48 protein-coding genes and 1 pseudogene are annotated in these 57,671 nt (G+C 48.9%); 5 read left to right on the forward strand and 44 right to left on the reverse strand.

Going from position 1 to position 57,671, the window contains the following annotated elements; all coding sequences use genetic code 11:
* Nucleotides 1–57 precede the first annotated feature (57 nt).
* The 17 genes and pseudogenes from recO to NST83_RS16255 all read right to left on the reverse strand — a co-directional run bounded on the left by recO (nt 58) and on the right by NST83_RS16255 (nt 15,208).
* Nucleotides 58–810, reverse strand: coding sequence for a DNA repair protein RecO (recO, locus tag NST83_RS16175; RefSeq protein WP_342414914.1), 753 nt, complete (start codon nt 808–810; stop codon nt 58–60).
* A 42-nt stretch (nt 811–852) separates the two neighbouring features.
* Complete coding sequence (locus NST83_RS16180) at nt 853–990, reverse strand: YqzL family protein (protein WP_137063812.1); 138 nt, start codon at nt 988–990, stop codon at nt 853–855.
* 456 nt (nt 991–1,446) lie between these two features.
* Nucleotides 1,447–2,349 (reverse strand): GTPase Era, encoded by a 903-nt coding sequence (gene era, locus NST83_RS16185; RefSeq protein ID WP_137063813.1) that lies wholly within the window; start codon nt 2,347–2,349, stop codon nt 1,447–1,449.
* Between the two features lie 213 nt (nt 2,350–2,562).
* Nucleotides 2,563–2,937 (reverse strand): diacylglycerol kinase family protein, encoded by a 375-nt coding sequence (locus NST83_RS16190; protein ID WP_137063814.1) that lies wholly within the window; start codon nt 2,935–2,937, stop codon nt 2,563–2,565.
* The gene (ybeY, locus tag NST83_RS16195; protein ID WP_137063815.1) at nt 2,937–3,434 is read right to left on the reverse strand and encodes an rRNA maturation RNase YbeY; all 498 of its coding nucleotides are present in this window, start codon (nt 3,432–3,434) and stop codon (nt 2,937–2,939) included. Before ybeY ends, NST83_RS16190 begins: the two co-directional genes overlap by 1 nt.
* A 58-nt stretch (nt 3,435–3,492) precedes the next feature.
* Entirely contained in the window at nt 3,493–5,739 is a 2,247-nt protein-coding gene (locus NST83_RS16200; RefSeq protein ID WP_342414915.1) for an HDIG domain-containing metalloprotein, read from the reverse strand.
* A gap of 114 nt (nt 5,740–5,853) precedes the next feature.
* Nucleotides 5,854–6,825: a PhoH family protein gene (locus NST83_RS16205; RefSeq protein ID WP_014282491.1), complete on the reverse strand. Its 972-nt coding sequence runs from the start codon at nt 6,823–6,825 to the stop codon at nt 5,854–5,856.
* A gap of 6 nt (nt 6,826–6,831) precedes the next feature.
* Nucleotides 6,832–8,025: a sporulation protein YqfD gene (gene yqfD / locus NST83_RS16210; protein ID WP_342414916.1), complete on the reverse strand. Its 1,194-nt coding sequence runs from the start codon at nt 8,023–8,025 to the stop codon at nt 6,832–6,834.
* Nucleotides 8,022–8,315: a sporulation protein YqfC gene (yqfC, locus tag NST83_RS16215; protein ID WP_342414917.1), complete on the reverse strand. Its 294-nt coding sequence runs from the start codon at nt 8,313–8,315 to the stop codon at nt 8,022–8,024. Before yqfC ends, yqfD begins: the two co-directional genes overlap by 4 nt.
* Before the next feature lie 368 nt (nt 8,316–8,683).
* Nucleotides 8,684–9,004, reverse strand: a pseudogene (locus NST83_RS16220) (amino acid permease); the annotation flags it as partial.
* Nucleotides 9,005–9,206: 202 nt separating this feature from the next.
* Nucleotides 9,207–9,797 carry a hypothetical protein gene (locus NST83_RS16225; protein ID WP_137063818.1) on the reverse strand — a complete coding sequence of 197 codons (591 nt, stop codon included), beginning with the start codon at nt 9,795–9,797 and terminating at the stop codon, nt 9,207–9,209.
* A gap of 44 nt (nt 9,798–9,841) precedes the next feature.
* Complete coding sequence (gene floA / locus NST83_RS16230) at nt 9,842–10,843, reverse strand: flotillin-like protein FloA (RefSeq protein ID WP_342414918.1); 1,002 nt, start codon at nt 10,841–10,843, stop codon at nt 9,842–9,844.
* A gap of 45 nt (nt 10,844–10,888) precedes the next feature.
* On the reverse strand, nt 10,889–12,256 hold the full coding sequence (locus tag NST83_RS16235) for a nodulation protein NfeD (RefSeq protein WP_342414919.1): 1,368 nt from the start codon (nt 12,254–12,256) through the stop codon (nt 10,889–10,891).
* A 278-nt stretch (nt 12,257–12,534) separates the two neighbouring features.
* The gene (locus tag NST83_RS16240) at nt 12,535–12,978 is read right to left on the reverse strand and encodes a GatB/YqeY domain-containing protein (protein WP_013311146.1); all 444 of its coding nucleotides are present in this window, start codon (nt 12,976–12,978) and stop codon (nt 12,535–12,537) included.
* Nucleotides 12,979–12,994: 16 nt separating this feature from the next.
* Nucleotides 12,995–13,168, reverse strand: coding sequence for a 30S ribosomal protein S21 (gene rpsU / locus NST83_RS16245; protein ID WP_005547957.1), 174 nt, complete (start codon nt 13,166–13,168; stop codon nt 12,995–12,997).
* Nucleotides 13,169–13,337: 169 nt separating this feature from the next.
* Complete coding sequence (locus NST83_RS16250) at nt 13,338–13,697, reverse strand: histidine triad nucleotide-binding protein (protein ID WP_137063821.1); 360 nt, start codon at nt 13,695–13,697, stop codon at nt 13,338–13,340.
* Between the two features lie 161 nt (nt 13,698–13,858).
* On the reverse strand, nt 13,859–15,208 hold the full coding sequence (locus tag NST83_RS16255) for a PLP-dependent aminotransferase family protein (protein ID WP_342414920.1): 1,350 nt from the start codon (nt 15,206–15,208) through the stop codon (nt 13,859–13,861).
* 218 nt (nt 15,209–15,426) lie between these two features.
* Here NST83_RS16255 and NST83_RS16260 point away from each other — a divergent pair, with 218 nt between their 5' ends.
* Nucleotides 15,427–16,374 (forward strand): DMT family transporter, encoded by a 948-nt coding sequence (locus NST83_RS16260; RefSeq protein ID WP_342414921.1) that lies wholly within the window; start codon nt 15,427–15,429, stop codon nt 16,372–16,374.
* 152 nt (nt 16,375–16,526) lie between these two features.
* Here NST83_RS16260 and NST83_RS16265 read toward each other — a convergent pair whose 3' ends face one another.
* The 6 genes from NST83_RS16265 to NST83_RS16290 form a co-directional block, all read right to left on the reverse strand.
* Nucleotides 16,527–16,919 (reverse strand): hypothetical protein, encoded by a 393-nt coding sequence (locus NST83_RS16265; RefSeq protein ID WP_342414922.1) that lies wholly within the window; start codon nt 16,917–16,919, stop codon nt 16,527–16,529.
* 264 nt (nt 16,920–17,183) lie between these two features.
* Nucleotides 17,184–20,582, reverse strand: a complete 3,399-nt coding sequence (locus NST83_RS16270) for an SMC family ATPase (protein ID WP_342414923.1) — start codon at nt 20,580–20,582, stop codon at nt 17,184–17,186.
* The gene (locus NST83_RS16275; protein WP_342414924.1) at nt 20,579–21,763 is read right to left on the reverse strand and encodes an exonuclease SbcCD subunit D; all 1,185 of its coding nucleotides are present in this window, start codon (nt 21,761–21,763) and stop codon (nt 20,579–20,581) included. Before NST83_RS16275 ends, NST83_RS16270 begins: the two co-directional genes overlap by 4 nt.
* Nucleotides 21,764–21,801: 38 nt before the next feature.
* On the reverse strand, nt 21,802–25,911 hold the full coding sequence (gene addA / locus NST83_RS16280) for a helicase-exonuclease AddAB subunit AddA (RefSeq protein WP_342414925.1): 4,110 nt from the start codon (nt 25,909–25,911) through the stop codon (nt 21,802–21,804).
* Complete coding sequence (gene addB / locus NST83_RS16285) at nt 25,911–29,474, reverse strand: helicase-exonuclease AddAB subunit AddB (protein WP_342414926.1); 3,564 nt, start codon at nt 29,472–29,474, stop codon at nt 25,911–25,913. The genes addA and addB overlap by 1 nt, the downstream gene beginning before the upstream one ends.
* A 230-nt stretch (nt 29,475–29,704) precedes the next feature.
* On the reverse strand, nt 29,705–31,081 hold the full coding sequence (locus NST83_RS16290) for a class I SAM-dependent rRNA methyltransferase (protein ID WP_342414927.1): 1,377 nt from the start codon (nt 31,079–31,081) through the stop codon (nt 29,705–29,707).
* A gap of 528 nt (nt 31,082–31,609) precedes the next feature.
* On the opposite strand from NST83_RS16290, the gene NST83_RS16295 reads away from it, so the two are divergent.
* Complete coding sequence (locus NST83_RS16295) at nt 31,610–32,632, forward strand: Na/Pi symporter (RefSeq protein ID WP_342417972.1); 1,023 nt, start codon at nt 31,610–31,612, stop codon at nt 32,630–32,632.
* On the opposite strand, the gene NST83_RS16300 is transcribed toward NST83_RS16295, so the two are convergent.
* The 5 genes from NST83_RS16300 to prmA form a co-directional block, all read right to left on the reverse strand.
* A complete protein-coding gene (locus NST83_RS16300; RefSeq protein WP_137063829.1) occupies nt 32,622–33,056 on the reverse strand; it encodes an NUDIX domain-containing protein in 435 nt (144 codons plus the stop codon). The two genes, NST83_RS16295 and NST83_RS16300, sit on opposite strands and share 11 nt — an antisense overlap.
* Nucleotides 33,057–33,159: 103 nt before the next feature.
* Complete coding sequence (gene mtaB / locus NST83_RS16305; protein ID WP_342414928.1) at nt 33,160–34,503, reverse strand: tRNA (N(6)-L-threonylcarbamoyladenosine(37)-C(2))-methylthiotransferase MtaB; 1,344 nt, start codon at nt 34,501–34,503, stop codon at nt 33,160–33,162.
* 1 nt (nt 34,504) lies between these two features.
* Nucleotides 34,505–35,269 (reverse strand): 16S rRNA (uracil(1498)-N(3))-methyltransferase, encoded by a 765-nt coding sequence (locus NST83_RS16310; protein WP_342414929.1) that lies wholly within the window; start codon nt 35,267–35,269, stop codon nt 34,505–34,507.
* 162 nt (nt 35,270–35,431) lie between these two features.
* Entirely contained in the window at nt 35,432–36,124 is a 693-nt protein-coding gene (locus NST83_RS16315) for a site-2 protease family protein (protein WP_044645101.1), read from the reverse strand.
* 2 nt (nt 36,125–36,126) lie between these two features.
* Nucleotides 36,127–37,092, reverse strand: coding sequence for a 50S ribosomal protein L11 methyltransferase (gene prmA, locus NST83_RS16320; protein ID WP_342414930.1), 966 nt, complete (start codon nt 37,090–37,092; stop codon nt 36,127–36,129).
* Nucleotides 37,093–37,287: 195 nt separating this feature from the next.
* On the opposite strand from prmA, the gene NST83_RS16325 reads away from it, so the two are divergent.
* Nucleotides 37,288–37,707: a hypothetical protein gene (locus NST83_RS16325; protein ID WP_342414931.1), complete on the forward strand. Its 420-nt coding sequence runs from the start codon at nt 37,288–37,290 to the stop codon at nt 37,705–37,707.
* An 88-nt stretch (nt 37,708–37,795) separates the two neighbouring features.
* Here NST83_RS16325 and NST83_RS16330 read toward each other — a convergent pair whose 3' ends face one another.
* The 10 genes from NST83_RS16330 to hrcA all read right to left on the reverse strand — a co-directional run bounded on the left by NST83_RS16330 (nt 37,796) and on the right by hrcA (nt 48,946).
* The gene (locus NST83_RS16330; protein ID WP_044645104.1) at nt 37,796–37,981 is read right to left on the reverse strand and encodes a YfhD family protein; all 186 of its coding nucleotides are present in this window, start codon (nt 37,979–37,981) and stop codon (nt 37,796–37,798) included.
* Nucleotides 37,982–38,007: 26 nt separating this feature from the next.
* Nucleotides 38,008–38,382, reverse strand: a complete 375-nt coding sequence (locus NST83_RS16335) for a hypothetical protein (RefSeq protein WP_342414932.1) — start codon at nt 38,380–38,382, stop codon at nt 38,008–38,010.
* A 171-nt stretch (nt 38,383–38,553) separates the two neighbouring features.
* On the reverse strand, nt 38,554–39,759 hold the full coding sequence (locus NST83_RS16340) for a malic enzyme-like NAD(P)-binding protein (protein ID WP_342414933.1): 1,206 nt from the start codon (nt 39,757–39,759) through the stop codon (nt 38,554–38,556).
* Between the two features lie 76 nt (nt 39,760–39,835).
* Entirely contained in the window at nt 39,836–41,182 is a 1,347-nt protein-coding gene (locus tag NST83_RS16345; RefSeq protein ID WP_342414934.1) for a 2-hydroxycarboxylate transporter family protein, read from the reverse strand.
* A gap of 121 nt (nt 41,183–41,303) precedes the next feature.
* Nucleotides 41,304–42,011 (reverse strand): two-component system response regulator DcuR, encoded by a 708-nt coding sequence (dcuR, locus tag NST83_RS16350; protein ID WP_342414935.1) that lies wholly within the window; start codon nt 42,009–42,011, stop codon nt 41,304–41,306.
* Nucleotides 42,004–43,659, reverse strand: a complete 1,656-nt coding sequence (dcuS, locus tag NST83_RS16355) for a DcuS/MalK family sensor histidine kinase (RefSeq protein WP_342414936.1) — start codon at nt 43,657–43,659, stop codon at nt 42,004–42,006. Before dcuS ends, dcuR begins: the two co-directional genes overlap by 8 nt.
* 201 nt (nt 43,660–43,860) lie before the next feature.
* A complete protein-coding gene (dnaJ, locus tag NST83_RS16360; protein WP_137061860.1) occupies nt 43,861–44,991 on the reverse strand; it encodes a molecular chaperone DnaJ in 1,131 nt (376 codons plus the stop codon).
* A gap of 247 nt (nt 44,992–45,238) precedes the next feature.
* Nucleotides 45,239–47,074, reverse strand: a complete 1,836-nt coding sequence (gene dnaK / locus NST83_RS16365) for a molecular chaperone DnaK (RefSeq protein ID WP_137061859.1) — start codon at nt 47,072–47,074, stop codon at nt 45,239–45,241.
* A gap of 85 nt (nt 47,075–47,159) precedes the next feature.
* On the reverse strand, nt 47,160–47,732 hold the full coding sequence (grpE, locus tag NST83_RS16370; protein WP_137061858.1) for a nucleotide exchange factor GrpE: 573 nt from the start codon (nt 47,730–47,732) through the stop codon (nt 47,160–47,162).
* Nucleotides 47,733–47,914: 182 nt separating this feature from the next.
* Entirely contained in the window at nt 47,915–48,946 is a 1,032-nt protein-coding gene (gene hrcA, locus NST83_RS16375; RefSeq protein ID WP_342414937.1) for a heat-inducible transcriptional repressor HrcA, read from the reverse strand.
* Nucleotides 48,947–49,211: 265 nt separating this feature from the next.
* Between hrcA and NST83_RS16380 the strand changes: the two genes are divergently transcribed.
* Nucleotides 49,212–49,772 carry a hypothetical protein gene (locus tag NST83_RS16380; RefSeq protein WP_342414938.1) on the forward strand — a complete coding sequence of 187 codons (561 nt, stop codon included), beginning with the start codon at nt 49,212–49,214 and terminating at the stop codon, nt 49,770–49,772.
* Nucleotides 49,773–49,855: 83 nt separating this feature from the next.
* On the opposite strand, the gene NST83_RS16385 is transcribed toward NST83_RS16380, so the two are convergent.
* The 6 genes from NST83_RS16385 to gpr form a co-directional block, all read right to left on the reverse strand.
* On the reverse strand, nt 49,856–50,332 hold the full coding sequence (locus NST83_RS16385) for an N-acetyltransferase (protein WP_014282525.1): 477 nt from the start codon (nt 50,330–50,332) through the stop codon (nt 49,856–49,858).
* Nucleotides 50,333–50,491: 159 nt separating this feature from the next.
* Nucleotides 50,492–51,679: a radical SAM family heme chaperone HemW gene (hemW, locus tag NST83_RS16390; protein WP_342414939.1), complete on the reverse strand. Its 1,188-nt coding sequence runs from the start codon at nt 51,677–51,679 to the stop codon at nt 50,492–50,494.
* Nucleotides 51,680–52,163: 484 nt separating this feature from the next.
* A complete protein-coding gene (gene lepA, locus NST83_RS16395; protein WP_137061854.1) occupies nt 52,164–53,978 on the reverse strand; it encodes a translation elongation factor 4 in 1,815 nt (604 codons plus the stop codon).
* A 71-nt stretch (nt 53,979–54,049) separates the two neighbouring features.
* Nucleotides 54,050–54,559 carry a hypothetical protein gene (locus NST83_RS16400; protein ID WP_342414940.1) on the reverse strand — a complete coding sequence of 170 codons (510 nt, stop codon included), beginning with the start codon at nt 54,557–54,559 and terminating at the stop codon, nt 54,050–54,052.
* A gap of 27 nt (nt 54,560–54,586) precedes the next feature.
* Nucleotides 54,587–55,858: a stage II sporulation protein P gene (locus NST83_RS16405; protein ID WP_342414941.1), complete on the reverse strand. Its 1,272-nt coding sequence runs from the start codon at nt 55,856–55,858 to the stop codon at nt 54,587–54,589.
* Between the two features lie 225 nt (nt 55,859–56,083).
* Complete coding sequence (gene gpr, locus NST83_RS16410; protein WP_342417973.1) at nt 56,084–57,085, reverse strand: GPR endopeptidase; 1,002 nt, start codon at nt 57,083–57,085, stop codon at nt 56,084–56,086.
* A gap of 198 nt (nt 57,086–57,283) precedes the next feature.
* On the opposite strand from gpr, the gene rpsT reads away from it, so the two are divergent.
* Nucleotides 57,284–57,556, forward strand: coding sequence for a 30S ribosomal protein S20 (gene rpsT / locus NST83_RS16415; protein ID WP_137061850.1), 273 nt, complete (start codon nt 57,284–57,286; stop codon nt 57,554–57,556).
* Nucleotides 57,557–57,671: the final 115 nt, after the last annotated feature.

The following is a 57,671-nucleotide window of genomic DNA, read 5'->3' on the forward strand; positions in this document are numbered from 1 at the left end:
AGATATATAGTAGGATATTACACGTTTTTAGCAGCACAGTCAAGGGAGCAAGAGGTTTCACATATCATACTTGTCGAGCTGGTCCAGAAAATGACGGGATTTCATCTTGACCTCCAGTTGCATATCCATGAACTGTCGCATGACATGTTTGATTTCCAGCTTGGTCGAGTCCTTCACATCAATGTTGCCGAGCCGGTTTAAATCCATTCTAGCAAACAAACGTAACAGCTTCAACGTACGCGGTGTGACACTCAATGCAGCCGGATCAAAGTGCTTATAGCCTCGACACAAAACTCCGCCCAGCCTTGGACTGATAAACATATCCTCATCAGCACACTGTTGTCCGCTGGAAATACACGCATCAAGCTGGGGAGCATATCCGGCCGCCTGCAATATTTTAAATTCATAAATGCTCATGACGATCAGCGGATCTTTGCCGCTCTCCAACGCTTCCAGACATGCTTTAAGCTGCTTAAACCAGAAGGTGCCCGTTTCTTCATCATGTAGTACCCGGTCGAGCAATTCACAGGCATATGAGGCGTAAGCGGCCTTGGTAATATCCTCGCGCAGTATATGATGAGATTGAATAATTTCACCGGCATTTAACGTGCCTAAGCCGGTATTTCGAAAAAACACAAATTCACCATACGTAAACGGCTGCGTCAATGCAGCATGACGGCTTTTGGGCTTCTTGGCTCCTCTGACCAGCACGCCTGTCTTACCGCCGCTTTCGGTGCAAAGCGTAATAATTTTGTTCCCCTCACCGTAATCCATGCTGCGGATGACGATTCCTTCCACCCTGTAAAGCATGCCTCTTCCCCCAAACATTCACGAAGAAGCCAGTGACTCGCGCTATTCACTTGCTTCTTCATGCTCGTCCGACTCTCCTTCATCCGTGTCTTGCTCCCTTGTCACGGCGCTCTCCCTGTATAACAGATACGCACCGACATCCCCAGTCATCGCAAAATACTTCCACGAAAAATCTCGCAATCGTATTCATCCTTTCTTCGGAAATGACGTTTGCATCTCAAAATTAGAATGATGCGAAGAAAGGTGAAGTATGCGATGAAATAAATGGATTGAGTTAAAAAAGAGTGCTGTATACGAGGCTGAGACGCTCCGCGAAGGATTTGATCTTTCGAACGATGGCGCTCTTCAGATTCAAATCCTTGCTCCGCTAAAGCTTGCATACAGTTACACGGCTTTTTTTAAAAGCATTCCTTTTTTCAGTGCAGGAAATGAGGGTATGGGAAGTGCAAGAGTTAAGCGCCGCAAAGGCGCGGCGCTTAAATTACCAAAGACACTTTACTTATGCCTGTGTTAGTGAATGGGTAGTCGGACGGCTTTTTTTATGGTGCCTAAAAGACTTAACATCTTTGGTTCAACTAATTTAAAACTCAATTTTAAGATCCCTTAGGGAACTAAAGTGTGAATATAACATGTTTTTTAAGCGTCGCGATGGAATCCGAGGTCACGCAGGACACGATCCTGGTTACGCCAGTCTTTTTTGACCTTTACCCACAGTTCCAGGAAAATTTTGGAGCCCAACAGGTTTTGGATATCTATGCGTGCCTGTTTGCCCACTTCCTTGAGCATAGCTCCCTGCTTACCGATAATAATTCCCTTCTGGGAATCCCGCTCTACAAAAATGACTGCCATAATATGCACTACGCCGTTGTCCTGTACCTTCATGTCTTCAATCATGACTGCAATCGAATGCGGTACTTCCTCACGAGTCATATGCAAAATCTTTTCCCGTACCAGTTCGGCGATGACGAACTGCTCTGGATGGTCGGTAATTTGGTCATCCGGGTAATATTGTGGACCTTCAGGCAAATATTTCTGTACCTGCTCCAGCAGACGGTTCACATTGTTGCCCATTTTAGCCGAGATCGGCACAATTTCCGCAAAGTCGTACAGCTTGCGGTATTGCTCAATCAGGGGTAGTAGCGCTTCGGGCTCAATACGGTCAATTTTATTCAAAACCAGAATGACTGGCGTTTTTACCTTTTTTAGCTGTTCGGCAATAAAACGGTCGCCTCCGCCTAATCCTTCAGAGGCATCAATAAGAAAAAGTACAGCCTCAACTTCGCCCAACGTATTAAAGGCCGTTTGATTCATGTAGTCGCCCAGTTTAGACTGGCGCTTATGAATGCCCGGTGTGTCCAAAAATACAATTTGCGTGTCCTCTGTAGTGAATACCCCATGTATTTTGTTACGTGTGGTTTGGGGCTTGTCCGACATGATAGCGATTTTCTGGCCGATGACATGGTTCATCAGAGTTGATTTCCCTACATTGGGTCTGCCAACAATCGCAACAAAGCCTGATTTAAAGTGTTTCTTAGCCATTTCGTTTCCTCCAGCACTATTAAGCGCCTATTTTTTTGGTTTTTGGGTTAGGTCTTTTCTACAGTATATAATTCAGGATTTTGCAAAATTCGATTCCGTCGCTCCACAGTGCAATATATAGACGAACTAGATCATTTCGATATATATATTGTTCATTAGAAGTCACTTATTGGATTTTTACAAACTCCTCGATTACAAAAATGTGTTTTTCCATTAAAAAAGCTGACTAATCAAGGTCAACAACGGCCTGTAAAACACAAATATACCAATAATTACAGCAAAAACCGCTGCCAGGAGCACAGCTCCGGCGGCGGTGTCTTTAGCCGCTTTGGCCAGCGGATGGATATCAGGCGAGATTAAATCTATCGCCGCTTCAACAGCGGTATTGATCAGTTCGGCTACGATTACCATGGCAATCGCCATAGAGACGAATAACCAGTCGAGCCGGGAGATGCGCAGGCTTAAGCCTGCTGCGATGACGAGAAACGCCATGACCACATGTATCCGCATATTTATTTGTGTGCGCAGAGCATACATCACACCTTCTGCAGCATAACGAAAAGTCATTCTCCAAGGCTGACGTCTCATTACCGTGTCAACCCCACTTGAGCCAGTACTGCTTCTTGCTTGCCCATCATTTCAGCTTCACTGGCCTCATCCTGATGATCATAGCCCAATAAATGCAAGAAGCCATGAACAAACAAAAAGCCGATTTCACGCTCAATGGAATGACCGTACTCCTCACTTTGGGCCTGAGCTGTCTGCACGGAAATAATAATATCACCCAGCACATCCGGCACATCATCCAGCGGTCCTCCGTCATCCGGCTCATAGATGATTTCAAGCTCTTCATCCAATGTTTCCTTCATGGCAAATGACAGCACATCGGTTGGGCGGTCAATCCCACGATACTCCCTGTTTAATTCATGAATTTGCTCATCATTAACGAAGGTGAGGGCCACCTCACCTTCCGTCACTCCTTCCACCTTGCCCGCTTCCTCCAATAGAGTGTTCAGCAAACCAATCAAGGATTCATGGATTACCATATCGTTTTGTTCATTATTCCAAGCTAATTGAAGGCTCATGCCAACCGCTCCTTTTAATTCTAATGCTCCGCCACATTTCATGCACAAGCCTATTATATTATGCTTTCCCGCTCTCAGGCTTTGGTCTTTCTTCGGGATACTCAATACGGGAGTGGAAAGTTCCCATCACGGTTTCTTTAAGAGTTTGAGCCACAATATCAAGCTCCCGCATCGTTAGCTCGCAATCGTTAAACTGGTGATCATCAAGACGACTTTTAATAATCTTTTCAATCATCGACTCCACCTGATCCACTGTTGGTTTCCGCAGGGAACGGACGGCTGCTTCCACGCTATCAGCAATCCCGACTACAGCAGCCTCCTTGGACTGGGCTTTTGGCCCAGGATAGCGAAAATCATCCTCAGTAAAGTCCGGCTCTACGCCCCGTTCTTCCGCCTCACGCAACGCCTTATGATAAAAGTAGTGCAGAAACGTGGTTCCATGATGCTGCTCGGCAATATCGCGAATCGGCTTGGGCAGCTTGTAATCCAATTGCATTTCCACACCATCACGGGCATGGGCAATAATGATGGACTTACTCAGCTTCGGCTCTATCGTATCATGAGGATTATCCATACCATTCTGATTTTCAATGAAGTACGAAGGCCGTTTTGTTTTACCGATGTCATGATAATACGAACCGACACGGCACAACAAGCCGTTAGCACCTATAGCCTCCGCTGCTGCCTCTGACAGATTACCTACCATTACGCTGTGGTGATACGTACCCGGTGTCTCTGTAAGCAGCTTACGCAGAAGCGGATGATTCGGGTTAGACAGCTCAACCAGCTTCAGCGCTGACAAAATGCCAAAGGTAGACTCAAAAAATGGCATTAGCCCAATAACAAGTACGGCTGTAATCAAACCGCCCGCAAAAGCAAAAGCTACCGCATAGAGCGTCGTCGTTTGAGTCCAGTTGCTTTGGTCGATCAGCGCCAGAGTGAAGACCGACACGGCACCGAACAAGCATACCATAATGGCCCCCTTGAACAGCGTTGAACGCTGACTGGCTCGATGCGTCGAGAAAATCGAAGCAAGACAAACCACAAGGGCAAAAAATCCGAAGTTAAAATCAAAAATTTGTCCTTGTCTGACATTCAAAATGACACTTGCCAATATACTGAATATAATGGCACAAACGAAGGCCAGCGACATATCGAGTAACAACGTTACAAGCATGGCTCCAAGCGCGATAGGCGCCAGATAGCCGAGATAAGACCGTTCACTGTCCTGCAATATGGCGGTTAACATCATTGCGCCTACCGTGATCACAAAAATCAACACCAGCATGAGCAACTGCGCATTGTTATACTTAAAACGGCGTGTTCGTGATTGGAACTGGCGAATATACATAAACAGGCCCAAGGCCAGCATTGCAGACAACATCAACAGACCAAATTGCGGCCAATAGTTGATCTTGTCCTTTAGCAGTTCGTTTTCATCCAGTAAAGTGTAGATTTCCTGGGTAATAATCTCGCCTTTCTTGACGAGTACTTCACCCTGTTTGATGTAGACTGTCGGTGTATCTTCACGGGCCTGTACCCTAGCGTCCTTCGTAGCTGTATCATCATAAAACTTGTTGGCCGTAATCACAAGCCTTGCAAGCTCCTGAACGACTTCACGAGAGGTACGCTTGGTAAGCGTACTCGTACTGACCCGCTCGGCCACCTTGGCCCGAGCTGTTTGTGCATCTGTAATCTGATCGTTCATCAATCCGGTCACGATTTCACGGGCTACCGGTCGCATCTCGGCAATATCCTCAGAGGTGAGACGCGGAATTTTGATGAAGGTTTCCTCTGGAATCCGATATGTCTGCTCTTTTGTTTTTTGCAGCACTTCGTCCAATAGCTTTTCCGGGTAGGCATCGGCATTACGGCTATTGTTCACAAAATTTTGCACAAATTCCCGCGCACGCTGAGGAATCTCGTCCTTGTAAATGGAAATTTTATCGGATCTGGAAACCTGGTCATCCTGATTAAGCCGTTCAATTCGGTCCAAAATACCAGTAATCAGGTTATCGTTGCGAATCGGTACAATCGTATACATTGGCTGTACCCGTTCGGCAGACTCTTCCTGAGCCTTTAAAGTCGCTTTGCTGTTGGGAAGTTGCATCGGAGCAACAATTTCCTTTTCACTTGGCTGGTTTACCCGAATGTCATAGCGCTCGGGAAGCAGCTTTGAGGCTAAACCGACGTAAAAAAGAACCACTAAAAATAAAAACAGAAGATAGCGTGTTGCCACGCTATACTTCCATCCACTCATTCTATGCTGGAACGTTTTGCCCTTAGACAATTCCTTCGAGGTCATCTGAAACAATCCCTCTCCATCATCTTTTTCAAGACAGCTACGCTGCTTATTTTCATACTTCAGGATTTTGCAAAATCCTCACTTCTTATAGCTTCACATCCGTGATATGAAGGCTTATCCCTGATTTTCGGCAACCTGGTCGTAAGCCACGATGATTTTCTGAACTAGGGAATGACGGACAACATCCTCTTGGGCAAAATGTACAAAGCCTATTTCCTCAATTCCCTGTAAAATCGCATTCGCTTCAATCAGACCGGATTTTTTGCCACGAGGCAAATCAATTTGCGTAACATCACCGGTGATGACCATTTTGGAGCCAAAGCCCAGTCGGGTCAAAAACATTTTCATTTGCTCCGGCGTGGTGTTTTGCGCTTCATCCAAAATAATGAACGAATCATCCAGCGTCCGTCCCCGCATATAGGCCAGCGGCGCGATTTCAATCAGCCCGCGCTCCAGTGCCTTTGCTGTCTGCTCCGGTCCCATAACATCGTACAACGCATCATACAACGGGCGCAGATAAGGATCAACCTTTTCCTGCAAATCCCCTGGCAAAAAGCCCAGATTCTCGCCTGCTTCCACCGCAGGACGGGTTAATACAATACGCTTGACCGAACCTTCCTTCAGGGCAGCTACGGCTAGCACTACTGCTAAATACGTTTTACCCGTACCCGCCGGGCCAATTCCAAATACGATATCGCGTTTTTTTATCGTGGTTACATAGTGCTTTTGTCCAATTGTTTTGACACGGATCGGCTTACCCCGGAAGGTGGTCGTGATTTCTCCCTTGAACAGATCAAGCAATTGATCGGCGCGTAAATCTTTTGCCAACTCAATCGCATAATGGACGTCTCTTTCGGTCAGGATATATCCATTACGAATTAACTGAAGCAGTACATCGAATAATTGTTCGAGCACTTCCACCTCATGTGCGTTGCCAAAAATATTGATTTCCGCCTCACGGGAATCCATTTTTGCGGGAACAGCCGCTTCAATCAATTTTAAAAAGGAATCCTGCGGGCCGAACAGCGCCTGTCCTTCTCCCGCATTGTTCAATGCAATTTGTATGCTGCGTTGTTGTTCTGCCAAATAGCCTCATTCTCCTTGGTTATGAACTAGCGGAAGTTCTTCCGCAATATTCTGTTCCACTTCAAAAAGCACTTTCATATAAACTTTACCATTCTCTCTCTTCTCATGCAAAATTTTTTGGCCCATTATTTTCGTTCCTTTGCCGTATTTAGCTAAAATATTGGCTCGCGCCCCTTCTATTCCCCTATTTTGGGCTTCTGCTTCCGTAAGCTTATCCTCATGTATCTTTGTCTCCCTCACGCTTTCGGTCATCCAACCGACTGGGAGACGGAAGGATCGCCACGTCAGCGGGTCATGCTCAACTGTGGTTTTATGCGTGGAATAAAGGATTTTTCCATATCCCCATACCTGCACCGCGCGGTTGCCCAGCACCAGATACAGGCGTTCGTGATGGTTTCCAGTATATGTGCTGCTGCGTTGCACCGTCGGACTGGTGATTTCGTACTCATGCCACACGAGGCCCTTAATCTCCCCCTTGGCTACAACCTGCTGCTGATTCTCCTCATCCCCGAGCGTTCCCGAGATAAGAATGGCTCCTTTTTTGACACGTGTATTTTTATGCACGACAGGACGACCCTGCTCGGCAAAAATTTCAGTGACTACCGCATCTGCCTTGCTGATGAGATGACGTGGACTATAGAGCGGCTCAGGAGTAGGCTGTGAGGCTTCAACGACCTGAATCGTCACTGAGGTGCCCTGCTTCTCCACACCGATCCAGGACGCCTCAGGGAGCTTCTGCATGAGTGCACGCGAAAGCTTGTCCTGACTGGAAACACGGAAGCTCCATTGAAAAGGATACAAACCCTCCTGACGGGCAGCCTTGAGTACGGATTCCGTTGAGAGCTTGTCATTCCCCTTTACTTCAACGTCCCAGATGAGCGAAGACATCAGGAACAGGCCTACCCAGAATACAGCCAGTCCAACCAGAAAAAATTTGCGTTTAGCCAGCCTCGCAATGGTAAAGGGAATTCCCTGTCGCTTCAAAATATTCATTTTGCAGCCTGTCCTTCTCAGAAGCGGGCGCAGCAGGAAGACGTGCGGCAGCAGAAGGTTCATTTCTGCATGTCTTGTACCCATCGGCCGCACGTTCCAAACAGGTATTTGATGCTCAGTGAGCAGATTAATGAAAGCTTCCACGCTCTCGCCCTTGACGGCAAGGGTAACCGTGCCACGCAACTTTGTTAAAGCGGGATGTTTCATGAGCCTTCCTCCGTTCCTTCCAATTGGATATCCGTAATGTGTCCTTCCACACTTACCTGCTCAGGCATAATAGATGTGATGACAAGCCCATGCCCCGACACCCGCAGCCTGCCCTGCGCAAGCGCAAGTACAAGCTGATCCTGCGTGAAGTCCACGACGCCCCGGTGATTCTCCACATAAAGCTGGCGGCTGCCAATGAGAGTTAACCTCGGCAGGTCAAATAGAATGTCCTGCGGAAGTTCCAGCGTCTCACTGGCCCACTTTCGCAGTTTGCGGCTCATCCGGCTCATACGAGGGAATCTCCTTTCCTGTCATAAAAACAATTGTTATCCAACGGCTAATCATTGCTTTTATGGCAGCTACGCTGCTAATTTTCATTTTCTGTTATGTTCATCCAGTAGATCATAATTGTTTTCATGGCAGCTACGCTGCTTTTTATAAATTGCCGATGCCGCTTTAGATATGGGCGTCGTTACACCAGCGCCACAGATATCTGTACTGTACACCTTATGATTCAGCCTCCATATTTATGAAAACAAACTAACAATTCATAGTAGATCTTATCTTGCATAGCAAGAGCCTTGATAATTGGAAAATACACAATTAAAAAAAGACAACCCCGTTTAAAGCATCGAAACGAGATTGTCTTTTCCTGATTTTATAAAGCCATTCTGTTATTTTCGGAATCATGATTCAAAAGAGAGCTTTTTCTGGAATATAGAAAATAAACAGCCAACCCTATAACGAGCCAAATCACAAAACGGATGAATGTTTGGCTCTGCAAATTCAGAATGAGCGCTCCACACGAAATAATAGCCAAAATCGAAATATACGGAGTTTTGTATTTAGGATGGACCTTTGACAATACCTTGGGCACCAAACCATCACGTGACATCGCAAACATGATACGGGTTTGGCCGTAGAGCATGACCAGCATGTCAGTAGTCATCCCTAAAATGGCACCCACATTCACAAGCCCCTCAACCACAAAAGAAATAGAATCTTGCTACTACATGGTTTATCACATCATATGTCAGGTTATAAGAGGATCTGTCGCTAAACTGATTTCTATTCTGAACTAGCCTATGTATTAGCAAAAAAATAGTCCGCACCAGCTAAAGCCAGGGCGGACTAAACCATTCATGCAAACTCCAAATAAAACGATACTAGCTTAAATCTTTTTAACGTCTTCCTCCACCCATATAACGCTTGGAACGCGGTGGACCCAATATTTCTGCCCAAATCACACCTCTGCGCAGGTCAGCCGCCGTTACTGTGCTACGCTCCTGTAAAGCTCCCTCAGGGGCATCTGTAATCTCTCCAGACTCCCTTGCATTGGATATGCGGTCGAGACGGGCTAAAACCGATCTACGCTCTTCTTCCATGGCCCGGATTCGATCCTCCAGAGTCGAACCGTTATCCAGGGAATCCCGCTTCGACTGCTCCTCAGTTTCCGTCCAACCATTCATTGGTTCATCCACGCGACGAGCTTCCATAACTACACGCCGTTCATCAGGAAATTGACGCTGCAATTCTCCAGCAGTATCCTGCCTTTGCAGCTGACGCTGCTCCTGTCTGTGTTCCATGGAGGAAGGTCTGGATGGTGACGAAGGACCGCGGGAACCGTGGTCGCCACCAAACGTAGGCATACCCTTTCCCGGCGGCGCTTTTCTCTCTGTGCTTTTCATGCTTTTGCCCAAAAAAGACACCAACGCAAAGCCGATCACAATCAGGATATACAAATGCTCAAAAATCCAGCTGATAAAGTTCATAACTCACCGCCTTGCTGCCGCAATTCATCGGCTATATCCTTTGGTTAATCCCGGGTTTTGTTGTCATTTCCCGAGTTTTCATTCGGTTTGCCCAAGGAGCCGCGCATTTGCGTATCTGCCTCAATGTTTTTCAAATTCATATAGTCCATAACGCCAAGTTTTCCGCCACGGAGCGCCTCAGCCATCGCCAACGGCACTTCGGATTCGGATTCAACCACACGCGCTCTCATCTCTACGACACGCGCCTTCATTTCCTGCTCCTGCGCCACAGCCATTGCACGCCGTTCTTCCGCTTTCGCCTGCGCAATCCGTTTATCAGCTTCCGCTTGCTCGGTTTGCAGGAAGGCACCAATATTTTTACCTACATCGACGTCCGCAATATCAATGGACAAGATTTCAAACGCCGTTCCGGCATCCAGACCTTTGGACAGCACCGTTCTCGAAATGGAATCCGGGTTCTCCAGCACGTCCTTATGCGAATTACTGGATCCGACAGTTGTAACGATCCCTTCACCGACCCGCGCAATAATCGTTTCTTCTCCGGCACCCCCGACGAGTCGATCAATGTTGGCACGCACTGTAACACGAGCCTTAACTTTCACTTCGATACCATCCTTGGCTACCGCAGCGACAGTAGGTGTCTCAATAACACGCGGATTAACACTCATTTGGACCGCTTGCAGAACATCCCGACCTGCAAGGTCAATCGCAGCTGCGCGTTCAAATTCGAGCGGAATATTAGCCCGCTGTGCAGCAATCAGCGCATTGATCACTCGGTCTACATTACCACCCGCCAGGAAATGACTTTCCAACTGATTGATGTTTAAGCCCAGACCAGCCTTGGTTGCCTTAATCAGCGGATTCACAATCCGGCTTGGCGTTACACGCCGTAATCGCATAGCCACCAGTGTAATAATGCCAATCCTCACCCCCGAAGCCAATGCTGAAATCCACAGCATCACCGGGAAAAAACTAAAAAATACGCTTAACACAATAATTACTACAACGGCAATCAACAAAACGCTGACAATACCCGATTCGAACACTAGCATCATCCTCCATTAATCTAATTCTTCGTTTGTTTACGTGTTTCAGACGCTGGTGTCCGCCTTGACCACAATGCGTCCGCCTTCTACTTTGGATACGATAATGGGCATATCCGTAGCAATAAACTCGCCGTTTGTCACGACGTCCACACGTTCGTCAGCAATAAGCACGGTTCCTGCTGGACGAAGCGGTGTCAGACTCACACCTCGCTGTCCCAGTAGCACTTCCCGGTTCACAACCGAAGAAAAGCCTTGGTCAGCCGTCAAGCTTTCTTTAAGTATAAAACGGTTCCATATTCCCCGATCCTTGAAAGCAATCCCTATGATTGCCACCACAGCAACGGCAGCAGCAAAGGCTATACCCAATGATATAAAAGCATGCTGCATGTTGTAGGCCGCGCGAACAACTCCAGCGACAAGACTGATGGAACCTAAAATACCCAGAATACCAAAGCTTGGAATGAACATTTCAAGTATAAGCAAGGCTAGACCGATGATAAACAACAGCCACGTCTCGGAACCTGCAAAGCCAGCAATATAATTGCCGAAAAAGTACAAACCAAATCCGAGCACGCCTAAAATTCCTGGCACTCCAAAGCCTGGTACGATTAGTTCAATGACAATCCCCGCGATACCGATAAATAAAAGCAATGTCTGCACAATCGGGTTGGTCAATATCTCGGCTGCTTTTTCAGCCCATGTCCGCTCCACGTGAAATACATCATCTGTGCTATAGCCCATCCACTGAATAACTTCTTGTTCTGAAGAGGCGATGTGATCCGCATAGCCCAGTTTAAGTGCTTCCTCGCTGGTTAAAGAAATGATCTGACCTTTTTCTTTATTAAAGTTCAGCTCCGGTATAGCTACAGAAATTTGGGAGTCTACCATACCTCTCGCAATATCCGGGTTACGTCCGCCGGATTCTGCAGCAGATGCCATGCTGCTCTTCCACCAAGCCACCGTTTTCGGGTCAGTGATAGCTTGCCCACTGCCGTTCACTAACGCTGCTGCTCCAATGATGCTGCCCGGCTTCATGACAATTTTGTTTGCGCTTAACGCAATATAGCTTCCCGCAGAGGCCGCTTCGCCTCTTACATAGGCTACGGTCGGAATCGTGCTGTCTTTAATCAGCTTGCCCAGCTTTTCCGCTGTGTCTACCCGTCCGCCTGGCGTATTAATATCCAGTACAATGAGGCCTGCTTTGGACTCCACTGCTTCTGCAAAGCCGCGTTCCATAAAGCTGACAAGCCCTTGTTCAATTTCCTGATCCACCGGTATAACGAACACAGAACCGCCTTTCACAGCGGCCGCTGCTGATCCCGAATGGAATAACGGCAACAGCAAAACGGATATCATGATCCACATGGTCCAAAAGATCATTTTGCGCCCGGAGTGGTGATGTTCTCTATGCATTACTCTCCCCCCTTTCGATCTTTCTATGTTATAGCATATCAAATTTTGTCAGGTAAACCATACAGTTTTCAGGATTTATTGTGAAATTCTTGAGTATGTTGCCAATCCTGACGGCTATCATGTACTTTACGTACCCAATGGACATCACGTTTCAAATGAATATAGAAAACGTTTACAAAAAAACATCTTATAATAATCACCCTATGACAAACGCGACAGATACAGAAATAACACCCTCTGTAAACAGAGGGTGTTGAGCGTTCCTGTTTGTCGCAGGTTTATTGCAGAAATTGCTGAACCGCTTGGTTCACGAGCTTACCGTCAGCGCGGCCTTTTACCTTAGGCATCAAGGCCGTCATTACTTTCCCCATCTCTGCTTTCGAAGAAGCACCGGTTTCCTGGATGGTCTGCTGTACAATAACTTTAATTTCTTCTTCAGAAAGTTGTTCGGGAAGGTACTGAGCGATGATCTCTATTTCTGCTTTAGTGCTTGTCGCAAGTTCATCACGACCGGCTTTTTCAAATTCATGGAGGGCATCTTTTCGCTGTTTGATCTCACGACTCAGAATATCAAGCACTTCGTTGTCGTCCAAATCCCGTTTCAAATCTATTTCAAGATTTTTAATCGTAGAACGAACCATTCGAATGGTGGAGAGTTTGAACTTGTCCTTACTCTTCATTGCTTGCTTCATATCTTCGTTCAATCGTTCGCTCAAATTCATGATTGCTTAGATCCTCCTAGAACTTTCTCTTACGAGCAGCCTCGGACTTTTTCTTGCGCTTTACGCTTGGCTTTTCATAATGCTTGCGTTTCTTCACCTCAGCCAATACGCCATCCTTAGCAATGGAACGTTTAAAGCGACGAAGTGCAGCATCAATTGTCTCGTTTTTGCGAACTTTAGTTTCAGACACCAGTTTTCCCTCCCTCCGACCAGACCGTCCAAGAGCAATAACACGGTTCATCAAATTTTATTATAGGTGAAACGGAAACCGGGTGTCAACCTATAAGAAAAAATGAATAAATAAAGAATACAAATTTCCCCCATTACGTCCATATTACTTATAAACAAGCACTGTCATTCTAAGAATGTGAGTCCGAAATTCCCGTTAAGGCACCCAATGGGGCACCGCCCAACAGATGATAATGCAGATGTCCCACCACTTGACCGCTATCCGGGCCGCAGTTGTTAATCAACCGGTAACCGGATTCAGCAATACCCAGTTTTTTCGCCACCTCAAGCGCAACACGATGGATCTCCGCAATCAGAGGAAGATCCTCTTCCGTCACAGCATTCATTGAAGGAATATATTTCTTCGGAATAATGAGTACGTGTACTGGCGCCGCAGGCTGGATGTCATGAAACGCGAGCACATTGTCGGTTTCCAACACTTTTTTGCTGGGGATGGTTCCATCCACAATTTTCAAAAACAGATCGTCCATTCAAACCCCTCCTTTGGCAGTGAGCCGACCATCAGATTCGAAAGTGCAGAACCCGTGCTTTCGGCATTCAAAGTTATGTATTTCCCACAACCGATTGGAATATATACAGTTATGGCTTGTTATACCTACGTTTCTATATGTATCATAACGGAAAAAGGGGCTTAATACCAGTTCCCTTTCCCCGCTTCCTCTATAATGGCTTTTACGCCTTCATCAATTTGATCCGGTTGAGCCCGCGAAATACTGATGCGTAAAAACTTTTCGTGTTCCTTATAATCAGATAAGTAAAATCCTTTACCGGATACCACCTGCACCTTCCTCGCGGCAAGACGCTGCACCAAACGCTCCATGTTCACTGTCCGAGGCAGCTTCAACTGCATATACACTCCCGAGCTTACAGCCGACACTTCAATCATCCCGTCCTGATTGTATCGCTCCACTGCCTGGTTTAAAATGCGAATGCGTTCCGCATACAGGCTGCATATCGTGTGCTTGTGGCGTTCATACATTCCATTTTTAATATAAATATCAAGTGCGGCCTGAGATAAAATAGAGGTGTCCACGTATCTTTTGTATGCGCTGAACGTCTTTAACAGGGTTTCCGGCAAAACCGCAACGCCTAAGCGCAAGCCCGGGAAAATGATTTTGGAGAAGCTTTTCAAATAAATGACACGGTCTGTCTGATCGTACGCATATATAGGATCAAAAAGGTGATCGCTCCCCAAATCAGCCATGTAATCATCCTCCACGATGTACACATCGTATTTGGCAGCTAATGCGGCTATAGCCTTGCGTTCCCCTGTGTTGTATGAGGTTCCCAGGGGATTATGATATCTTGACATCGTGTAAAAAAACTTGATGCTCTCGTTCTTAAATTGATGCTCCAATTCCTGCAAATCTATACCTGCCGCTGTTCGGGCGATGGTGCTGACGGGTATGCTCTCTCCCTCCAAAAAACGCAAATAAATATCGTAGCTTGGCTGTTCTACCAAAACCGTCTTTTTGCCGTTCGGAAACGGCATTTTGGCGAGGATTTCCAGTGCCTGCTGAACACCAGAAGTAACGATAATCCGCTCCATTTTTGCAAATACCTGATTATCGGCCAAGTGAGAAACGAGCGTATGGCGCAGTGTCTCCAATCCTTGCGAATCTCCATAGGTGAACAAATGATATTTGTACGTATCTATGGCCTGATTCAGACAATGCTGAAAGTCCAGATAAGGAAATACATTTAAATCCGGGGAAGCCGAAGCAAAATCAATCAAGGCCTGAATATGACCTTGGCTATGATGCAAATCGCCGGAGTTCTCCACCACATAATATCCGCTTTGCGGAATGGAATAGATGGCGTGTTTCTTTTCAAGTTCGGCATATGCCCGCAAAATCGTGCTTTTGCTGCACTCGTACAACTCTGAAGCATCTCGGATAGAAGGCAGCTTCTGACCCGAGCTGTATTGCCCCTCGCGGATTTTAAGCTCTATATCCGATAGAACCGAAATATATTTTTTCACAATGATCCTCCTGCCTGCTTATTTCACTTTTTCTAGTTCTTTATAGGTTGATGTTAACATGCTTTATGTGTAAGCAGGATGCCCTAGTTTATAAAACTGTACCGATACAGTTATGACAATTTGATATCCCACAGGCTCGTCCATTGTTGTACCTTTAGTTCATCGGAGAGGACGTTCGCGAACATGGTCCCGAAGCATGAAAGAGAGGTAGGCAACTTATGGACACCCAAACAAAAGGATTAAAACTGGCTTATTTTTTTGCGGTGCTGAATGCTGCAATTATTGGATTTTCGTTTTTATTTACTAAAATGGCGTTAGTGTATGCTCATCCCATCGATACGCTGACCTATCGGTTTGCAGCTTCTTTTATAGTCCTGTCAATTCCGGTGGCCTTGGGGTGGATCAAGCTGTCTTATCGGGGCAAACCCATATTTAAAGCACTGCTGCTGGCTCTAATGTACCCGTTGGGATTTTTCACCCTACAAGCATTTGGATTACAGCACGCAACTTCCGCCGAGGGAGGTATTATGTATGCCTTCACACCCGTTGTAACGATGATCATTGCTTCCCTATTTTTAAAAGAAACAACGACCCTTTTACAGAAGCTGTCGATCTTTTTATCTGTTTTCGGCGTTGTGTTCATCTTTATCATGAAAGGAAGCAGCTTTAACTTGTCCAATTTGGGCGGGCTCTCCATGCTCTTCCTGACGTGTGTAGCGTTTGCTGGATACAGCGTTTTGGCACGCTCTCTTTCAAAGCATTTTAGTCCGGCGGAAATCAGTTATTTTATGATGGGTATCGGATTTATTACATTTCTGGCCATATCGCTCACTAACCATATTCAAGGTGGGACACTGGGCACATTTGTAGCCTTGTCCAGCAACGGTACCTTCATACTGTCCATTATATATCTTGGCGTGGTGGCCTCGCTTATCACTTCACTGACTGCAAATTTTGCTTTGTCGAAAATAGAAGCGTCAAAAATGAGCGTATTTACCAATCTGTCGACTATCGTGTCTATCGCAGCCGGGGCTTTGTTTATTGGAGAAAAGATAACAGTGTACCATCTGATTGGCTCGTTACTGATCATAGCCGGGGTGATCGGAACCAATTATTTAGGCCGGAAAAAGACAGTATCGCTTCGTGCAGACACTAATAAAACGTAGTCGCTTATAGAGAAATGAGCTGGAAAGGAAAGAATGTTGAGATTGCTGAGGGCATGCTATGAGGTAGAAAAAAGAGGCTGTTTCTTCTTGGCGGAAGAAGCAGCCTTAAGTATGTCATGATGACCTCACTATGGCGATTAAAAGACAGGGGTTTAATAATAAGGGAGCAGGCTGATCGCGGTCAGCGCAGCAAGTGGCAGGATCAGACGGTTAAAGCGCCGACGTCCATATGGGAAACCATATCCGTAGCCTATGCCGGGTACCGGGGCTGGGTACGGATATGGCGGGTAGGATGCAAAGCCGCCATAAGCACGGGAACCGCAGCCGCAGTTGTTAGGCGGATAAGGGAGATTTACGTTCTCTGCTTCACCCACGGGAACTGCCAAATATAATTTCTCATCATCCACATGCTCCACAATTCCATCATACATCGTTCCATCCTTCACCCATACGCATACGTAGCGGTGCATATGCTGTTGACATAGCATTTTAGCATCCATTTTTTCTGGTGCAGTCCCTTTTTCGTTGGTCATGCTTTTTTCCATGGTTGTTTCCTCCTAGGCTCTTGCATGTATACCGTATGTTATTCAAAAATGGGCTATGTGCTACATCAAATTGGGCGAATTCCGGCTTGCAAACAAAAAAAGAAGCACCCCGGAGGCTCTTGGTAGAGCCCCTCTGAACGGACGTATGACGGGAAGTTTCCTTCCGCAGCATACGTCCGCCGGGGTGCTGTATGATTAACTTGTCGGCTTAGCTGTATTATAACAATACTTTGAAACTGTATCTGTGATCTGTATCACGTCGCTTCAAAATGTTTCCATAACCACGCGGGAGCCGCCTCCTGCCTGCTCTGCGGGAAGAACGACCAGCTTGCGCGGCAGGCGGGCTCGCAGCTCGGGCACATGGCTGATCACGCCGACTGACAGTTGATCGTGATGCAGCTTTTCCAGCGAGGTGATCACCGTGTCCAGGAGTTCAGGGTCCAGTGTTCCAAAGCCTTCATCCAGAAAGAAAAATTGCAGCGGGTATTGGCCGCGCAATTGAATCTGGGCCGACAGTGCGAGTGCGAGCGACAAGGAGGTCAGGAACGTTTCACCGCCGGACAAGGTGGATACTGGACGCTTGACCCCGCCGTTGGCATCGTCACTAATGACAAAGCCACCGCTGGAGTCTACCTCTAGCGCATAACGCTGCTTGGTCAGAAAACGTAAACGACGTGAAGCCGACTGACTGACCTGCATTAGCTGCTCCTCGGCAATGTATTCGACGAAGGCGTTGCCCCGGAAAACGGACTGGAGCTTGGACATCTTTTCTGCCTCGCTGCGCAAATGAGTGCGATTGGACTCCAGTTCCATCCAGCGGACATGCCGATGCTGCAAATCCTCCAAATCACGCTCAGCCTTGGCACGATTCTGGAGTGCCTCTTCGTCGCGTGCACGGCAATCACGCAGCTGGGCGGCGGCCGATTCCCACTGTTCCTCTGTCACTGTTGCTCCATCCAGCTGTTCTTCCACATGTTTTAAACGGGAGGACAGCTCTTTTTCACGTTCCCGATGCAGGCTCACTTCACGTTCATAACGTGCAGCTTCCTCCGACCCGAGACAGCATTCCATAACCTCTGCTTCCGTAGCAAAAGGGGAGGCTTCCAGACGACTGCTCCAGCGAGACTCCGATACCTGCCGTCTTTCTTCTGCCGAATCGGATGCCTGCCGGGCAATCAGCGAAGCATGAACGGCTTGCTGCTTGCGTTCCTCCGCTTCAGCGCGGAGGCGTGCGGCGGCTTCGACTCCGTTTCTCAGCCCTCGAAGGCGCGAGTTCGCTTCTTCCAGCAAGAAAGCCGCAGGGTCTTCTCCAACCCACTTGCGAAGCTGGACCATTTTTTCGCGCAGCGAGTCATCTTTATTCTGGAGTCCAGTACGACGGGCAATAATGATTTTGTCTTCCTCGATGATGCTCTGCTGGATCTGCTGAACACGCGCCGCCTTCTCTTCGAGGAAGGTCACGCTCGTCTCCAGCCGGGACCGCAGCTCTTCCGCACGTGTATCGCGCTCCTGCATGGCGCGATAACGCTCCGCAGCTTCGCCTGGCACCACGTCCGGCAGCTGCGCCGCCCATTCGGCGCGCAATGCCCCGCTGCGCGTGGTGCATGCCTCGCGCTTGCTCCGCGCCTGCGTCAGCGCTGCGTCAGCCGCCTCTTGCTCGGCGGCTGCGCGGATACGCCGTTGCTGTCCGGCGGTGTCCGCCTCGCGTAACGCGTGCGCCTCCACAGGCAGCGCACGCGCACGGGCGGCCAGCTCGGCGGCCGTCCGCTCCAGCGCTACGCAGCGCTCCGCCCAAGCGGCGGCACCGCGCAGCGGCGCTGGCGCTGCGATGGGTGCAGCCGGCTCGCCCGTGGCGGCCGCGCCGCTGGCGTCTGCGGCGGCGGGCTGCACCAGCAGGCTGCGCTGCTCGTGCAGCTGCTGGCGCAGCGTAAGGCGCAGCTCCTGCAAGCCCAGCCGCAGGCGGTGCAGCTCGTCCGGCGCCGCAGCATCCGCGCCGTGGGCTGCGGTGGCGGCGGGCGCGGGGTGGTGCAGCGAGCCGCACACCGCGCACGGCTCGCCCTCGCGCAGCTCGGATGCGAGGTGCTGCGCAAGGCGGCCCAGCTCCTCGGCGCGCAGCTCATGGCGAAGCTGCTCCTCCTCGGCAGTCAGCGCCGACACATCGGCGCTGACCTCTGCCTCCAGCGCGAGCAGCGCCTCGATGCCCTCAGCCGCCTGCGCGGCAAGGGCGGAACGCCGTCCCTCCACCTCAAGTGTCTCCTGCTCCGTCAGTTTCAGGCGTTCGTCAGCCTGGGCAAGCCGCTGTTCCTGCGTGACACAATCCTGCTCTGCTTCGCGTAGCTGCTCATCCGCCGTCTCCAGTTGTTGCAGCCGTTGCACAGCCTCTTGAAGCATTCGCCGTTCATCCGCACGCACTTCATTTTGCTTCAATTCCTGTTGAAGCTCCTGCTGCCGCTTTGACCCTCGCGCATATAGCTCTTGTTCCTTGGCGAGACCTTCGGCATATGTAGCAAGGGTTTGCTCACTCTGCGCAAGCTCTACCGCCAGACGGTTCCGTTCTGACCGCAACGCTTCCGTATCAAGCTCCAGTTGCAGCGCCTGCTCCAGCTGATCGATTCGAAGCAACAGCTTCGGTTCCTCTGCACCCAGAGCTTGCCGGGCCTGCTCATCTGCTTGCACAGACACAACCGCAGCCTCCTGCGCCAATGTCGCCTGCACCGCCGCTTCTTCCGCTGCCTTTCGGCGTTTATCCGCTTCGGCAGCGGCTTCCTTCCAATCGGTCAGCGCAGGCAGCAATGCCTCGGCTGCGGAGGCCTGACGGAGCTTACGCTCCAGAGAAGCAATGTCCGGCTCCAGTGCTGCCAGCTGCTCCAACTCGTTCGCCCGGCGGCTGCGCTCCATGACCAGCTCACGAATTTTGTTCAGCGCTTCCGTCTCGCGAGATACCCGTTCCAACTCGCGACGTGAGGCCTCCGCATGGGCAAAAGCCTCTTTGAGACGCTGTTCTGCCTGTTCAAGCGCTTCGGCACCCGCATCGCCCAGACCCTGCTGCTCCGCCTCCAGTGCTTTCAATGCAGCGTCATTGTCCTTCACACGACGACTCAGCTTTTGCGCAAGCTGATCTCCATACTTTTCCAAATGAAACAAACGCTGTAGCATCTGCCTGCGTTCACTGCCCTTTAATGATAAAAATTCAGCAAACTTCCCCTGTGGCAATACGACAGCACGTGTGAAATCGTCCATTTTCAGGCCGATATACTCCTCCACACAACGCGTCACGTCCTGCACCTTGTCAGCCAGGACTTCCTCACCCTCCTCTGTGAACGCGATAAATCGACTAAGCGTATTATTCACCGATACGCCCCCAGCCCGTTTGAATCGGCGCTCCACACGATAACGACGAGGCCCTTGGGCTGACATCAATTCGAACGTAAACGCAACGGACAGCGTATCCTCAGCATGATTCATAATGCCCTGTGTTCCATTCACCGCCCGCTCTACCTTGCCGTACATAGCCAACGTAATCGCGTCCAGCAACGTCGATTTACCGCTGCCTGTCGGGCCAAAGATCCCGAATAGTCCGGTTTCGGTCAGCTCGTCAAAATGGATTTCCTGCGACTCCCGGTAGCTTTGCAACCCCGCCAATTTCAGAAGAATCGGTTTCATACCTCCTCCTCCTCTGCCTGGTCCCTTGCATCATCCTGTTCCACCAAGTCCAAAAATAGCTGCACCAACCCATCATCCGGCTGTGCGCCGCCCGTTTGCCGTTGATAAAAAGCCCGAAACAGCTCGTGAACCGGCAGCTCTGAGCGCTGGTGTTCCAGTTGTGCCGCCGCCATTTCAGGATACATCGGGCGGATGTGAATGATGCCTTCACGGCTTTTACGCAGCCTCTGAATATCTCCCAGCGACATCGCTTCCTCCAGCGTAATTTCCAGGTCAATAAAGGCGTCCGCATCCAGCCCTTCGTCCAGCCAGCGATACACCTCTTCCAGACCTCCCCGCGCCCGCCATTTCACTAAAGGCCGTCCACTCGTAATATACAGCTCCTCGACCTGTGCGGGCTTGTCTGCGACCACGTCAATGAGCGTGACCGATTTGGCCTGCCCTGCTTCGGAAAAGCTATAAGCCAGCGGAGATCCGCTATAGCGCATCAGCCCGTCACCCTTCACATATTGGGGACGGTGCAAATGCCCCAAAGCCGTATATTGCGCCCCGATGCTTAGCGCAGCTGGGTCAACCGTATAGGCTCCCCCGACCTGAATCGGACGCTCCGAGTCTGATTCCAACCCGCCAAGCACATAAATATGGCTCATGGACAGATTAACGGTGTCAGGCCGAAACGCCGTACCGAGCTGTGCCATCAGCATCCCCACACGACGACTGTAAGCCTCTCGCAGCACCGTTTCGTCTCCATCCTCGGACAACAGCTCGTTCAGGCGGGACTCCGAAGGATAGGGCAAAGCTGCAATACACGCCATTTCTCCTGTACGCGGTGTATGAATCCGCACGGCTTCCCCGCGGGGCAGCCCCAGCAGCGTAATTCCGCGCTGACTCACCAGCGGTGTAACCGAGGATACCCGTTCCGGCTGATCATGATTTCCCGCAATAACGACCAACGGTCTTCCTCCTGCCGTTAAACGGGCAGACGTTTCATAAAATAGCTGCTCGGCGGCGGCTGGAGGATTGACCGAGTCGTACACGTCTCCAGCCATCATAATCAGATCCGCCTGCTGATCGTCAGCCATTTTTTCCAATTCTTCCAAGAACGCCTCCTGCTCCTTCAAACGGCTGCGCCCTTCCAGCGTTCTACCCAAATGCCAATCTCCTGTATGCAAAATCCGCATGCTGTTCCTCCTCTCTATCTATTTCATCCATCAAATAACTACAATCGCACACTTTCTCCAGCCTCCAGAAAATACAACCACTTCTCAGCAACCCTTTTACCTGTAATATCTTCGATCACATGTGCGTACAGCTCCAGTTGAAAACGATATTGCTCCGTTAAATGAGACACCGTCCGATATTCGGATACCCGGTCTGTTTTGTAATCAAGCAATACCAACCCCTCCGGCCCTTCAAACAGGCAGTCAATAATCCCGTTCATCAGCACTCTATCATCGTGGCCAGGCTCTGACGTCATGCTTTCCCGCTGTTGCCCGGCGGCTCCCGACTCTGTTTCCTGTGCTAACAGCATCGACGGCAAACTGCGGCTCCAAAAATCTGCGGCTCCGATCGTATAGGTGAAAGGAAGCTCACGCTGAACATGGGATGTCTCCAGCAATCTTCGACCCAGCTCGCTGGTGAAAAAGTGCAATATTTTATCCGTATCTAACGCCTCCGCCTGAACATCCAGCAACAAACGCTGGTTCAGCAGACGAGCCTTCGTTTCCTCAATCACCTCGGCGTTCATCACACCACCCAGCGGCAAATGCAGAAATAGCGTATGGTACACCGTTCCACGCTCCGTCGGCGTCAGTCGCCGATTGCCCATAAATTTGGGTCTACGCAAGTGCAGTCGATTTCCCCCAGTCTGAGAATCTTCCATCTCCTCTGGTAACTCGGCTACTTGAAAAGAAGACAGACTTAGCCAATCTTCCGATCCAGCTTCCTGCATCGTTAGCCATCTTTTCATTTCGGTGACCGATGTATTCGCCGCCGTCTTGCTTGCCCGTTTATACGGATAGGACCAGGAAAGCGCAGCGGCAATATCTGCATCAGCCCTTGTTGTCGTATCTGCCGGGCTATTGGATACGGAATCGGATGAGAGCCACCTTTTGTCGATCGGCTCAGCATTTTTCAACGCTACCGTCTTCTGCTGACGCTCTTCATTAGCAGTCTCTTCCCCAGGGTCCAAATTCAAACGAGAGCCGGAAAGAGTCTCCGAAGCTATGATTCTAAATAGCCAATCTCCGCCCGGCATATATTCCAGCCTGTGATAGTACCCCTCCTGATCCCCTACCGCTTCCCTCAGTACAGCAGCAGAAGGATGTCGGATCAACGCAGGACCTACCCAGTCCAGATAACTGCGGCCTGCAGCCAGCATATAATCAGGTAAAACCGTTTCCGTATGCTCTTTGGCCCGTGCCCAACCTGCTGCACGTGAAGTGAGATCCTTTACGGTTCCGGTCATAATAAGCTTCTCACGCGGACGCGTAAGCGCCACGTACAGCACCCGCATTTCCTCAGCCAATAGCTCTAACTGGGAACGTCGACGGATCGCCAAATTAGGCAGTGTCGGGTAGCTGATCCGATTTTGTTCCTCCACATATTTGGGACCGAACCCCAGCTCCTTATGCATCAGAAACGGCGCATTCAGATCCTGCTGATTGAACATTTTAGCCGTTCCGGCGATGAACACGACAGGAAATTCAAGTCCTTTACTCTTGTGAATCGTCATAATACGGACAGCCTGATCAGGTTCAGTACCGCCACTAGATGAACCCAAATCACCGCCTCGCTCTCGCAAACGGGAAATAAAGGTCAAAAACCGGAACAGACCCCGGTTAGAAGTAGAAGTCTCATACTGTCTCGCCCGGTCATACAGCGCCCGCAAATTACTCTGACGTTGAGAACCGCCGGGCAATCCACCTACCCAATCCAGATACCCCGTCTCCTCCTGCAAACGCCAAATCAGTGCACTCAAGCTGCCTTGTCTTGCTTCTTGTCGCCATGCTTCCAAATCGCGCAAAAACGAACGTAGTCGGGCAGGCAACGTATTTCCGCTATTCCTGTCATCCATATCAGATGCATCTGTCGAATCTCCTGCGAAAAGATCCCATTCCAGTATATCGCTGGACGTTCCATTTTCACTCTCCTGTGTAGGGTCAGCCTCAGCCGCTGCCAGCAGAGCGCCATAAAACAATCCGTCCGGCTTTTGCAGCCTGATTTGTGCCAGCTCATCCTCGGTCAAGCCTACAATCGGTGAACGAAGCACAGATGCCAGCGGGATGTCCTGCTGCGGATTATCAATAATGTGTAGCAGAGACAGCATCACCTCAACTTCCGTTGCTTTGAAAAAGCCTGTTGTCTGCTCCCCAGATGCCGGAATGCCCTCAAGACGCAGCTCCTCTACAATCAGCGGTGCCCATACGCTTGCCGAACGGAGCAAAATGACAATATCACCGAAGACTGCCGGACGCATCGCTTTTAACCCTCTGTCATAAATCAACAACGGTCGGCCTGTATCTCCCGTCAGCTCCTTAATCCGTTGAGCGATTGCGCGAGCTTCCAATTGTGCCGTTTCCAGCTCCGCAAGCTCAGCCATTTCGCCTTCCTGTAAAGCGGACTCATCACCCATTTCGGACAGTTCCGAAGCCTCCGAAAGACCGCGTCCGCCTTTATCAACCAACAACAATTCAGGTGCATATGGGGATGTAGCATCCTTTTCCATTTCCTTTTCTGTCTGCTCGGGATAAGAAGCACCATGCGCCAGCCATGCCCGTTCATCGTATTCAATTTCCGCTACATCCACGCTCATGATTTGCCGGAACACCAGATTGACTGCATCAACGACTTCCACCCGACTGCGGAAATTGCGTGCCAGATCAATTAAAAAGCCATCTTCCTGCTCCTGCATACCGTATCGCTGGTATTTGTTCAAAAACAGACCCGGCTCCGCCAACCGAAACCGATAAATACTCTGCTTTACGTCCCCTACCATAAACCGGTTACCCGGTTCTTCACGGGATACCAGTCTGACGATATCCTCCTGTACCGTATTCGTATCCTGGTACTCATCCAGCAGTACCTCGTCGAATTGCTCCTTGTATTCGAGCGCAGCGTCCGAAGGCAACAGTCTGTGCGGAGTAGAGTCGGGATGACGTAATATTTTCAGACAATAGTGCTCCAAATCCCCGAAATCCACCAGCCCTTTGGACTGCTTGTGCTTTTGAAATCGTTCCCCGAATGCAATTACGGTCTCCACCAGTTCCTCCATCAGAGGAGCCGCCCCATGCAGTTCCTCCAAATAGGCTTCCGCCCTCCTGCCGAACAGGGAAGCCTTCATATCCGTAATCATTTTTTTGGCTGCCTCACGGAGCGCCTTGACCCGTTCCTGCAATGCAGGCTCGGTCTGATCCTTTTTGACTGGCTTGAGCTTGCCGAAGGCCGCTATTTGAAAGTGATCATATAGCGAGGCCCACGGCTGTGTCTCCAACGCCTGCAATAGTCCCTTCACCATCGCGGTATCCTCTTGCAGCGTCACTGCATAGGGTGCAGGGCCGCCGGGCTGCATAGCTGTCTCATAAGCCTGCTCCAGCAGGCTTGCTGCTCCGCGCAGCGAAAGTGCCGCATCCACCAAAATGCTGCGAACCCAAGGAGTCTCTCCCAAAGCCGCCACATCCTGTACACAGAACGCTGCTGCCGTCTCCCTCAGCCAGTGCTCCGGCCAGGGATGACTTTGCGAAAAATCGTACAAGCGCTGAACAAGCACATACATCGCATCATCTGTACGCTCACCGCTAAACCAGTCCACCAGTCTGCGAAACGTGCTGCCTTCATCGTTAGCCTCATACTTTTCCTCAAACAGTTCTTCCAGCAGCTCCTGCCGCAGCAATTCCGTCTCATGCTCATTCATAATCCGAAAACCGGGATCAAGGGGAATGGCCTGATAATGCCTGCGAATGACCTCCATACAAAAAGAGTGGAGCGTCGTAATCGACGCCCGATTCAGCAGCGATAGCTGGCGACGTACATGCTCACTATCCGGCTCCTGTTCCAGCACACGTTCCAAGGCTTCGCGGATACGTTGGCGCATTTCGGCGGCGGCAGCCTTCGTAAAGGTCGCTACCAGCAGCCGATCCACGCTGAAACCGAGCCGGGGCTCGGCGATTTTACGAATAATGCGCTCTACGAGCACCGCTGTTTTACCAGACCCCGCCGCTGCCGCTACCAGCATGTTGTTGCCGGATTCGGAAATCGCACGCCACTGGTCATCACTCCACATACTGCCTTCCGGCTTTGGTGTTCCGTTAGTGCTTGGTGTGCTTATCATTAGTCCATTCCTCCTTTCCCTTCCTGTGTAGACCCAAGCAAATCCCAGATCTGATCCTTGCCGGGTTTTCCCCATTGGTTGTAGCCGCTGCCCTCCAGACTGTCGTCAAATTGACAAACAGGTTTGAAAGCACAGAAGGTACATGCCGTCTCTTGCTGGATACGATAAGGTTCAATCGCCACATCGCCCTCTGTCATGCGCGTCCCAATCGTTCGGATATTATCGCGTACCGAAGCCAGCAGGCTATCCCACTGTTCCGGCGAAGCGACAGACGCACTGCTGTAAAAGCTACCGTCCGCCTTTACCGCAACTGGCAAAATGGAGGAATACCCCTTGTCCAGTGCCGTGTCCATTTGACCAACCACATTCCGATCAGCAAGCAATAGTCCTTTCATCTTGAAGCGTTTCAAAAGCTCCTGACGGGCCTGTTCCGCACTAAGACCATTTGGCGACTGCAACATCGGATTGTGGACGTGAAAATACAGCGTACCCGCCGGGTAAGCCGTCTCACCCAACCATTCCTCCGCCGCATTCAGCAGAACGTCCAGGTACGTGAGCATTTGCAAGGACAAGCCATAGTACACCTCATGCAGCTTGAGATCCTTTTGGCTGGATTTGTAATCAATGACGCGTAAAAGCAAGCCTTGTTCTCCCTCTGCCACATCCACGCGGTCAATTCGTCCGACGATTTCCATCACCACACCATTGTCCAATCGAAAGGTCAGAGGAGGAAGCTTTTCTCCCGGCCCAAAACCCAGTTCCAGCTCCAGTGGCTCAAAGCTGCCTCTACGCGCATGTTCTCCCAAAATCAGCGAAGCCCGACTTACAATGTCTTTCAGCTTGCGCAAAATGTACCCGTACCGCTTGGAGCTCATTAAAATCTCCCCTTGCAGACGAGGGGCCAAACGCTCCACTGTCGATTCCGCCTCTTGTTGGCATTCCTCTGTACTGAGACTGCCCCAGCTCACGTTGCGTTTACGCAAATTCATCGCCATCTCTCCGAGCGCCGCATGGAACAGCTGCCCGATATCCGGTGCCTTCAGCCGATACATTTGGCGCTCCTTCAAGCGAAGACCGTGAGAAGCAAAATGCGAAAACGGACAAGCGACAAAACGTTCCATACGAGATACGCTGGTACGCAGCTTGCTGCCGTACAGACGGCGACTCGTTTCCTTCCGCATTTCGGCATGATTTTCGTAAAAAAGTGAGGTCAGCAACTGACTCAGCTTGTCCTTTTCACGCCCCTGCTGGCACGCATACCAGTTGTACACCTCCCACCAGGGAGATAAAATCTCTCCACCATGCCGCCATTGTCGGAATTGCGCGATCAGCTGCGGCAATGCCTCGGACGGATGGGAAGCATACTCCCATTGCGTCGCCCATAGGTCCCCAGGCAAAGGATAGGTAGCTAACGGATGCTCTTCCAGAGCAGGGAACAGTTGACGGACATGGCGTACCAACTCTGACGGGAGCAACGACTTACCCTCTTCGTCGGTTACGGCGTAGCTCATCCACAGACTGCTTCCGGCTGATGTGAGCGCCGTATACGCAAGAAAACGTTCATCCAGCAGACGTCTTGTCATATTCGGTGCCAGCTCCACTCCCCGTTCATTCAGGGCGGTGCGTTCCTGCTCATTCAGCACGCCGTCCTCATGAAATACAGCCGGCATCACACCTTCGTTCATACCCAGTACAAAGGCATGTTGAATACCAGCTACACGAGTACGGTCTGTGTTTCCGACCAGTACCTGATCCAGAGCTGGCGGAACAAGACCCATACGGTACTCTATCAGCCCCGTCTCCAGAACACCGGCAAACAAGGAAGTGTCCAGCTTCTCATCACCCATCATTTCGACGATCTGATCCAACAGCTCAAGCACCGCATCCCATACCTGACGATGCTCCTTGGCCTGTTCGGGATTTCCCGCTTTCTCGGCCTGATGGATCAAGTCATCCAGCTTATGCCCAATTTCCGCATCCTCCAGCAACAAGTACACCGCTTCACACTTCTCAAGTGCAGTCCGAGCCTTACCCAGACGTTTCTCAAACGCACGCAAAGGCGTCACAATCACATCACGGCACAGCTCCATTAGATCCAGCGTTTCGTCCCGTTGACGATTTCGCTCCTGTTCCTCCAGCTCCAGCGAAAGGCTAGGTACAGCCTGCCAAGGACGTCCATCTGTCCAGCGGCTGCCCTGTATCCCACAGGCCAATGCATAGTTTTCCAGACGGTCCATATCCTCGCGGCTGACCCGTTCATCCTGCGGTAATAGAAGATCCGTTTTGACCGCACGAAATACATCCTCGTACCGCCAACGCCGCTGGACGATATCCAGCGAAGCCCGAATCATTTCCACCAATGGATGATGCAATACGCTTCTGCGCTGATCCAGAAATACCGGAACCTCATATTGTTTGAATATCGGCTCCACCCACGGCTCATAATCCTCAATATGGCGTACGAACAGAGCCATTTCCCGATAACGTGCTCCCTCATCTCGGGCGAGGCGGCGCATTTCGCGCACTGCCCCCTCAAGCTCGACACGTCGGTTCGCTGCGGCATACAGTTTGATTTCTTCTGGCTGCTTATCTCTCCATTGCTCCCGCATCTGTTGCTGCAGCATGGGTCGTTCCTGGTTCCGATATCCCCCACGTCGTTCAAACTGCGCCTCCAGATACGCCAACGCAGGACGGTTCTTAAATCTCGGAAGCGGATCAGGGCGCAGCAGTTGTGTCTGCGTCTCCATCATCAGCTCGTCCGCCATCCCTTTAAGCTTTATATAGGTAGCCGCCGAAGGATGAAACAAATCCAGCTCATGCGGAAGCTGTCCACTCTCGTAGCTACGATTGCAGGTCAGTGCGACCGTCAACGAAGAAGCGTGCAGCATAAGCTGCTCCACCACCTTGTATTCATGCGGCGTAAATCTGCGGTAGCCATCCATCCAAATATCGGCTCCACGTACAATGGAAGATTCGGCAATCTGCTCCGCCAGCATACGCAGGGTATCCTCGCCGTCAATATATTGAAGCGTCAGCTCTCTTTCAAAATCCTCATAAATCAGACTGATGTCCTTGAGCTTGCCACGTAAAATCGGAGTCGATTCCCCCGCAGCATTCATTCGCTCCAGTTGCTCCGGTACAGACCGAGTGTCATTCCCGTATTGCTTCAGCTCTGTAAACAGCGTATTTAACCGATCCACAAAGCCCAACTGGTCTCCCGAATCCTTAAATAAACTCAGCTCATCCTTGCGACGACGAATAATTTTATATAAAAGCATCTTCTTGCCTTCCTCCGTCACAGGTACCAGCGCCGAACCCCCGGTTTCCTGCATGACTAAATAGGCAAGACGATGAAATCCCATGACCTGGGCGCGCACCGTCCCCTGAATACCGTTTCCGGTTTCTGTAAGCAGCGCATGCTCGGAAGCAAATGACGATTGCTCCGGCACAAGCAGCAGCATAGGCTTACCTAGCGGTTCCTCGCGTAGCATAGCCGTCATTTCACGACGGATTAACGTGCTTTTGCCGCTGCCTGAGCGGCCAATTAACAAACGGACCGACATGATGCGGCCTCCTTTCCAACGAACAACAATCTACTAAACAGTATAGCATATGAGGCAAGAGAGAAAAGAACGTACGTTTGCCATCTTGTAGCATTTAATCCTCCCTCAAAAAACAAACAGTCCCGCAGGTTGGCTTGGTGCATGCCTTCTCTACAGGACTGATTTATTGGTAAAACGAGCCTAATCTACTTATTCGGCTACCTAAAAAGTCGTTTGGCTGTGTATGAATTCTACAATTGTGCCTGGCTACGCACCTCAAAAATGGCGAATTTCAAATAATGGCCTTCCTCTACACCCAGAATCTGAGGATGATCCTTGCCAGCCGCTCTCCAATCCACCAGACGGAGGATTTTTCCGGCATCTGCCGCCGCTTCCTTAATCGTGTCCAGAAATAGCTCCGGCCGCATATGGAACGAGCAGCTCGCAGTCACTAAATAGCCGCCCTCATTGACCAGCTTCATCCCGTGCAGATTAATATCCTTATATCCACGGGTAGCCCCTTTGACCGCATTCTTTGTTTTCGCAAAGGCTGGTGGATCAAGAATAACTACATCAAAGGTACGTCCGCCCCCTGCTGTTAGCGGCTTCGAGGTATCTCCTTTTCCCCCGGCCCGCGCGGTACGTTCCTCTACGCCTTTAACCTGATTGCGCAAATATTGAAAAGCATCGTCCACGACAAACTCGACGCGTTCCTCAAAGCCGTTCAGCTTGACATTATCCCGTGCGCTTTCAATCGCGTGCTCAGAAATATCAAGACAGGTTACTTTTTTCGCACCGTATTTGCAGGCATTGAGCGTAAAGCTTCCCGTATGTGAAAAGCACTCCAGCACGGTTGCACCATCCCAGAATGGGAACTCCACAACCTTACCGCTTTTGTTCACAGGCTTCATGACCGCTGTGCCAGCGTTACCCTGCTCTGCTACTTCCTGTAGCGTAATTCCGCTGCGTCCTCCCCAGCCCGTCATCAGTGGAGCAATCGCCGCACGATTCTCACGCTGGTCGAAGAAATAGCCTGTCTTCTGACCCTCTACAATATCGACCTTGATACGCAAGCCATTTTCCGTTACCACGACATGACGCGGGCAGTCGCCATATAAAGGCCCTTTGACCTGTTCCAGTCCTTCCAACTCACGGATGGATACATCGCTGCGCTCATAAATACCAACAGGGCCAATCACTTCAACAAGTGCATCTCTGATTTCTTCCCTGCGACGATCCATACCGAGCGTTAATAATTGTACGACTAACACGTCGCCAAAACGGTCTACAATCAGCCCGGGTAAAAAATCTGCCTCGCCGTATACCAGCCGATACGCGTCTCCCCCGGTCACAAAACGTTCACGGTGCTCCAGACAATCGCGGAACCGTTTGGCAAAAAAGCTTTGATCCATCACTTCCAGTGGCTCGTAGGACATCACACGCACCGTAATTTGTGAGGCCGGATTATAGTAACCCGTTGCCAAATAACGCCCCTGATGGTTGACGATACTGACCAGATCACCCGCCTCCGGCTCACCCTCCACCTTGGCTATTTCATTTTTAAACACCCAGGGGTGCGCATGCTCCAGCCTTTTTTTACGGCTGCGTTCCAATATTACTGAAGGCAAAGTCCTTCACTCCCATTCTTGGATTACTCAAAGTCCTTAAAAGTGTAGTGTTCGATGGGGGCGCGGCTCCGCAGTTCATTTGATCTTACGATCGCTGTTGCAATGGGATTTTTGAGATTAGGTAACACATTTAAAGGTCAAAATCCCATTAAGCATATTCTTTCGAAGCAGCTTTCCTTCGGAAAGCTTTCAGCCGAACGCTACCGCATCTCCAGATTCAAATGAATCGCTCCGCTACTGCCCGCCTTTATATCGAACTCACATTTTAAAGCTTGTGAAGTTCTATAAAAATTCTCGTTTACATAAAAAACAGCACAGCCATGCTTGTCATGGCTGTCCTCATCAGATCATAGGCTGTTACATGAGCATTTTGCATAAATCCCAAGAGCGATTTTAAATCAGCAATATAGAGATCGAAATGGTTTAGTTCGTCTATATATTGTTTTTTCAAGCGTTGGGAATCGAATTATGCAAAAAGCTGACATAAGCGCAATTCAATTCATAACCTTAGAAGAGGGGTTCATGGCCGTGTTAATTCATGTTATTTTGCCGCTGTGCGGTGGGCTGCTTATTTTCTTGGGCGGGATGAAACTGATGGAAGCGGCCCTCCGGCATTTGGCTGGCCCCTTCCTCACCCGCTGGCTTAACCGGGCCACCGTCTCCCCTTGGCGGGGCATGCTGTTCAGCTCAGGCATTACCGCCCTGTTGCAGAGCAGCACTGCTGTCACGGTGCTGACCATCGGACTGGTCAACGCCGGGCTGTTGACCTACGGCCGCACGCTCGGTATTATCCTGGGCACCAATATTGGTACCTGCCTGACTACCGAGCTAATGGGTCTCCAGCTAGGCAAGCTGGCTGTTCCACTGCTCTGCGGCTCGCTGCTTTGCTGGAGCGTCGCTGTCTTGTGGGGCGAGGCTGTCTCCAGCCGCCAGTATGCGTCTGCCGGGCCACCATCCGGCTCCAATCAGCTTAGCCATCCGCAGGCTGTACAATATATCAGCCTCAGCTTTGCTGGATTTTCGCTGATTCTTGCGGGTATTCGCGTGATGCAGACAGTCGGCCCCTGGATTGAGCAGGCCGGGCTGTTCCGCTGGTTTCTGGACCACGCTGCGGCCAACATGTGGTGGGCCTTCGCCGCCGGGGCCTGCCTGACCGCACTGGTTCACAGCAGCGCCGCCGTTATTGGCATGGCGATCAGCCTTGCGGCTGCGGGAGCTTTGCCAGCCGATGTGGGTATCGCCATCGTCATTGGCTCCAACGTTGGCACCTGCGTGACGGCCCTGATTGCGGCTGTCGGCGGCAGCGTGTCCGGCAAATTTGTGGCCTGGTCCCACGTGCTGCTGAACGTAGGCGGGGCGTTGCTGTTTATGCCGCTGATCCCCGGGCTGGAAATGGCAGCCGCCTGGATATCCACCGAGCCTGGAGCCAAGGTCGCCCATGCTCAAACCCTGTTTAACGTGATCAGCTCTCTGCTTGTCTTGCCAGTCTGCTATTTACCTGTATGGACACGTTTGGAGAATCGCATGTCTCCCAACATCATCAAACGTTAATTCCCAGCATGGACAGCGCCTTGCTCAAAATGACATCATTGTTGTCATATCCGCCTTGGCGCTGGAGAAGCCATGCTTCCTCAGGCGTATGCCATGCAACACCTTTAATTTCTTCAATCTGTGCCTGTAAATCCCCATCCAGTGCCTCTACGAGATAATAATGGACTTCCTTGTCCACTTCCCCGAATTCAGCATGCTGATACGTATAAGCAATCATATCCACATGCTGGATAATCCGTCCGTTCAGCCCAGTTTCCTCACGAATTTCACGTAAAGCCGTCTGTTCGATCGTTTCTCCTGGCTCCATCTTGCCTTTAGCCAAAGAGACCTTGCCGTATCGGTCGGTAATCAGTTGAATTTCAAGCTTCTCCCCTTGGTTGCGGTACACAACACCGCCTGCGGAAATTTCCTTTTTTGCTGCCATCCTGTATTCCCCTTTCCTTGCGCAACAAGGATTCCGTCCTCCCTGTAAGGAAGGCGAAATCCTTGTTTGCCATCTCTAATGCCTGTTCAGGCTTTTTATGCTCTTAGAGAGCTGTTTGCAGCCCATTTTCCAGTACACGGACCAATTGGCCTTCGCTTTCATGAACGCCCGCCTTCGTCAGCTTCACGCGGCACACCTTGCCAACCAGATCCTCAGTACCTTCAAACACCAATTGAATGTAGTTGTCACTGTAACCGTGAAGCATGCCGCTATCTTCGGTCCCTTTCGGCGAAACTTCCGGAATGACCTCCAGCACCTGACCGACAAACTTCTCTGCATAAGCCAACTGCATTTGCTCTGACAGTTTAATCAGCTCATGCACACGTGCATTTTTCACGTCCTCGTCCACCTGATCCTCCATACGCGCCGCAGGCGTACCGCTGCGCTTGGAATAAGGGAACACATGCATTTCCGAGAAGCCAATTTTTTTCATCAACTCATAGCCGTTGCGGAACATTTCGTCCGTTTCCCCAGGAAAGCCAACAATAACGTCTGTCGTAATCGCCACATCCGGCATCGCCTTGCGAATCATAAGCATTTTATTGTAGAACTCTTCTGTTGTGTATTTACGGCGCATCCGTTTCAGCACGGTGTCATCTCCCGCCTGAAGCGGAATGTGAAAATGACGCACCAGCTTATTGGAACGATTCAGCACATCAAGCATTTTTTCATCAATCTGGCTGGCTTCAATGGAACTGATACGGATACGCTCCAGCCCTTCCACCTTCTCCAGATCCCACAGCAGATCGGACAGATCATAATTGTCCATGTCGTCACCATAACCACCTGTATGAATGCCTGTGAGCACAATTTCTTTATAACCCGCATGCACCAATTGACGCGCCTGAGCCATAATGCTCGCAGCATCGCGGCTGCGGGACAAACCACGCGACCACGGAATGATGCAGAAGGTGCAAAAGTTGTTGCAGCCATCCTGAATTTTCAAAAACGCACGTGTGTGGTTAGCAAAATCAGGCACATCCATTTCCTCGAACACACGCGTTTTCATAATATTGCGCACAGCATTCACTGGTTGACGCGACTCTTGGATCTCCTGAACAAACGGAATAATTTTGTCCCGGTCCTGTGTACCAATCACGAGATCGACACCGGGAATATCCATAATTTCGGCAGGAGAAGTCTGAGCGTAACAGCCCGTCACTGCCACAATAGCATCTGGGTTCCGACGAATCGCACGGCGAATGATCTGACGACTCTTTTTATCGCCGGTATTCGTAACGGTGCACGTATTAATAAGGTAGACGTCAGCTGTCTGCTCATCAAAATCTACCTGCTCATAGCCTTCATTTTTGAACAGCTGCCAAATCGCTTCTGTATCATAAAAGTTTACCTTACAACCCAATGTGTAAAATGCCACTGACGGCATATTAAACCCCTCCCATTTCTCCTGACTCATATAAAATGCAAGCCAATGCAGCCATACCTGCGGTTTCCGCACGCAAAATGCGTCTTCCCAGCCCCGTAGACTGCGCCCCGGCCTGCTCGGCCTCCAGGCTCTCCGCTTCGCTGAAGCCGCCTTCCGGACCCACTACCAGCAAAACACATGGCTTGTCCATCGACGTCCATTGTCCTGCCAAAGGCTGAATCACATCCCGTAGCTGCCGTCCCTGCTCTTTTTCATAACAATAGCATACCAAATCATACTGCGAAAAAGAAGCCAGCAGCTCTTTCCACGTCATCGGCGCACTTATTTCTGGAATCCGGTTACGGTGGCTTTGCTCAGCCGCTTCCTTTACAATCTTGCGCCAGCGCTCCAGCCGCTTGCCTTCCTTTTTCGCATCATACTGCACGACCGTACGCTCGGACAAAAACGGGACAAACCCCGCTGCCCCGATTTCTGTACATTTTTGCATAACGGTCTCCATCTTGTCTCCCTTGGGAAGACTTTGGGCAATGGTGACCTGCACATGCGGTTCGGAGGTCATCTCCAGCGGCTCGACGATCGTCGCCGTCACTCGATCCTGTTCTATCGTATCCAACGCAGCCAGCGCTTCCCTGGATACCCCGTCACTGACTATAATTTTGTCACCACTACGACCGCGCATGACCTTGGCTATATGTCGCGCATCCTCACCCGTCACGATCACATGGTCTTCCAGAAACTGCTCTGCCGGAATAAAATAACGCTGCATTGTCTCTCACACCTATTCTGAAAATAACTGTTATCCATTGGCTTTCTGTACAATATCCGAATAAATCACCAAGCACCATCATATCATCTTTTGCGCCCGCATGACCAGTGTGTTGCTGCTTCAATTGTTATACTACCGTCCATACCCACAAAAAAGGAGCCGTTAGGCTCCAAATAATCCGATGATGTAAAAAGCGAACTGCAAAAACTGCACATAAATCGTCTGGGATAGCACATACAGCGGCTCAATCGTCACCGCCCGCACCTGCGGGATAACAAGGATCAACAGAAAAATAAAGATGGACCATTGCTCAAAATGCTGAAGTTTGCGGCGCAACGGTGTAGGGGCCACATCCTCCACAATCCGGTAGCCATCCAGCGGTGGCAGCGGAATTAAATTAAAAATAAATAAAAACAGATTCAAACTAATCAATGAATTGATAAACAAGTTGATAGCCTGAGCCACCCGCTGATTCTCGATATTCGGCAGCACCTGAAAATGAAGCAGCACCGCATAAATCAAGGTAGCCACAAAGGCAAGCAGCAAATTGCTCAGTGGTCCAGCAGCAGACACGACAATCCCCATAGAACGTGGACGACTGAAATTGTCACGGTTGACTGGAACCGGTTTGGCCCAGCCGAAGCCCCCGATCAGCAGCAGCAGCGTACCCATCAGATCAATATGCACTGCCGGATTTAAAGTCACGCGTCCCAGCAGCTTGGCTGTAGGGTCACCGAATTTATTGGCATAATACGCATGCGCAAATTCATGCACCGTAAAAGATATGATCAGAGCCAGCAAGTAAAACGGAAGAACCTCTAACTTCACACGAAAAATATTTTGTAAAAAATCCATGGTTACCTCTTTCTCGCCACAAACGCCAGCCAGTCCTCATCCCGGCACGTTTCGGCAATGTCGAAGCCCGCCGCCTTCAATGCGTTTTCGACAACCTCTTCTTTGTTCTTCCAAATTCCTGAAGCGATATAAATACCACCTGGCTCCAGAGCCTTGTACACATCATCAATAAACAGCAAAATAATTTCGGCCAAAATATTAGCGACCACCAGCTTGACTGGCAGTTGGATACCCAGCGTCGGATCGCTCGCATTCAGCACGGACAGCAGATCGCTCTCTTTAATGGTAATGCGATCCTCCAACCCATTCAGATGGGTATTTTCCCGCGCACTGGATACCGCTACGGGATCAAGGTCCAGAGCCAGTACATGCTTCGCTCCCAGTTGCACGGCTCCGATCGCCAAAATGCCGGAGCCTGTGCCCACATCAATGACTTCTTCTCCACCCTTGATCACAGATTCCAACGCTCTCAGACAAAGTGATGTTGTGGGATGCGTTCCAGTGCCAAAGGCCATGCCGGGGTCCAGCTCAATGATTTTTTCATCTTCACTGGCAGGATCATAGGCTTCCCAAGTCGGTTTGATCGTTAGACGATCCGACACACGCAATGGCTTGAAATATTGCTTCCAGGCATTCGCCCAGTCATCCTCATTGACCGTTTTCAGCTCATACCGAACCTCGCCAGGGTCAATATCGAATGTTCTCAATTCTTCGACGCGTGGCTCAATTTGCGAACGGATCACGTCCATCTCAATTTCTTCGGCAAAATACCCCTTGATGGTCGCTTGTCCTTCAGGAATGTCATTCAAGGGCCGATCATACCACTGTCCGTAGGACGTATCGCGTGGTTTGTTCAACGAACCGGATTCTTCAATGGAAACCCCTCCCGCACCTGCTTCGTGCAGAAAATTCGAAATCATTTCGACGGCTTCTTCGGTTGTATGTATTGTAATTTCATGCCACAACATGGTTTTCATTTCCTCCTCATTTCACATGCATACTCTATATTGTACTATATACATGCATAGGAGTTCAAAAAGGCTAGTATCATCGAAGTGCAAAATGTTTTTGTGGAACTTGTGCATGTTGCCGGCTCATTTAGTCCAAGCCTCCTTAACTCTAGTACATACAATATAGTATATTCAAAGAAGGAGTGAATTATAATGGCCAAAACCGTTTTGGATTATAATGCTACTGTCATCACACCTATTACCAATGGGATTAGTCTTCCGGTTCCTATTTCTCCAGCCGGACTAGGGATTGCTACTGCTTCCGTGTTTATTGATCCTACTATTCCTGGAGCCGCTAACAATCGGGTAGAGTTAAAGGCATCCATTGGCTTGCATTTTGTTGGTGCGGGCAATATTCGATCGCTTGTCCGCATATGGAGAGCCGGCAAAGAAATCTATTACGGACTGCAGACTAATCTGTTTGACGACAACATTATCATTAATGTCGAAACGGTAGATGTTGCTCCTCTGGGCGTGCAAAACTATCAACTGATTATTGAAAATCAAACGCCTGCGACTACTGCTTTCGTCTCTGGTCCCCTTGTTTTTAGCGCAACAGCCTATAGCGGATAATTAAATAGACAAGAGGATGAAATACAAATTAAGACGGGCAATCCCGCAAATCATATTTAATGATAGGGATGACCCGTCTTATTGAATTCTACTCGCTGTCGTTTATGATGCGCTCCTGACGACGATCAGCTACTTCACCGCGTCGGATCGCTTCCAAATCCTGAGCATCTGCCTGCTCTGCCGAGAACTCAACATCCTCATTTTTAGCAGATTGTGCACGCTTGATTTTCTCGGTTTTGGTCAGCACTTTATCGAACCGTTTGTTTGTGGGCATCTGTCACAACTCCTTCCAACGTTTTTTCACAGCATACCACCTGCTTGTTCCACAATAGACATCGCCTGATGATGAATGGATTCATCCACCACAGCGGTTAGCAATATATCACGGCCTGTCGGCCCACCTTGCCCGCCGTCACTCATTCCGCTGGCAGATGGATCAGCCGCAGCCAGTATCGCTGGAGTTGCATCCGTAAACTCCACTCCCTGCGTCAGTGAGGACAAGCTGCTAATTTGTCCCGCAAATACAGGTAATCCAGCATTGCCTGTAGACTGTCGGGGATAGCGGCTAAATCGGTCTATAGATACATCTGCTGCCCGGAGAGCTTCCAGCTTTCTAGCTGCTCCTTGTGCTTCCTCGGGGCTTTTGAAATACGCCAAAATATTTTTTTCACTCATCCCCAAAACTCCCTGTGTGGTATTGAGCGCAACTCCTGTTCAAGAACACAGACAGTTGCGCTTTGCTATATCCTGCTCATTGGCACGGATTTATATTCCCCACGAAGGCTAAACGGAACAAACAACACCGAGTTTAGTATGCTGAAACGGTTGAAAAGTAGTTTGTGAAGACTATAACTTTTGCGGGTGCAAAGCAGCGGCAGGAGCTTTACCTGCCTTGGCTACTCCTGTCTCCCACGCAGCGCGAATGACAGCATCACGAACCTTAGAGACCACCTTCGGATTAAACACATTAGGTATGATATAAGTTTCACTTAGCTCCTCAGGGCTGATCGCATCAGCAATAGCAAGCCCGGCAGCCAGCTTCATTTCTTCATTAATCGTCGTGGCATGGCAATCCAGTGCGCCCCGGAAAATTCCCGGAAAGCACAGCACATTGTTAATCTGATTTGGAAAATCAGAGCGGCCCGTAGCCAGAACACGCACATAAGGGGCTGCTAAGGCTGGGTCAATTTCCGGCTTCGGGTTCGCCATGGCGAAGACGATAGGATCAGTAGCCATGCTCTGAATATCCTTCACACTCAGTAAATCCGGGCCTGACAGACCGATGAACACATCGGCCCCCACAATCACCTCAGATAAACTACCACTCAAATTGTACGGATTGGTCATGCTCGCATACTCCGTCCAATGTGGATTGCTATATTCCACGCCACGATGAATGGCTCCCTGCCGATCAACGCCAATCAGATTGCGTACACCCGCCTTAAGCAACATCCGAGAGCAAGCCGTACCCGCCGCACCGATACCTGCAAATACCACTTTGACATCCTCTATTTTTTTGCCGCATACCTTCAATGCATTCACCAGACCTGCCAACACGACGACGGCCGTACCATGCTGATCATCATGAAATACCGGAATGTCCAGCTCCTCTTTTAATCGTCTCTCAATCTCAAAGCAGCGCGGTGAAGAGATATCCTCCAAATTAATACCACCAAAGGCAGGGGCAATCATTTTGACAATTTGAACAATTTCATCAGGGTCCTTCGTATTAAGGCAGATTGGAAATGCGTCTACGCCTGCAAATTGTTTGAATAGAACCGCCTTACCTTCCATCACAGGCATAGCCGCCTCTGGTCCGATATCTCCCAATCCTAGCACCGCTGTTCCGTCCGATACGACCGCCACTGTATTTTTTTTGATCGTTAATTGATACGCTTTAGCTGGATCATTTGCAATCTCCATACAGATTTCAGCTACGCCGGGAGTGTAAATCTTGGATAGTTCCTCCATGCTTGCAATCGGCTGCTTCGGTTGGGTCTCCATTTTACCGCCCTCATGTAATTGTCTGATTTCTTCTGTTAAGCTACTCATGCTTCTCTCCATCCTTTCATGTCTGTCTATTTTTTCTGTACAATTGTTATAGATATCAGGCTTTTGTATAGGCTCATCAGCTCCATAAATTGAGTAACAAGGTTGCTAAAATGACTGTGGCTGCCCCGCCAATGCGTGTTGCTATTTGTGCAAAAGGCATCAGCTCCATCCGGTTCGATGCAGACAGGATCGCTACATCCCCCGTACCACCCAATCCGCCACGACAACTGGTTACCAATGCAGCTTCCACCGGGTACATGTGAATCCATTTTCCTGTGAAGTATCCAGCAACAATCAATGTAATCACGACAGATGCGCAGGTTATGGCATAGGGAATTGTCAGAATTCCGACCACACTATCCAAAGGCACATACAAAATACCCAATCCTACCATCAATGGCCATGTCAGACTTGCCGCAATACATTTGTACAAATGAAAAGCCCCCTGCTCTATCTGTGCCGGCATCGCTTGAATACACTTCATTAAGGCCGCAGCCAGAATCATCAGAATCGGCCCAGGAATATGAAGATACGGCTCCAGCAGTTTACCGACAATAAAGAAAGTACAGGCTAACAGCAGCCCCCCACCCATCAATGGAAACGAAACAGGTTGTTCCAGATTCACTGGAGATAATTTTTCCCCTTCTTTATCAAGTTTCAACAACTTCCCGTTACCAGAAGTATGAGGATTTTTCTCCGCCATTTTTTTCAAAATACCTGCACCTATGATGGCAACAATATTGCCAATGATCGCGGCCGGGATAAACTGGGATACGAATATCGCTGAATCCTTGCCCAGCACCAATCCATATGAAATGGACAATGGTAGAATCCCTTCTCCAATCCCGCCGGAGATAATCGGAATAATGATGTAAAAGAACGTATGATAGGCGCTGTAGCCAAAAGCCATACCCACAACCATACCTACTGCTACCGCTGCAATAGAGCCTATTATAATGGGGGCAAAAATTTTGACAATTCCGTTCATCAGCATCTTCCGATCCATACCCAGAATACTTCCGGTGACCAGACAAGCGATATAAAAATAAAGAAAATTCGAGGTTTTCATCAGCGTGTGTACAGCACCCATCGCAGATGGAGGAAACATGTTCCAAAATACCATCAACGATGGAACCATGAGTGACAGAATGGCCGGACCCCCAATATGCTTGAGCACAGGAAGTTTGGCCCCCAGATCACTGAGCAGTATGCCTAAAATCATAATGACGGCAAATCCGCCCAGCAGATCGTTCGGAAGTCTCTGTGTAATCGCAGCTGCGTATACAATTAACGCAATCACGACATAAAGCGGAAGCGGAATAACTCCCACTTTTATCCTGCCCAGCACCCTGATGCCGTCTGCAGGATTTTTACGCCATTTTTGCCATCTTTGAATGATCGGCTGGTTTGTAGCATTTTCCATAAAGCTCCCTCCTTGTAGTGAAGAATGATGACCATGCTTCCATTCTACACTTTGGAAAACGCTTTATTTGGTTTTTAAACTAATCATTCACTTTTGTAATTAAAGTAATCAAAAAGAGGGCTTAAATATAACTGTTCATAATTTCCTCCGCCTGCGGTAAAATTCGATACTGATAAACAGGTCGTCCAATGGTACCGTATACGGTTTCCATGGCAAGTGCCTCAATTTCCGTCAAAAAAGCAAGATACTTGCGCATAGATACTCTGGATATCCCTGCACTCTCCGCAATATCCTCGGTGGAAAATAACATCGCTTCATGCTGCCGGATACAGTTCCATACCATAGCCAGCGTGGATTTGGTTACTCCTTTGGGTAGCCGGGCCAGCTCTTTGGTCGAGCTTTTATGATAAAGCAGCCGATCCAACTCCTCCTGCGAAAGCAAGCTGCGCTCACGCATGATACTGACATGCTCCCGATAACCCGTGAGCGCCTCCAGAAAACGGTTAAAGTGAAACGGCTTAATCAAATAATCCACCGCGCCGAAATTCATCGCTTTTTTGACACTGTTCATATCGCTTGCAGCCGTAATCACGATGACATCCACATTCTCTCCTGTCTCACGAATAAAAGCCAATAAATCAAGTCCATTGCTTTCCTGCATATACACATCCAGCAAAATCAGATCAATCGCTTGTTCTTCCAGAAATTTCTTGGCATCTTCTACCGATGCTGCCCAGCCCCCACATCGAAAGCCCTCTACCTGCTCCGTATATTTGCGATTAAACTCGGCAACCATCGGATCATCTTCTACAATTAAGACATTAATCATGTTCATCATTCCCCATTACGGCATATGGAATCTTAATCTGAAAACAGCACCCTTGCTCGGCCGGAATCAGCTTTATCGTTCCTTTTAATCTTTTCACACTTTGCATTACCAGATAAAGCCCCATTCCCCGTGACTCTCCCTTGGTCGAAAAACCCTTTTCAAATATCGCCTCTACGAGAGGTTCCGGTATGCCTGGTCCATTATCACGTATCACACAGGTCAGACAGCCGTACTTCTCAATTTCCTCATAATAAAGCGTCAAGGTAATCCGCTTGTGCTCCAGAGATTCCATCGCTTCCACGGCATTATCAAACAGATTCCCCAGTATGGTTATCAGTTCATGAATGGTTTGGGTGCGACCAGATTCAGGCAAATAGCTGCCCGGAGTCAATTCGAAGCTCACGCCAATCTCTCTGGCTCGACTTAATTTCCCCAATACAAAGCCCGCCATCACCGGGTCCCTGATTTGCCTGGTAATCGAGCCAATTTCCACTTGATGATGCTCAACGGCATCCATGATGTAATGCTCCAGTTTGTCGTACATACGCAAATGTACCATCCCCATAATGACATGCAGCTTGTTCATAAATTCGTGAGCCTGCGCACGCAGCGCCTCTGTATACAGAGACACTCCTGTCAAACGTTCGGCAAGCTGACTTACCTCCGTTTTATCCCGAAAGGTTACAATTGCGCCCACGATTTCCCCTTTGACCCGTATCGGGACACTGGTGGTGAACAAGGTTATTCCCCCCAACTCCATGTCCTCATCCATTCGTGGAGTACCTGCTGCCAAAACCTCTTGTAATCGAAAAACGGACAAATAAGCGTCAATCTCCTGCCCCGAGGACGAGATATCCTCAATCCCCGCTTGCCTGAGCAGACGAATCGCTTCCGCATTCATCAGTATGATACGGCTGGACTCATCCACCGCAATAACTCCTTCCTTGATGGATTGCAGCATAGCGCTGCGTTCCTCCAGCAAGCGTGCGATTTCCGGCGGCTCCAGACCGACCAGCATGCTTTTAATTTTACGGGCCAGCACTACAGCGCCTCCAGTGCCGATCAGCATCCCGATACCGATGGCGATCGCAATAAGTCGATAGTTCCCCACCTGAGCCCGCTCTACGTCCTGCAATGAAATACCAACAACAATTGCCCCTACCTGCTTGCCTGTAGCACTAAATACGGGAGAAAAGGCTCGCATGGACAAGCCCAACGTCCCCTTCGCAACAGATACGCTCTCATGACCATGAAGTGCAATATATTCATCACCCCCGACAAAGGCTTTGCCGATCTTCCTTACATCCGGGTGTGTCTTACGAATCCCCTTCATGTCCATAACGACGATAAATTGAATGTGATTAGCTAATGATACTTTCTCCACATACTCCTGTAAGGGGGCAGACGACTTAGACTGCTGCAAATGTTCAATAATGAGCGACGTATGGGCAAGTGTACGTGCGATGGACATCGCTTTTTCCTCTAGCCCCTTCTCGGTTTCATGCTCCACTCTCTCGCCGAATAACAAAGTTGCAGGCAAGAGCACCAGTGCCATAACCAGACAAACCAGCAGCGTAATCAGCCCTCTAAGCTTAAGTAGCGGTTTTCTCCGACGCAGCTTAGGCTGTGACTTTTCGATAGAACTCACCCTTTCACGCTTCATATTAAACCTAAATTATCCAATATGCTTATACAAAAATGGTTATGTATGTGTTTACGTGAATTTGCATAGCTATAATCTCATACGGTTGCCTTCCACTCTTTCGTATAATAAAAAAAGGGAACTACTCCGCAATTACGGAACAGTTCCCTCCGATTCATGGTTGAAGCTCCGCGATTCTACCCTGGCTTAGTCGCCTCGGAAGGCGCGCTTCACACGGTCAAAAAAAGATTGCTCATTCTCATGTGTCTGCTCACCGCTAAGCGAAGAGAACTGACGCAGCAAATCCTTCTGCTCCTCGCTCAGCTTGCTAGGGGTTACCACAACCACCTTAATGTGCTGGTCCCCCTGACCTACACCACGCAGTTTTGGTACACCCTTGCCCTTAAGACGGAAGTATGTTCCTGTTTGTGTACCAGCCGGAACTTTCAGCTTCACTTTCTCGGTCAGCGTCGGAATTTCGACTTCATCTCCCAACGCTGCCTGCGAGAACGTCAGCGGAATTTCACAGTAAATATCGTCTCCCTCACGCTCAAAGAAGTCATGCGTCTTCACACGGAAAACGACATACAGATCACCTGCCGGTCCTCCGTTGACACCGCCTTCGCCTTCACCGTTGATACGCATTTGCGCACCGTCATCCACACCCGCCGGAATACGGATATGAATTTTACGTTGCTTGCGCACACGACCAGAACCGCTACAAGTGGTACATTTTTCTTTAATGATTTTACCAGAACCACTACAGTTCGAGCAGGCGCGACGGTTAACCATTCGGCCAAACGGTGTATTCTGTACCACTTCTTCTTGTCCGCTACCGTGGCAGACGGAACAGGTTTGTGGTTGAGTACCCTTTTTGGCTCCCGTACCGTGACACGTATCACACGTTTCCGTGCGCTCAATGTTAATGTCGGTTTCCTTGCCGAATACAGCTTCCTTGAATTCAATCGTCATCGTATATTGAAGATCATTGCCACGTTGCGGTGCATTCGGATCACGACGACCGTTACCGCCACCACCAAAAAACATATCAAAAATATCGCCAAATCCGCCACCAAAGTCGGCCCCACCACCGAAGCCGCCTCCCATGCCCTGATTCGGGTCTACATGACCGTATTGATCATATCTTGCCCGCTTCTGACCATCGCTGAGAACGTCATAAGCCTCTTTCACTTCTTTAAATTTGGTTTCCGCGTCTGCAGCCTTGTTCACGTCCGGATGATACTGACGCGCCAGCTTACGGTAAGCCTTTTTAACATCTTCATCCGAAGCGCCCTTCGCGACGCCCAGCACCTCATAATAATCGCGCTTATCAGCCAATGTTCCACCCCCATGCCTACAACGTGTCTGCACTACATATAAAAGGAAAGCCAAAGGCACGGGATGACCCGGCTTTGACCTTCCCATCATTTCAAGGCAGTACAACCCGCAATATGCTTATTTATTCTGAAAATAACTGTTACCCTTCGGCTATTCGTTATTTATCAAGGCAGCAACGCTGCTTCTTTTCATTCAGTATATTATAACGCACCGGTGTACCGTAATGCTACACTACCCGATCCGTAGCTTAGTCTTTCTTCTTGTCTTCGTCAACAACTTCATAGTCTGCGTCAACCACATTGTCGCGGCCTTTGCTGTCTGCTGCGCCATCTTGAGCCTGTGCTTCTTGCGCAGCTTGCTCATACAGCTTCACGGACAACTGCTGAACGATCTCAGTCAGCTCTTCAGTAGCCTTTTTGATGTCTTCCAGGTTGTCAGTTTCCAGCGTTTTTTGCAGATTTTCTTTAGCTGCATTCGCTTTTTCGACTTCACCTGCATCCGCTTTTTCGCCCAGATCCTTGATCGTTTTGTCTACGGAGTAAATCAGTTGGTCCGCAGAGTTTTTCGCTTCTACCAGATCTTTGCGTTTTTTATCTTCTTCCGCATGCAGCTCAGCGTCTTTCATCATACGTTCTACTTCCTCGTCGCTCAAGCCGCTGGAAGATGTGATTGTAATTTTTTGGCTCTTGCCTGTACCTTTATCCGTAGCAGATACGTTTACGATACCGTTGGCATCCAGATCAAAGGTAACCTCGATTTGCGGTACACCGCGTGGTGCTGGAGGAATATCTCCCAGTTGGAAACGGCCCAGCGTTTTGTTGCCTGCTGCCATTTCACGTTCACCCTGCAATACGTGGATTTCCACGCTAGGCTGGTTGTCAGCATACGTCGAGAATACCTGCGATTTGCTGGTAGGGATCGTCGTGTTACGCTCGATCATTTTTGTAAATACGCCACCTGCAGTTTCAATACCGAGGGAGAGTGGAGTTACGTCGAGGAGAACGACGTCTTTCACATCACCTGTCAGTACGCCTGCTTGAACTGCGGCACCCAAAGCTACCACTTCATCAGGGTTTACGCCTTTATGAGGCTCTTTGCCTGTCAGTTTCTTGATCGCTTCCTGTACAGCCGGAATACGTGTGGAACCGCCGACCAGCACGATTTTGTCGATATCGCTGGCACTCATGCCTGCATCTTTCATCGCTTGACGAGTAGGTCCCAAAGTACGTTCTACCAGACCTTCAGACAATTCTTCAAATTTTGCACGAGTCAGGTTCAGTTCCAAATGCTGTGGAACGCCGTCAGCTACCGTAATGAACGGCAGGGAAATCGTCGTTGTCAGTACGCCGGACAGCTCTTTTTTCGCTTTTTCTGCTGCATCTTTCAAGCGTTGAACAGCTGCTTTATCTTTGCTCAGGTCGATGCCTTGATCTTTTTTGAACTCAGTTACGAGGTAATCAATAATCACTTGGTCGAAATCATCGCCGCCCAGCTTATTGTCACCGCTTGTCGCTTTAACTTCGAAGAAGCCGTCGCCCAGTTCCAGAATGGATACGTCGAATGTACCGCCACCCAGGTCATAAACAAGGATTGTTTGGTCTTCGGATTTTTCCATACCGTATGCCAGTGCAGCTGCTGTTGGCTCATTGACAATACGCAGCACTTCCAGACCCGCGATTTTACCCGCATCCTTGGTTGCTTGACGTTGGCTGTCATTGAAGTAAGCTGGAACTGTGATAACAGCTTGAGTTACCGTTTGTCCCAGGTAAGCTTCAGCATCGGATTTCAGCTTTTGCAAAATCATGGCAGAGATTTCCTGTGCGGAATATTCCTTGCCGTCAATGCTTTCTTTATAGTTTGTACCCATGTGACGCTTAATGGACATAATTGTACGATCAGGGTTCGTGATCGCTTGGCGTTTTGCTGTTTCACCTACAGTACGTTCTCCATCTTTTTTGAAACCAACAACCGAAGGGGTTGTGCGTGCGCCTTCCGGATTTGGAATTACAACGGCTTCGCCGCCCTCCATAACAGCCACACAAGAGTTGGTTGTACCTAAGTCAATACCAATTACTTTACTCATCAGACAGTTCCTCCTTCTGTATATACGAGGCCTTCAGGCCGTAATAGTTAAAACCAAGATGTGTTGCTAATGTATATTAAAAAAGCTACATGCTCACTTTTACCATAGCCGGACGAAGCACCTTGTCCTTCAGCATGTATCCTTTTTGCACCTCTTCAACGACGATGCCTTCCTCATGCTCTTCGCTTTCCACCTGCATAATCGCCTGATGGAAATCAGGGTTAAACGGTTGGCCCACCGCATTCATGGCCGTCACTCCCTCAGCCTGAAGCACGCTCTCAAACTGACGGAAGATCATCTCCACACCTTTGCTGAATGACTCAGCCTCCGCTCCTTGCGGTGCTGTTGCCAGCGCACGCTCGAAGTTATCCAGAACAGGCACCAATTCGGTAACCAGCTTCATAGATGCATATTTGGCAAGGTCCTCTTTTTCTTTCAGCGTACGACGACGGAAATTATCGAAATCCGCCTGTGCGCGTAAAAAACGCTGTTGGTGCTCTTCCGCCTCCACGCGAAGCTTAGCCAGTTCTGTATCACCCTCTTGGGCTTCCAGTGCTGCCGCTTCGTTCACCGGCTCTTCCTGCTGGTTCGTCTCAGTGGCTTCCTCTGTGCTTACATTTTGTTGTTTTTCTTCTTGGAACACTTGTTCTTCCTTCAAAATGTTTCACCTCCTTCAAGTCATAACTACCATTACATTCATATTTGTACATTCAAACTTGTTTGCTGCACTTCATTTCAAGTTGTTGTTACTTAGCAAAAACACGCAGCAATGCAACCGCGCAGGATACATACCGTACCCCGGCGCGGAACATGTAGAACCGCAGCATGTGCAGTCTTATTCTATTTAAACCGCTGCGTAAGCATTGCGGTCAAATCCTTAGACAGGATACCTAAAATATTGATAACTCTCGCATACTCCATCCGTGTTGGGCCCAGTATACCTATTGTACCCAACGCTTCGCCATCTACCGCATACGTCGCGGTAATCAGACTGCAATTGGCAAACGCCTCGTGATCATTTTCTGTGCCGATGCGGACTTGAATTTCGGGCGCTCCGGCGACAGGCATCATTAACTTAAGCAACGTTGGTGTTTCCTCCAGCAAATCGAGAATATGTTTGACCTTTTCAACGTCCTTAAATTCAGGCTGATTTAGCATGTTCGTCGCACCGCTCAAATATAAGCGCTGATCCGATTCATTATCCAGTGCTTTATCCAGCACCTTCATAGCGTCCTCAAAATGAGACACATGCTTCTCCATTTCCTGACCAAGTGCGGTGTAAAGACGTGATTTCAGCTGATAAATCGGCACGCCGACCAGCTTGCTATTCAGCAAATTCACGACCTTCTCCATCTCGGAAATTGAAATTCCCGGCGGAATGTCTACTGTCTTGTTCTCCACCTGACCGGTATTGGTAACGATAATCGCTACAGCCGTCGTTTCGTTGAGCGGCAATAGCTGAAAATGACGCAATGAAGTATGAAAAACCTCCGGCCCAAGCAGGATGGAAGTATAATTGGTCATATGGGACAAAATACCTGATGCATGCTGGATTACTTGTTCCATTGCATTCAGCTTTTCGGCGTAAAAGGCTTTTAGTTCCCGCGTTTCCATAGGCTTCAGCGTATCCAGTGGTACCAAATGATCCACATAATAGCGGTAGCCTTTATGAGACGGGATGCGTCCCGCAGAGGTATGGGGTTGCTCCAGATAGCCCTGTTCCTCCAAATCCGACATTTCATTACGGATCGTAGCGGGGCTGAATCCGACATCCTGCCTTTTGGATATGCTGCGGGAACCCACTGGCTCAGCCGAACGAATGTAGTCATCAATAATCGCATTCAAAATGAGTCTCTGACGTTCGGTTAACAAGCGAATCCCCCCTTTTATTTATCCATAATAGCATGGTCGTTCAATGGAATCATTAGCACTCGTTAGCGATGAGTGCTAACCGATAATACAAAAATACCAAACCGACCTGATCATTGTCAAGTCAGATCAGTATTTTCAATAGCATGATTTCAATCACTACGGACAACAAAACTGTTTTTATAAATTTTTCAAGAAAAATATAGAAAACATGCTTCTTATTCTCTATAATATATTGAGCTCTGCTGTATGATAAGGAGGAAGCTGGTTGAGAACAAATCGTCGCAGCTTTATCAATGTACTGATTGCACTCTTGCCTACTCTCTGTATGTTTTACCTTTTGATTAAATTGTTTCCATACACAGGGTTGGGAAGAGTTATTATGCTGCCTTTTATTTTTATGATTAACGCTGTCCTTATTGGTTTGACCGCTTTTTTAATCCGCAAATTTTATAGCGCGTTTTACATTATTATTTTATTGGTCGTAGTCCTGCTTACCCTAAGAATTCCTGTTTCCTTGTATCCACAAGAGTTCAGTCCAAGTATCCCCCAGCAAATAAACGATAGTATTGCAGCAATTAACGACTATGATCATTCACTCCCGGCCGATTTGGAGAAACCCTCCTTTAACACCTACCGAACGGGAGCAAAAGAAAAATATGTGGTAGCCTTGTACAAATACAGATACGATATTCCTCTGGATGGTTCATTTCACCTTTATAATAACGATAGTGATGAAGATACAATATGGAGCCTTGAAGATATACCAGCAAAACTTTACCCACATCACAAGTTGATGTGGCGGTATCTTGAAAATTTCCAAAAATGAGACAAGCAATTACAGCTTATATCTACCACGACCAAATATAAGCTCGATCCAATAAAAAACGAACTGACCTGATCATTCTCAGGTCAGTTCAGCATTTTTAACACCGCAATTTCATCACAATTGTTTTGTTTACTACAGTTAATGCAATCAGTCCATACCTTTTCAGGGAAAATCTCTTTGTTTACCACATCAAACCCGTTTTTTATAAAAAAGGAGACCTCGTAGGTCAAAGCCATAATTTTAGGAATACGCTGCCGCCGTGCTTCTATAATAAGGCCCTCTACGAGCTTGGAGCCGATGCCCATACCCTTATGTCCTTCAGAAATACCAAGTGAGCGAATCTCTACCAAATCATCACCCAGTTTGCATAAAGAACCACAGCCGACGACTTCGCCGTCCACTTCAGCCACAATAAACAGCTCCAGTTGACGCATAAGCACTTCCCTTGAACGCGGGAGCATAATTCCCCGCTCCGCATAGCCGCTAATCATTTGGTATAAAGGCTCCACATCCTCAGGAACCGCACTTCTGCACAATACATCTTTACACACTGAAGCCATCTTGCTCTCCTCCTGCCGCTTGCCGTATATAATGAATAAATATACAACATTACGCATAGAATCGCAATACTTCATTTACCCTGACGTGACAGAATTGTGTTATAAAATGAATGCCCCCTCTAATGGTGGTGTGCAAACGTACCGTTTTGAAGCTACGACTTATGAATTTACTGTAATGGAACCGATGAACTCCGCAAATACATCATTTCCGAACAAAATACCACGTTCGCTCAGACGATAACCGTCCTCGACCGGTTCGATCAATCCCGCATTCAGCATTTTTCCGAGTGGGGCCGTAAACGTATCCTCAAGTGACTGACCGAATTGAGCCTCAAAGCGGGACTTCGAGACACCTTCCAGCATTCTCAAGCCGACCATGAGAAAATCCTCCATCGCTTCGGCCGCCGGAACCTCAAAGCTATCCAGACGCGGCAGTCCGTTACGGGTAGCCTCCACATAAGGATTAATGCCCTTAATGTTCATATGACGCTCTCTGCCAACATATCCGTGCGCCCCAGCGCCAAGACCATAATAGTCCTCATTTCGCCAGTAGGTCATATTGTGTTTGCTTCCCAAACCTGGTTTCGCAAAATTGCTGATCTCGTACTGCTCGTAGCCCGCCTCTTTCATGCGACGCATCAGGAGCAAATACATCTCCAGCTCGTCGTCCTCATGTGGAAGTGGAAGCTGATTTTTCTGGTACAGCGTGTGGAATAAGGTGTTCTCTTCAACCTTCAAGCTATAGATGGAGTAATGAGGAAGCCCCAGCTCCAGTGCCCGGCTGACGCTTTCATGCAGCATTTCTACAGTCTGATTCGGTAAACCGAACATCAGGTCAATCGACAGATTGTCCAATCCGACCTTACGTGCATTTTCCAGACTACGATAAACATCATCTGTATTATGAATACGACCAATGCCCGTAAGCAATTCATTTTGAAAAGCCTGTACGCCGAAGCTGAGTCGGTTCACGCCACCTTCTTTCATTACTGTGAGTTTTTCAAAATCAGTTGTGCCCGGATTGGCCTCCATGGAAAACTCAATATCATCCGACCAGTTCGGGAAGTAGGTACGAACGCTTTTCAGGAAATATTCCATTTCCTTCGGATTCAGCGTTGTTGGTGTTCCGCCCCCGACAAAAATGGTTTTAATCTCACCTGGCGGGTGAAGGCGAACTGTATGCTCCATTTCCCGTTCCAGTGCATACAGGTATTCCATAACAGGCTGATCCTTAAGCACGTAAGAGTTGAAATCACAGTAAAAGCACTTATTCGTGCAAAATGGTATATGCAGATAAACCGCTTGAGGCGCGGATGAATATTCATGTTTGTGTATGGATGCGGTCATAACGATCCTCCTTGTCAGTGTTGAGGTGTGGTCAAAGGGCAGTGAGGGGAGAGATCGTTACGTGTACGGATCATTCTTCCGACCACTGTTCCCCCGGATTTTTTTCATTGAAAAACTAAAGGTTAAAATCCTGGGGTAAATTACGCTTTCAGGCAAATGCTTTGCTTCTTCAGAACGATTCCATCCACTACGCTGCTGCCCGCCACCGTCAGTCAGCCATTTTTTTAGGGACTTGATCGGACCCTCCGTCTCTGGATAGCTTGCTCAAATAAAGAACGTCCATTCTTCATGAACGGCAAATGGCCACATGAAAGAATGGACGAATACCGCTTGGGAACAAGCGGACCGCAGTAATTTAGGTACATCACAGAATGTGTACCTAAATTACTACGGGGTCATACTGTTGTTACTTATTCGTATTCAATTCATACTCACGTTCTGTGATGTACCAAATTGAATACGGTGCTGCTTGTGTCAAGCAGCTTTACTCATCTATTTTCAGTACCGCCATAAATGCTTCCTGTGGTACTTCTACGTTACCGACCTGCTTCATGCGCTTCTTGCCTTCTTTTTGCTTTTCAAGCAGCTTCCTTTTACGGGAAATATCGCCGCCGTAGCATTTAGCCAAGACGTTTTTACGCATAGCCTTAACGGTTTCACGCGCTACAACCTTTGTTCCGACAGATGCCTGTATTGGCACCTCAAACATTTGGCGTGGGATCAGCTCACGCAGCTTCTCGCAAATGATACGTCCGCGATGGTAAGCGCGATCTCTGTGAACGATGAACGACAACGCATCGACCTGTTCGCCGTTCAACAGAATATCCATTTTTACCAGATTAGACTGGCGATAGCCTGAAATCTCGTAGTCGAAGGAGGCGTAGCCTTTGGTGCTGGATTTAAGCTGGTCAAAGAAATCGTACACGATTTCGGACAGCGGAATCTGGTACGTAATCGTTACCCGTGTCGTATCCAGATATTCCATATTCACATACTCGCCGCGCTTGGTCTGGCAAAGCTCCATAACCGTACCTACGTAATCATTAGGCACGATAATGCCTGCCTTCACGTATGGCTCTTCCACATGCTCAATTCGTCCGATTTCCGGGTAATTCGAAGGGTTATCGATCTGGATCGTTTCGCCATTCGTCAGCTTAATACGGTAAATAACGCTTGGCGCCGTTGTAATCAGCGGGATGTTAAATTCGCGTTCAATCCGTTCCTGAATAACGTCCATATGAAGCAGACCAAGGAACCCGCAACGGAACCCGAAGCCCAATGCGCTTGATGTTTCCGGCTCAAAGCTGAGGGAAGCATCATTCAATTGCAGCTTTTCGAGCGCCTCACGTAGATCGTTGTACTCAGATGTTTCAATCGGATATAGCCCGCAGTATACCATCGGATTAATTTTCCGATAGCCTGGCATCGGTTCTGGTGTTGGATTTTTGGCATCCGTCACCGTATCCCCGACACGCGTATCACCCACATGCTTGATACCAGCAACGATAAAACCGACATCACCGATGTTCAGCTCGTCCACGATGCTCATACGTGGCATAAAGGCTCCTACCTCGATAACCTCAAACGTTTTATCGGTCGCCATCATTTTAATTTTGGAACCTGCCTTGATGCTGCCATCTACGACACGGACATATACGATAACGCCTTTATATGGATCATAATGCGAATCGAAAATAAGCGCCTTCAGCGGATTGTTCGGATTTCCTTGCGGAGCCGGGACGCTTCTAACCACCTGTTCCAAAATTTCCTTGATACCGATTCCAGCTTTGGCCGATGCGTGTACAGTCTCGCTCGTATCCAGGCCGATAACATCCTCGATTTCCTGCTTCACACGTTCAGGATCAGCACTTGGCAAATCAATTTTGTTGAGCACCGGCAGAATCTCCAAATTGTTGTCCAACGCCAAATATACGTTAGCCAATGTCTGCGCTTCAATGCCCTGTGCAGCATCTACAACCAGCAGAGCACCTTCGCAGGCCGCCAAACTGCGGGAAACCTCATACGTAAAATCGACGTGTCCAGGTGTATCAATCAAATTCAAAATGTACTCTTCGCCGTCATCGGCCTTATAAGTGAGTCGCACTGCCTGGAGCTTGATTGTAATCCCGCGCTCCCGTTCCAGATCCATCTGATCAAGCACTTGCTCCTGCATTTCACGGGATGTGAGTGCACCGGTGTATTCCAAAATCCGGTCAGCCAGCGTGGATTTACCGTGGTCTATATGTGCAATGATACTAAAGTTCCGAATTTTACGTTGTCTTGCCAAAATGTCAGTCATGCCTTACCCCCACACAATGCCTAGTGTCAATCAGCTTATTATAGCAGTTGTATGGGGGGTCAGCAATATTTCTATTCCGTCACTCCGTCAAAAACAGACACAACCCAGCGAATACCCTGTCTCGACAGGTTTTGCAGCAGTCCGGCCGTTTTGTCTGCCATGGTATCCACCGAGGCTTGCTCTGCCTTGACCACCAACAGTTCACGCGGTGTCTCCAAGCCCTTTGAATTGGCGCCCTGTGCAGTTGAATACCATTGAGGGGTCTCGCCAGTAGTTTGGGCCTTACTTCGTTCTTTTGCATCAGCTTCGCTCGCAACGGCTCCTGTTCCCGACTCCATTACGACGTTGCCATTTCCGTTATACGCACGGGTATAAGTACGAACATCCGCTGCCGGTGTGTCTTCAATAAGGGTCTGCTCGTATCCGACTTTCTGCTGAACCCCGCTTTGAACCGGGTCCCCAGCCCACTCCGGTCCGTATACAGAGCGTAAGCCAGAGCCTGCCAACTGCATGCCGAGCAGAACTCCCGCCCCCATCAGAAGTACAAATCCAAGCGCTTTTTTACGAAAATGTCCGGACATTGCATTTCCTCCTTTCCGCCGCCTCAATTAATTGCCACCGTTGCTCTTTTTCGTATCGGATACGTTAGTACCCGCTTTCTGGGCTTTCTGATCCTCCCAGTACACCTCGCCAATCATATCTGCCAGAACGTCAGAGGTACGTTTCAATTCTTCCTCTGTATTATCAACCCCACCAATTTCGATCAAAATGCTATGAGAGGACAAGCTCTGATTGTACTCACCGTTGTTGCCTTTACCACCATCCTTCCCCCATACCCCGCGGGAAACGCCGTGATACGACTTTTCCAGCTTCTCATGAATACGAGCGGCGAAAGCTTCATTTTTGCGCCAGTTTTTGTTGTCATGGCCGATAATAAAATACACCTTGGCATATGAAAGTCCGTTTATCGTTGCTGTTGTTTTGCCGTGACGTTGAGAATCTCTGTGGATATCAAGCAGATAGGTTAGGCTTTTATTTCCAGCCAACGCTTCCTTGACTGTTTCACGCGAATATTTATAGGAATAATTCCAATTGTAATTTTGAACGGTTTTGGCATAGTCCTTGTTCACATGCAAAGTAGCTATCCCTTGTTTCTCCAATCTCTTTTTTACAAAATCCCCTACTCTCGACACATTGGCTGATTTTGAGCCAGAATTGGGATTGGAGGTGGTTTTACTGAGCAAAGGGTTATATGCCTCTCTCGGGTGAGAATGGTAGATTAATATACGCTTGGCACCTTTGACTGCTGTATCACTCGGATCATCCTCTTGCGCAGGGTCCGTTTCTGGCGTTGTCGGAAGATTTAGCGTTGTAGAACTATTGTTCGGTGGGTCTGCAGCAGCATCAGGGCCGCCGGGAGCATCCGTTGTTCCCTGATCGGGCTGATAATCCGTAGGTGCCTCCACCTTGTTGTTCCCTGAGCCCTTGCGCAGCAAGACAGGCGTACCCGCAGACATACCAGGAATTTCGCGAGCAATGAGACTTTTGGGGTCCTGTGGATTAATACCTGTAAGCATTTGAAAAATAAAAGGAGACCATTGCTCACCCGACAACGAAGATTGTTGCTTCTTCTGTGCCAAATGAGGTACTTCCATGCCGAGCATGTCCGCAAAAAAACCACTGGAAACCGAACCTGCAAATCCTTTCATCGAAGACACCGGAGACGTTTGCAAACGATTTTCCGCCAGGCCTCCAAGCCCCAATACAACAAATAAAAGCGCCGAGCCCATAATAAGCAGCACAAGCGTATGTCCCATAGCCAAAATTTCAAGGCCCTTTCTTCTCCATCTTCCGACGTTCCAGGTTTGAATTTTTTTCATGTGGGTCTTGTCCTCCTTCGTCCCGTCGAAGCCCGCCTCATATTCAGAACCTATAGGTTCCAGTCAGCAGCGGAAATCTCTTATACTTCAACTCTATGAACGGAGAACAATTGCTAGAACACAAAAAATCTCCACCCGCAGGTAAATCCCACCCCTTATTGCAAGAGATAGGATACCTAATAGATAGAGAATTTTGTGTTTAAAATATGCTTTTACTAACCCTCATTAATGTGTATAAGCGGCGACATTGCCGGGATCGACGGCTTCATGCAGGGCGGCGTTCAATCCAGTGGCAATAATATTCGCAATATCTTCTATAAATTCATCAATCTCCTTGGGGGTCACAATCAGATCATGTCCCAGCGGCTGAAGTACCTCTCTCACCAATCCCAGTCTCTCTGGCTCTGAAATATCATCCAGCATCCCCAGTATTGCTTTCGTAGAAGCCTTTTCCTTGGCAAAATGTGTTTTCATCAGTTCAATTACATTATTAACGATGGTCGAAGCGTAGCAAACGGTTGGAACGCCGATGGCAATACACGGGACACCCATAATATCCTTGGTGATGCCGCGCCGTTTGTTACCAATACCTGAGCCCGGATGAATCCCGATATCTGCCACTTGAATGGTCGTATTGACGCGCTCCAATGAACGTGACGCCAGAGCGTCAATGGCAATAATCAGTTCTGGCTTCGTGCGATCAACGATACCCTGAACAATTTCACTTGACTCGATCCCCGTTAGGCCAAGAACTCCCGGTGCAATCGCACTCACATCCCGATAACCAGGATTGATTTGATCAGGCGTCAGTTCAAAAAATTGACGAGTCACCATCAAATTTTCAACGACAAGCGGACCTAGTGAATCGGGAGTGACATTCCAGTTGCCCAGACCTACCACAAGTACGCGTGCCTTACTGGAGATCCCTATTTTTTGTATAAATTGCTCCATCTCCTTCGCAAATGCAATGGCTACCCGTTGCTGGAGCCCGGTATCACCTTCACGTAAGCCGGGCACTTCCAGCGTGACGTAATGCCCCCGTACCCGTCCAATACGGTTAGCACCCTCTTCATTCAGCACATCCAGACGCGTGATTTTAATACCGTTATCTTCCTCCACGTCCTCGTTGATACCCGCCAGCGGCATTGGCTGATCTCGTTCCGCCAGTTCTCTTGCCTCCAGCGCCAAATCCGTACGTACCGCATACTTCTGCAAATCCAAATCCATCATTTACGCCTCCTTTTATACCATCTCAGGTTATAGTGTGCGAGACACCCAGCAGGTTTATGCACATCCATTTTCATCCTGTATTCTACCCAAGCCCGGAATGTTTTCTTATTGCAATTTGAGGTGTGGCGTGCTAAAATATTTTAAGTTGTGAAACGTTTGTGTTCATAAGTAATGCCTTTACAGGAGGTGAATGTAATGCCAAACATCAAATCCGCTATCAAACGCGTTAAAACAAGCGATAAACGCCGTGCGTTGAACGCTTCTCAAAAATCCGCGCTTCGTACAGCAGTAAAAGCTGCCGATACAGCGTTGGTGAATAACGAAGCTGAAAATGCTGCTGCTGCTTTCAAAGTAGCTTCCCAAAAGCTGGACAAGGCTGTAACTAAAGGTCTGATCCACAAAAATGCAGCTGCTCGCAAGAAATCCCGCTTGGCTAAAAAACTTAACGCTCTTACAGCTCAAGCGTAAGCAAGAGCTACTTTTATACGTTAATGAAAAAATCCTGACCAGCCTTGGCTGATCAGGATTTTTTAGTTCACCACGCTTGAACTCTACGTTACACTAGTTAACCTTTCATTAAAAC

Origin of the sequence: Paenibacillus sp. FSL R10-2782, from assembly GCF_038592985.1 — a bacterium.
In the GTDB taxonomy this organism is placed as follows: domain Bacteria; phylum Bacillota; class Bacilli; order Paenibacillales; family Paenibacillaceae; genus Paenibacillus; species Paenibacillus terrae_C.

What these genes read in the sequence shown, in the direction of transcription:
- NST83_RS16325 (WP_342414931.1), top strand. Translation starts at nt 37,288, where the DNA reads ATGGCCAAAACCGTTTTGGATTATAATGCTACTGTCATCACACCTATT.
- NST83_RS16190 (WP_137063814.1), bottom strand. Translation starts at nt 2,937, where the DNA reads ATGAGACGTCAGCCTTGGAGAATGACTTTTCGTTATGCTGCAGAAGGT.
- NST83_RS16265 (WP_342414922.1), bottom strand. Translation starts at nt 16,919, where the DNA reads ATGGAAAAAAGCATGACCAACGAAAAAGGGACTGCACCAGAAAAAATG.
- NST83_RS16315 (WP_044645101.1), bottom strand. Translation starts at nt 36,124, where the DNA reads ATGGATTTTTTACAAAATATTTTTCGTGTGAAGTTAGAGGTTCTTCCG.
- gpr (WP_342417973.1), bottom strand. Translation starts at nt 57,085, where the DNA reads ATGGATTTGGATTTGCAGAAGTATGCGGTACGTACGGATTTGGCGCTG.
- NST83_RS16225 (WP_137063818.1), bottom strand. Translation starts at nt 9,797, where the DNA reads ATGAACTTTATCAGCTGGATTTTTGAGCATTTGTATATCCTGATTGTG.
- NST83_RS16340 (WP_342414933.1), bottom strand. Translation starts at nt 39,759, where the DNA reads ATGAGTAGCTTAACAGAAGAAATCAGACAATTACATGAGGGCGGTAAA.
- dnaK (WP_137061859.1), bottom strand. Translation starts at nt 47,074, where the DNA reads ATGAGTAAAGTAATTGGTATTGACTTAGGTACAACCAACTCTTGTGTG.
- NST83_RS16275 (WP_342414924.1), bottom strand. Translation starts at nt 21,763, where the DNA reads ATGCGGATTTTGCATACAGGAGATTGGCATTTGGGTAGAACGCTGGAA.
- prmA (WP_342414930.1), bottom strand. Translation starts at nt 37,092, where the DNA reads ATGTTGTGGCATGAAATTACAATACATACAACCGAAGAAGCCGTCGAA.
- NST83_RS16330 (WP_044645104.1), bottom strand. Translation starts at nt 37,981, where the DNA reads ATGCCCACAAACAAACGGTTCGATAAAGTGCTGACCAAAACCGAGAAA.
- NST83_RS16385 (WP_014282525.1), bottom strand. Translation starts at nt 50,332, where the DNA reads ATGGCTTCAGTGTGTAAAGATGTATTGTGCAGAAGTGCGGTTCCTGAG.
- NST83_RS16260 (WP_342414921.1), top strand. Translation starts at nt 15,427, where the DNA reads ATGGACACCCAAACAAAAGGATTAAAACTGGCTTATTTTTTTGCGGTG.
- NST83_RS16400 (WP_342414940.1), bottom strand. Translation starts at nt 54,559, where the DNA reads ATGTCCGGACATTTTCGTAAAAAAGCGCTTGGATTTGTACTTCTGATG.
- NST83_RS16300 (WP_137063829.1), bottom strand. Translation starts at nt 33,056, where the DNA reads ATGGCAGCAAAAAAGGAAATTTCCGCAGGCGGTGTTGTGTACCGCAAC.
- ybeY (WP_137063815.1), bottom strand. Translation starts at nt 3,434, where the DNA reads ATGAGCCTTCAATTAGCTTGGAATAATGAACAAAACGATATGGTAATC.
- yqfC (WP_342414917.1), bottom strand. Translation starts at nt 8,315, where the DNA reads ATGAGCCGGATGAGCCGCAAACTGCGAAAGTGGGCCAGTGAGACGCTG.
- rpsT (WP_137061850.1), top strand. Translation starts at nt 57,284, where the DNA reads ATGCCAAACATCAAATCCGCTATCAAACGCGTTAAAACAAGCGATAAA.
- NST83_RS16335 (WP_342414932.1), bottom strand. Translation starts at nt 38,382, where the DNA reads ATGAGTGAAAAAAATATTTTGGCGTATTTCAAAAGCCCCGAGGAAGCA.
- recO (WP_342414914.1), bottom strand. Translation starts at nt 810, where the DNA reads ATGCTTTACAGGGTGGAAGGAATCGTCATCCGCAGCATGGATTACGGT.
- dcuR (WP_342414935.1), bottom strand. Translation starts at nt 42,011, where the DNA reads ATGATTAATGTCTTAATTGTAGAAGATGATCCGATGGTTGCCGAGTTT.
- hemW (WP_342414939.1), bottom strand. Translation starts at nt 51,679, where the DNA reads ATGACCGCATCCATACACAAACATGAATATTCATCCGCGCCTCAAGCG.
- NST83_RS16235 (WP_342414919.1), bottom strand. Translation starts at nt 12,256, where the DNA reads ATGCATAGAGAACATCACCACTCCGGGCGCAAAATGATCTTTTGGACC.
- addA (WP_342414925.1), bottom strand. Translation starts at nt 25,911, where the DNA reads ATGATAAGCACACCAAGCACTAACGGAACACCAAAGCCGGAAGGCAGT.
- NST83_RS16310 (WP_342414929.1), bottom strand. Translation starts at nt 35,269, where the DNA reads ATGCAGCGTTATTTTATTCCGGCAGAGCAGTTTCTGGAAGACCATGTG.
- mtaB (WP_342414928.1), bottom strand. Translation starts at nt 34,503, where the DNA reads ATGCCGTCAGTGGCATTTTACACATTGGGTTGTAAGGTAAACTTTTAT.
- NST83_RS16405 (WP_342414941.1), bottom strand. Translation starts at nt 55,858, where the DNA reads ATGAAAAAAATTCAAACCTGGAACGTCGGAAGATGGAGAAGAAAGGGC.
- NST83_RS16240 (WP_013311146.1), bottom strand. Translation starts at nt 12,978, where the DNA reads ATGAATTTGAGCGAACGATTGAACGAAGATATGAAGCAAGCAATGAAG.
- yqfD (WP_342414916.1), bottom strand. Translation starts at nt 8,025, where the DNA reads ATGAAACATCCCGCTTTAACAAAGTTGCGTGGCACGGTTACCCTTGCC.
- NST83_RS16250 (WP_137063821.1), bottom strand. Translation starts at nt 13,697, where the DNA reads ATGGACGATCTGTTTTTGAAAATTGTGGATGGAACCATCCCCAGCAAA.
- NST83_RS16270 (WP_342414923.1), bottom strand. Translation starts at nt 20,582, where the DNA reads ATGAAACCGATTCTTCTGAAATTGGCGGGGTTGCAAAGCTACCGGGAG.
- NST83_RS16200 (WP_342414915.1), bottom strand. Translation starts at nt 5,739, where the DNA reads ATGACCTCGAAGGAATTGTCTAAGGGCAAAACGTTCCAGCATAGAATG.
- era (WP_137063813.1), bottom strand. Translation starts at nt 2,349, where the DNA reads ATGGCTAAGAAACACTTTAAATCAGGCTTTGTTGCGATTGTTGGCAGA.
- addB (WP_342414926.1), bottom strand. Translation starts at nt 29,474, where the DNA reads ATGTCGGTCCGTTTGTTAATTGGCCGCTCAGGCAGCGGCAAAAGCACG.
- NST83_RS16345 (WP_342414934.1), bottom strand. Translation starts at nt 41,182, where the DNA reads ATGGAAAATGCTACAAACCAGCCGATCATTCAAAGATGGCAAAAATGG.
- lepA (WP_137061854.1), bottom strand. Translation starts at nt 53,978, where the DNA reads ATGACTGACATTTTGGCAAGACAACGTAAAATTCGGAACTTTAGTATC.